This is a genomic window from Pseudarthrobacter sp. 05T312, from assembly GCF_056396685.1.
Window position 1 is genome coordinate 56,024 of the sequence record NZ_JBFTLY010000022.1, and the last position, 57,671, is coordinate 113,694.

Consider the following 57,671-nt stretch of genomic DNA (forward strand, 5'->3'; position numbering starts at 1 on the left):
GGGCGCATGGCAGGATCCCCCGGGCACGAATGCCCTCGATACGGGCGCTCCGTTTTACGAGGTGTACCGGACAGCAGATGGCAGGGACCTGGCGTTCGGTGCCGTTGAGCCACGGTTCTATTCGCGGGCGCTTTCCGTGCTGGAACTGGACCCAACGCTGGCCGATCAGCAGTATGACCGGGCGACGTGGGCCGACACCAAAGAGTTGTTCGCCGCAAAAGTTGCCGAGCGAAGCCTGACGGAGTGGACGACGGCATTCGAAGGGGCGGACGCCTGCGTCAGCCCTGTCCTGACTCTTCAGGAGGCTGCGTCCCACCCCCACTTTGCAGAGCGCGGCACGTGGGCGGAATTTGGAGGGTCAGTGCAGCCAGCAGCTGCCCCCCGCTTCAGCCGGACCCCAAGCAGCACAACCCCCCTGCACGGCGACGCGGACCCGCAAGTCCTCCTGGACCGCTGGCATCGGCGCAGCACTGCCCCGGAGCCGGAACCTCAAGCTGCAGAGCACTAGGAAGAAATGGAAACAGTAAAAGGCAAAGCAACGACCCGCGGCGGGCTTCGTCCCGGCCCGCGCGGATAGTCCGTGGCCAGGCACAGCAGCCGTGGCCATCCGGCACACAGAAGAAGGTTTCGGTTGTCCCCGCGGGTGACTTTCCCTGGCCTGACATTGCTCTTCTTCGTTGTACTCGCGGCGGCCGGCGCCCCCTCTCCCCTGTATTCAGTCATGCAAGCTTCATGGGGCTTCCCCCTGTGGCTTCTCACTCTGGCCTTTTCTGCCTACGCCTTTGCAATGCTTGGCGCGCTCGTAACGGTCGGTTCCCTGTCCGACTACCTGGGTCGAAAACCCGTTCTCATTTCAGCGCTGTCCGTTCAAGCTGCAGCAATGCTGTTGCTCGGGTGGGCACCGGACATGGGCTGGGTCATCGCGGGCAGGACCCTGCAGGGAATCGCCACCGGGGCGCTGACTACCACGCTGACCGCGTTCGTAACCGACATGGCGCCGCGGGACAGGCCCACGCTGGGGGCTACGATCGCAAGTTTCGCAACGCAGGGGGGAATGGCGGCCGGCGCATTGGCGGCCGGCGCGGTGGCCCAATGGGTTTCAGCGCCCGTGCCAACAGTTTTCACTGTGCTGGCCGCTACTTTTGGTGCTGGCATCATCCTCACTCTCCTGACGCCGGAGACTTCACCCCGGCGGCCAGGGGAACTGAAATCCCTCATCCCCCGGCCCGCAATACCCCGGCAATTCCGTGCCGATTTCCGCGCCCTTGTCCCTGTTATCGCCGCTGTCTGGATGACTGGAGGGTACTTCATGAGTCTGCTTCCAGGAGTCGTGCTCGAGCGTTGCGGCGCCCCGAGCAGCTTCACGGGCGGCATCATGATCGGACTGCTGGCCGGCGTCGGCGCGATAAGCGGTATGGTGACCGAGCGATTCCACCCGGTCATCATGGCCATGTCCGGATCTTTGCTGCTGATCGCAGGAACTGCGATTTTGCTGGCTTCGCTAACGGGCGGGTCGCTGGGCTGGTGCATTACGGCCTCCATCGTCACCGGCTTTGGATTCGGCACGGCAAATTCCAGTGCATTCCGCCTGGCCAGGCAAATGGCACCCCCGCGCGACGTGGCCCGGATCTTCGCCGCCGTTTACGCCGTCTGCTACCTGAGCTGTGGCGCACCCGTCGTCGCTGCCGGCGTTCTCGCGGACGCTATTGGACAGAGCACCACAACGAACGTCTACGGCCTCGCCGTCATTCTGGTCGCATCAGCAGGCGCGTTGCTGCACAGAAGCAAGTCCCGGCTCCAAACCGCAGTGGCACTGGCCGCTCACAATCACCCAATAGTCACGGCATATCAACAGAGATATGCGCCCCGCTCAGCAAACGCTGCACCGGGGGCGCCGTTGGTGGAAACCAACACAACCACGACAAACGTCAACCATCCCAAAACGGCGCAACTATCCAGCCTGGAGAAAACACCATGAAAACCCTTGAAATGACTGGCCCTGGCGGCCCTGAAGTCATGCAGTACAGCGAACGCACAATGCCACGTCCCGGCCCCCACCAAATCACCATCGCTGTTTCCTACGCAGGACTGAACTTTGCAGACGTCCTGGCCCGCAGGGGGCTTCCCGGCTACACCTCCGGCTGGCCCCACATCCCCGGACTGGAGGTCGGCGGCACCGTTCTTGAAACTGGGGACGAAGTGACAGATATCCGTTCCGGGGACCGTGTGGTTGCTTTCACCGTCAACGGGACCGGGCTAAGCGAAGTTGCGCTGGCCGAAGCTGCCCTTACGGTAAAAGTACCGCTGGACATGGATCTTGCCGCTGCGACAACGGTCCCACTGACCTGGGGCACGGCGCTGGGGCTGGTGAAGGCCTCCCACGTCGGCCCGGAAGACACCGTCCTCGTCACCAGTGGTGCAGGGGGTGTGGGTACCGCGCTTGCAACCGTCCTGACACATCACGGCGTCACCACCATTGTCGGCGGGGTAGGTTCCCCCGATAAGATCAGCGCCCTTGCTTCCGGTTACGTCCCGGTACTCCGCGATGAGCACTTCAGTGAACGCGTCAAAGACAGCAGCCCCAGCGGCGGCTTCGACGTCGTACTTGAATCCGTAGGCGGACCGGTCATGGAATCGGCCGTGCGGATGCTCACTGCCGGTGGCCGCCTCGTGTCATATGGGGCCGCCAGCGGACACCCGGATCCTGCTCTGCCCTCCCTGCGGGAACTGCGGACAAATAATGCGACCGTCACCGGGTTCAGCATCATTAACCTCGCCCGCCGCAACCCCAGGCTTGCCAACGGGCTCATTAAGGGCGTCTTCGATATGGCAGCCGCCGGCGTCACCATCAGTACCCCCCGCGTGGTGGGCTGGGACGAGGCTGCCGCAGCCCACATCGCCCAGGGCGAGGGAACCCAGTCGGGCAAAACGGTGGTCAAGGTCTGCCCCTGAATGCGAAGAAGAACAACGCCCCCTTGTCTTCGGCTCATGGCCAAGGCACCGTTACCGGCGCTGGACGGGGAGGCGTCCCGTGACCCTGGCGGAGTCGTGGTTTCGCCAACCAGTACCGGAAAGGAAAGAACACCGTGTCAACGAAAGGGCATGAAGCAAGGCGTGCACAGCTTTGGCAAAACGGGGCCCTCAACCGGACGGCATTGGTAGTCGTGGACGCCCAGGTCGGATTCGGAAACGAGTCCTTCTGGGGTCCCCGGGACAATCCAGAGTGCGAAGGCAACATCCGGACCTTGCTGGAGGAGTGGCGGGCCAGCGACCGCCCCGTAGTCCTTGTCAAGCACAACTCAGGAACAGTGGAATCGCCACTACATCCCTCCAGCCCGGGCAATGCCTTGTACCCGTGGACAGACGGCCGCACCGACCTCCTCGTAACCAAGGAGGTGAACTCGAGTTTTCACGGCACCCCGGACCTCGCTGCATGGCTCACAAACCAGGACATCAAAGACATCGTGGTTTGTGGAATTACCACCAACCACTGTTGCGAAACGACCGCCCGAGTAGGTGCGAACTTGGGCTTCACCGTCTATTTCGCCCTCGATGCCACATACACCTTTGACCGTGCGGCCCCGGATAGATCCATAACTAGCGCCTCCCAGTTGGCGCACGTCACTGCTACAAACCTCCACCAAGAGTTCGCCACCATCGTTCAGACCAACGACTTGATCCGTGTCTGAGCCCCATCCAACTGCAAGAACCCGGGTCGCCCTGGCCGGGGCCATCCGTCCCGTAAACAGCTGCGGTGCTGAACATGTCGCCTGCGATCGACCCCATGCCTGTCCCCTGCCTAACGCCCCACCCTCGGGAGGAACGAACCATCATGCCCACACTGCACCCTGCCATTGAAGTTGATGGCGCAAACCCGGAATCGCTTCAGGAAAACATCACCGCTGCAGTCAATGAGATTCGCTCGCGGGCGATGCTCTTCGGCCGTCACGGAATCATGGTCACCCAGCACGACTTCAACTCTTTCAGCGTCAAGATCTCCGCAGAAGTTCCTTACGGAGAAACCTGGGAACAGCGGTCTTTCAGTTAGCCAGTTAGGGACATCCTTAGCTGATCAAGGTCGCTCCCGGTCGTCGCCGTGCTTCGGGCAAGAGCAAACATGCTGATCTTCAAGACCCTGCGTAGTAGAACACACACCGTATCCAAAGGAGGATCCCGTGCGCGTCCTTTCGCCGCGCTCCGCCCGACCACCGAAGGCACATCTGGAATCCTCATGACCAAGAAAACAAGCGATGAACCGAACTGCGTGATGCTCGCTGAGGGCTTCGTGTACCTCCGTTGGACTGCATCGGAGGTAACCGAGAAGAACGCCGCCAGTGTTCATGGCCAGATTGCCAGCCTCACTGGCCGGAGGACCTACCCGCTCCTCATAGAGCTCTGCGGCGTACGGAGGGTGAAGCTTCAAATCGAAGCGCTCCTGGCCGCAGCTCCGCTGCCTGTTTCAGTCCTGGCAATTGCCGCTTCCTCACCAGTTGACTGGGCCACAGCCTACTTTTACGTGAGCAAAGTCCCCGCGACATGCACTATCCGGCTGTTCACCTCACGGCCGGAGGCAGAAGCATGGCTGAAATCCCAGGCAGGCGTTGCCTCCTAGGAAGCAACACCTGCCTGCCGGCTCGAGCCGGCAATCCAAGTCACACGCGGGCGTTGGCAGGGCATCCAACCCGATTCAGCGTGCCCTCGTTCCCCGATGGTTTCCCGTGGGGTGAAGACTGCTGGCTAAGACCGGGATGCGGGACCGGGCCCAGCTGGTCGGCTACGCCTTCCGCCACCGTCTGGTCACCGGCTGAACAGGTCTGTTCTCCACCCGGTCAGCAGTGAATCCACCGACGGGCTGAATCGCCGGTTAGTTCTCCTGCGTAGCTTTGAAGAAAGCACATACACCGGGCCCATCGGGCCCAGGACGCACCGGAGAAACACCACATGACCACTGCACAATGGCTGCTCAACCTCGGCCTATTGATCTTCATCCTTGCCACCAATCTGGGCACGCGCCCGGTCACGCGCCGACGCCTGACCCTACCGATCATCCTGGCCGTCGTCGCCGGCGCCTGGCTGCTCTCAGACGTTCCAACCCGGGGCAACGATGTCGCCCTGGACTTCATCGGAGCCGGCACCGGGGTAGCCCTAGGCATCCTGGCAGCGCTGCTCATGCCGGTGAAACGCCGTCCCGACGGAACAGTGGAAAGCAAGGCCGGAGCCATGTATGCCCTCCTGTGGCTGGTAGTCATCGGCGGCAGGGTCGCCTTCGCAGAATCGGCCAACGGCTGGGCCGCGGCCAGCATCCGGGACTTCTCGATCACCAACGCCATCACCGGCGCCGACGCATGGACCGCCGCATTCATCATCGTGGCCCTAACCATGGTCACCGCCCGGGTCATCACAACACTCATCCGCTGCCGGAGCCTGCCGCTCGTTGCCGGCGCAGCCGCCCAGCCCGCAGGCCAGTACTGACATGAACAGGACACCCACGATGCCACACACCCAACCAATGACCCACACCCCACCAATGACCCGCTCACGGCCCCCTTACACCGCATTCGCCCTGACCGGCCTGGCCGCAGCACTGACACTCCTTACAGCGCTGCTCATCGGCTGGGTCGCCCCGGGCCTGGAAGCAACCCAACAACGCTTCGTTGCCGTGCTGGTCATGGCCGCCGTCGCCGCGATCACCGTCGCAGTGACCCGCCGGGATCTTCTGACCTCCGGCCGCCTGCACCCGGTCCTGCTCGTCATCCCCGTACTGGTCGCCCTCGCCCCGTTCGCCCCCGGCCTGAAGGACATTGGCCCGGAAGCGGGCAGCACCCTCATCATCGGGTACCTCGCCACCGGGATCTACGAGGAACTATGGTTCCGCGGCCTGATCCTGGACAGCCTGGCATCGTCGAGCCCGACCAAGGCCGCCCTGCTGTCATCAGGGCTGTTCGGCCTGATCCATCTAACCAACATCGCCTTCGGCGCCAACCCCGCCATCACCACCGCACAGGTCATAGGCGCAACATGCTTCGGCATAGGCATGGCCGCCCTCCGTTTACGCGGCGTCACCCTATGGCCCCTCATCATCATCCACGCCGTCACAGACATCGCCCTCCAGGCCGGGGACATCACAAGTACCTGGCGATGGATCCTCATGATCAGCGGCGACATCATCCTGCTCGCCTATGGGCTGCGGATCCTCAAAGGCGACGACCACCTCTGGCAAATGATCTAACCCCCTGCGACCACCCATGCCCAGCAACAAAACGAGCAGTAGTGGAATCGATAGAGGCACGAAGCGAAAAGGCCCACGACGTCGCCGCACGACCATATTTTATTATCGGCACGGCGGCATACACGAAAGGGTCTCGCCCGCGGGGAAGGGTGGCTTCTATCTGCCTCTAAAGCGGCGACGTCCTGATAGTTATCCACCGCCACTGCTCCTGAGAGAGTTTCCCCGACGGCTCCCCAAGGAGTTGCATGAGGCCGGCATGGACATCCTCATGACAGAACTCGCAACCGCACGGAGCCGGGGGGGCGCTGCGGCCAGCGCTCGATCGCGTCATTAGTGCCTAAACCCTGCGAACCTGGCTGGGCTCGGCCGTCACCACTGGACTGGAGGGGATCTGACCCAGACGTACCTCGCCAATTTCAAGGAGCTGGGGCTGTACCCCCTCCTCGTAGAGCTCCGCGATGTAAGGAGGCAAAGCATAAAATCGACAAGCTACTGGCACTTGATCCATTGCCGGTCGCTGTCCGGGGCGCTCATGGCATCCTCCCCCGTCGACTGGGCCACAGCGTTCTTATATGTGACGAAAGTCCCCGCAACGCGCAGCACCGTGCCGTTTACCACCCTGTCGGAAGCGACGCGTGGCTCCAATCCCATACCTGACGTTCGCGGTGGGCGGGGGTATGAGGCAGTTTGGATTACACCCCCACCTGACAAGTATGTTGCCGCCGCCCACAGCCGGGGACAATTCTCAAAGGTTATCCACCGCTACCGCTGCCAGGGAGCTCCCCCAACGGCTCCCAATTTCCAGCCGTGGATAACCCGAATTGACCCCAGCCATGGACGGATCAGAGTCGCCACCAGTTCCGGCCGCGTCATCAGCACGCACGGGTGCGCCCTGCCGAGGCAGGTTGACGGAATATAAGCTATCGGCTCTTTAAAATGGGCAGGGGAGCGATCGAAAAGGGCCTCGTTCTTACCTGCCGACGAGTGTTCTGTCGGCTGGCGGCGGGACCGTGCCCGGGTCTTCGTCGATGCTGTACAAAGTTTCAAAGGTGTCGGTAATCCTGGTGATGTCTTCGAGGGTGATGTTGATAAACGCGGACCGTTTCTTCAGGTGCCGGACCAGTTCGGTCTGCGGCCACATCAACTGGTCGAAGTATGTCCCGAACGACCGTCCACTGGCCCTGGTGTAGTCCGCCAGCGCCGTCTGCCCTGTGATCCGTCTGCCGTACGTGAGTTCGATGTCGACGTCGCCCAGTGGATTGACGTCCGGGTTGAGGTAACTTCCGAAAACCCTGAGTGTGCTGATGAACAGGGGTTTGCCTGGGTCGCCGTTGTAAGCCTGTGCTCGTTCCACCAAACCTGCTATCAGGCGCTCTGCGGTCTTTCTGCTGATCGGCTTTCCGAAGCTTGCCATCGCCAGGGCATTGCCCTGGATGGTCGAGTCCCACCAGACATCGCCGTCGGTGTCGACACGGACTTTCTCCATGTAGCCGGCAGCTTCCAGCTCCGCGAGAACGGCTTCACGTTCGCATCCGGTCCCTTCGAGCAGGTCCGCTACGGCCTCGCCGACCATCTCGCGGCCCCTGAGTTTGCGGACAATCGAGCGTGCCAGCACAGCCGGCAGCCCGGCGATGGTGTCGGTTTTCGCAACCCTCATGGCAAAAGCCTAAGCATCAAAACCGGAAGTCGCCGACCGGGATGACGCTCGGCGGTGCACGTGAAGGGCCGATCGTCCTGTTCCCAGCCAACTTCAAGGTTCAGCCTGCAGGATGTGGGATGGAACTTCGGCCAACCGCTATTTGGCCGGAGTTTCGCCATGTCCGGCCACCTGCCGCAAGACGCGGAGCGATTCGGTGGGGCGCCGTTCTACGAATGCTCCCCCTCGCGCGCGCCAGAATCACGGGCGATTCCCTTGACCGGCCCGGAGTCGTCAAGCTAGCTTGACTTCATGAACGATGACGCGCGGTCGGTCGCGGAAGCCCTCAGCGGTGGTGATGTCCACGAGCTGCTCAGGGTGTGGGAGGACTTCAACCGCGGCGAGACGTGGCGAGAAGTTTCTTCCACCGGCAGTGACCAGGCCCGTGTGGCAGCAGCACAGTTCCTTGCAGAGGTCAGGGAAGTCACAGCGCTGGAGGCGCTGCGTGCAAACGCGAAGGCAGTCGAGCTGCTCACGGCCAGGCGCTGGTACGTCATCAAATCCGCACGCGAGGCCGGCGCGACGTGGGCCCAGATCGGCGAAGCACTGGGTATCACGAAACAAGCCGCCCACGACTTCTACCGCCGCAAGATCGAAGAGCAGGAAAAGTACCTGCCGGACCTTCATGACGCCGCGGCAGCCCGTGCAGTCCTGGAAGAAGCGAAGGAAGAATAACGGGTTTAGGGGAGGACCGAAAGGGGCCCTCCGTGCACGTGCCGATGAGCCGCTTGCAACCACTCCCCTATCCGGCCAGCCTTACAGAATCTTTATTATCGGCTTTCGGCCTCTGGCCTGCTGGAATGAGCACTCCCTGCGAACTACAACAGCGGGGTTTACCTTTTGGGCGCGGCTCCGGGCCTACCGCTCTTGATCGGAGTTCCCGGGTGTGAATCTGTAGGCATGCAGGCCCGTCCTGCAAAAATGCAAGTTGTCTACGCTCGTACTAGACAGTAACTTTGTTGAGGCGACTACTGCACGTGTCTGGAGGCGCCAGCTACAAGACCCCGAGACGTCCCCCATGCCTCGGGGTCTTCTGCTATATCCCGCCGGTTACGTCGTCGCTAGCATTGGTGCTGGCACCCGCATTTGCGGGTGCGCTTCCCGCCGGTAGGGGGCGGCATGCGGCCCTACCGCCTTATTTTGTTCATTCGGCGGGTACCCTAGACGTTCAGACTTTGAATAGTGGCATCCTTGGTACTACTTTTGCCGAAGCGATAACGAAAGTTTCCCCACGTGCGGAGCAGCTAAATGGAAGACCCTCATGGATCGAGTCAACGGACGTGAGGGTCTTTCTCCGTCTCCCATTGCAACTTCGGGGACGTAGGGCTCCCACAACGAACCGTGCTCCAGTAAGTGGATGAGGAAGGGCGCCACCACCGCGGCGAAGGAGAGCATGAGCGCCACTACGATCACCGTTCCCCGCTAGCACGTCATGTCCACTCAAAATGGAAACGATTCAGATCCACTGCCGGACCTCTGCGAGCAGAGAAGATCACGACGATTTCAGCCTGCCATTCCACGGCAGCGAGGGTTGATTGCCTGGGCGTCTGCGGGCGTAGTTCTCCCACTTGCTGGCCTGGTGCTCGCCGTCCACAAAGCGGATGGTGCCGGACTTGGAGCGCATGACGATGGACTGCGTGAGGACCTTGTCCTTGGAGTAGCGGACGCCCTTGAGCAGGTCGCCATCGGTGATGCCGGTGGCGGCGAAGTAGCAGTTGTCGCTGGAGACCAGGTCGTTGGTGGACAGCACTCGGTCGAGGTCGTGGCCGGCGTCGATCGCCTTCTGCTTCTCCTCGTCGCTGGTGGGCCAGAGACGGCCCTGGATGACGCCGCCCAGGGACTTGATGGCGCAGGCGGCCACGATGCCTTCGGGCGTTCCGCCGATGCCCATGAGGGCGTCCACGCCCGTGCCGGACCGGGCGGTTGCGATGGCGCCGGCTACGTCACCGTCCATGATGAACTTGGTGCGGGCACCGGCTTCGCGGATTTCCTCCACCAGCGGCTTGTGGCGGTCGCGGTCAAGGATCATTACGTTGAGCTGGTTGACCTTCACGCCCTTGGCTTTGGCGATCAGGTGCAGGTTCTGCTTGACCGGCAGGCGCAGGTCCACCATGTCCGCGGCCTCGGGGCCGGTAACGAGCTTTTCCATGTAGAACACGGCGGAGGGATCGAACATGGAGCCGCGCTCGGCAACGGCCAGGACGGCCAGGGCGGTGTTGATGCCCAGGGCGGTCAGCCGGGTGCCGTCGATGGGGTCAACGGCGACGTCGCATTCCGGCCCCGTGCCGTCTCCTACGCGTTCGCCGTTGAACAGCATGGGGGCTTCGTCTTTTTCGCCTTCGCCGATGACCACGACGCCGTTGAAGTGGACAGTCTGCAGGAAGGAGCGCATGGCGTCGACGGCTGCGCCGTCGGCGGTGTTCTTGTCGCCGAAGCCAACCCAGTGGCCGCCGGCGATGGCGGCTGCCTCGGTGACGCGGACGAGTTCCAGGGCAAGGTTGCGGTCCGGCTCGTCGTGGCCCACAGCAAGGGACGGTGAGAGGGTTAGATAGCGGGATGGTTTGGAAGCGTTGGGCAAAAGTTTCCTTCTTGAGCGCTAGGAGATGGTGGGCCGCCCTGCCTGAATCGGCAGGGCGGCTCGTGGAGTTGATCGGCGCTACCGGACGTCCCCGTCCACCCAATCCATGGACTTGGTGACGGCCTTCTTCCAGAGCCGCATCTGGCGGTCCTGTTCAGCCTGGTCCATCTGGGGCTCCCAGCGCTTGTCCTCGGCCCAGTTGGCCGAGCACTCGCCCAGGTCCTTCCAGAACCCAACGGCCAGCCCTGCCGCGTAGGCCGCTCCCAGCGCGGTGGTTTCGATGACCTTTGGCCGGATGACCGGGACGCCCAGGATGTCCGCCTGGAACTGCATGAGTGCGTCGTTGGCCACCATGCCGCCGTCGACCTTCAGCTCGCTCAGCGGCACGCCGGAGTCCGCGTTGACCGCGTCCAGCACCTCGCGGGTCTGGAACGCGGTGGCTTCCAGGGCCGCCCGGGCGATGTGGTTCTTGTTGACGAACCGTGTCAGCCCCACGATCGCACCGCGGGCGTCCGAGCGCCAGTACGGGGCAAACAGGCCGGAGAAGGCAGGAACAATGTAAACGCCACCGTTGTCTTTCACGGCGGCCGCAAGGGTTTCCACCTCAGGGGCGCTGCTGATCATGCCCAGGTTGTCGCGGAGCCACTGGATAAGGGAACCGGTGACGGCGATGGAGCCCTCGAGGGCATAGTGCGGCTTGGCGTCGCCCAGCTTGTAGCCCACCGTGGTGAGGAGCCCGTTCTTGGAGTGGACGATTTCCTCCCCCGTGTTGAAGATCAGGAAGCAGCCCGTGCCGTAGGTGTTCTTGGCCTCACCGGCTTCGAATGCAGCCTGTCCAAAGGTGGCAGCCTGCTGGTCGCCCAGGATGCCCGACACCGGCGTCTCGCGCAGCAGCTGCGAGCCGTGGACTTCACCGTAAACCTCAGAGGAGGACTTGATCTCCGGCATCATGCTGCGCGGCACGCCGAAAATCCCGAGGATTTCGTCGTCCCACTGCAGTGTTTCGAGGTCCATGAACAGGGTGCGGGAAGCGTTGGTCACGTCCGTGACGTGGACACCGCCGTCCACACCGCCGGTCAGGTTCCACAGGACCCAGGCGTCCGTGTTGCCAAAGACCAGGTCACCGGCCTCTGCCTTTTGGCGGGCACCGTCAACGTTGTCCAGGATCCATTTGATCTTGGTACCGGAGAAGTAGGTGGCCAGTGGCAGGCCGACCTTTTGCTTGAAGCGGTCGGCGCCGCCGTCCTTGCCCAGTTCGTCCACGATGTCCTGGGTGCGGGTGTCCTGCCAGACGATGGCGTTGTACACCGGCTTGCCCGTGGTCTTGTCCCACACCACCGCGGTCTCGCGCTGGTTGGTGATCCCGACGGCGGCAATATCGTGCCGTGTCAGGTTCGCCTTGGAGAGGGCTGAGCCAATGACCTCACGGGTGTTGGTCCAGATCTCCGTGGCATCGTGCTCCACCCACCCAGCCTGCGGAAAGATCTGCTCGTGCTCCAGTTGTCCGGAGGAGACAATCGCCCCGCTGTGGTCAAAGATGATGGCGCGGGTGCTGGTGGTGCCCTGGTCGATGGCGATTACGTACTGGTTCATGATGACGTCCTTGTCTTGTTAATGGCTGGAGTGGTGCGGGTCAGGATGCGGCCGTGACGATGATGGGAACAAGTCGTGCCATCAAGCCGCCGAGCGCACCGCCAACCAGTGGCCCTACGACCGGCACCCACGAGTAGGCCCAGTCGCTGGAGCCCTTGCCCTTGATGGGAAGCACGAAGTGGGCAATCCGGGGCCCGAGGTCACGGGCGGGGTTGATGGCGTAGCCGGTAGGACCACCGAGGGAAACACCGATACCGACCACGAGCAGCGCAACTGCGAGCGGACCGAGGCCGGAGGGGGTGCCCCCGAGGGTAAGAATGACGAAGACCAGCACAAAAGTGCCGATGACTTCGGTGATGACATTCCAGGGCGTGGACCGGATGGCCGGTCCGGTGGAGAAGACGCCGAGCTTGCCCGCGGGTTCCGGCTCGTCATCAAAATGCTGCTTGTATGCGAGCCAGCAGACCACCGCACCGAGGAATGCACCCACCATCTCACCGGCGAAGTAGGTCAGGGTGGAAGCGAAATCGATGGCGACCCCCGGCGCGTACTCGGCCTTGCCGTTGAGCAGCAACCCGAGCGTTACGGCGGGGTTCAGGTGCGCGCCCGACTTGGCGGCGACGAAGACACCCGCGAAGACGGCGATTCCCCACCCCCAGGTGACCATGAGGAAACCGCCGTTGTTGCCTTTTGTCCCCCGCAAAGCCACGTTGGCAACGACGCCGCAACCCAACAGGGTCAGCATGCCCGTGCCAAAGACTTCGGAGAGGAAGACTATTCCTAGAGACATCTTTGACTCCTTCTTTGTTATTGGTCCTTTTTCAGTGAGATAGCTTGGGGTAGCGAGGCGTTGTGATCCCGCCGGTAGGCCTGTTCAACCTTCTGGTTATCCGTTTCCACGCGATGAAAACGCTGCAGCACGTACTTCGCATGCAGCATTTCTGCGTTCCGGTCTCCCGCACGCCAACCAAGGGGGGTTGAGAGCACCTCGGCCACTTCGTTGAGGAGCTCATCGGTGACCAGGCCGCGGAAGGCCAGGGAGGTACGCCGGATGAATACATCCACCAGGTGTCCGACCTGCTCGTTGGCCGCCATGAACTCCAGTTCACGGACACTGAGTTCCCGGGTGGACCGCAGGACGTGGTCGGGCTCGGCGTCGAGGTAGGCGATCACGTCTTCGGCGCGGGTGCCGTAGCGGGTGAGCAGTCCGGCGGTGCGGTCTGCGTCCCGGCCCTCCGCCATGTGCGCCTTGATCCACTTCTGCACGCCCGCTTCATCTGCGGGGAAGCCGGCGCCGCCGCCGATGGGGAGCTGCGCCGTCGAGACCTTGCGCTGGACACCGAGTTCGGAGAGGACCTCATTGGTCAGGTGCTCGGCGAGGGCGCGGAACGTTGTCCACTTGCCACCCACCAGGCTCAAAACGAGGGCGCCGTTTCCGTCCTGCCCCGAGGCGCGCCGTTCGATGCGGTAGTCCCGGGAGACGAAGCCGGGCTGGGTGGCGTCATGGCTTGGCAGAGGGCGCACACCGGAGAACGTGTAGACAATATCGTCCGGCGTCACGTCGATCGAGGGAAAGACGTGGCCGATCAGGTCGAAGAAATACTGGATCTCCTCGTCCGTGCAGACGGCATCCTCCGACATGTCCGCATCGACGTCGGTGGTGCCCACCAGCACCCGGTCGCCCATCGGGTAGATGAGGACGATCCGGCCATCGGTGTGCTCGAAGAAGATCTCGCGTCCGCGGCAGGCGGCAAGGAGGCCGGGGTGGTCCAGCACGATGTGCGAGCCCTTGGTACCGCCCATGAAGGACGATGCCGCGCCCATGGACTCGTTGGTGAGGTCCACCCACGCCCCGGTGGTGTTGACGATGATGTCAGCCGTGAAGTCGAACTCTTCCCCGGTGAGTTCGTCGCGCAGCCGGACAGTGCTGCCACGGCCCGGTCCGGGGTTGGGCGCCGGAGACACGGACTGCAGCGAGAGGTAGTTGCTGGCGCGGGCTGTGTCACCCTGTGCCCCGGTGGCCTGGGCCTTGTTCGCCCGGCCGGCCTTCTCGCCGTCCTGCAGGACATCAAGGGTCAGCCGCTCCGGGTTATGGACCGAGGCGTCAAAATACGTGGCGGTGTATTTGACGTCGGGCCGCAGGGCCGGCAGCTCCTCGAGGGCTGCCTTGTGCGCGCGGAACTGGTGCCGGGGCACCGTGCCGCCGTCCCTGGAGAACGAATCGTAAAGGCTAAGGCCGACCTTGATCAGGAAAGCACCGCGCTCCTTCGGCTTGCCCTGCTGCTTGTGGGTCAGGAAGCGCAGCGGTGCAGACAGGATCCCGGAGAACGTGCTGAAGATCGGAATGGTTGTCTGCAAGGGCTTGACGTAGTGCGGGGCAATCTTCAGCAGGCGGTTGCGTTCCACCACTGACTCCCGGACCAGGCGGAACTCGCCGTTCTCCAGGTAGCGGATGCCGCCGTGGATCATGTGCGAGGACGCGCCACTGGCTCCCTGGCAGTAGTCGCCGCGCTCCACCAGGGCCACATCAACGCCCTGCAGCGCCAGGTCGCGGAAGGTGCCCACGCCGTTGATGCCACCACCCACCACCAGTACCTTCGCGTGGGGGCGGCGGCGCAGGCTTTGAATGGAATTTCGTTCCGCACCAACTCGTGCAGCCGGGCGCGATTTGAAAGATGAATTATCGGGACTCAAAAGACTTCCTTGGCTTTGGGGATGCCAGCGAGGCAGCCGGCGGGTTCCCCACCATTGTTCGAAGTGGCGGAAAATCGGGTCAAGCGACTTGCACAAACGTGCACGAGCAAGACGCGTCGTGCTGGTGAACCAGTGGGGGTGTGAGTAGAAGGGCCTACTTGCCGCAAGAATGACCTAAGCGGCCCAGATTCTGCCTCTAAGTGCGTGGCTGTGTACAGCCGGGGTCAGGAGCAGGCTCGTATCCCTGGGAGTGCGCTTCCTATGACAAGGGAACTCAGCGGCAGCGGCAATGGGATGCTGGCTTGCCAGGCGGTAAGTGAACGCGGCGTGCAAACGGATCAGGCTGGAAACCGGGCTGGGCAGAATGGTCGATAACTTCATTCCGGGTGGCAAGCCAGTGAGATTCAGGCCGAAAGGCCTTCACCGTCTCGGCCTCCTCTGATCGTCATGGCTATGAGGACCAGAGGAGGCGGGCCGGCCGGGCATGCTGGCTCAGAAGAGCACCCCGCTGGCCGTTTTTTCAGCCGCGCCGCACAATCGAAGGCTCTCTGTCACGGACATCTTCTGACGATTCGTCCTGTTAGACAGCAAATCGTGCGACCAGGGACTTACCTGCTAGTCCGGATGCGTTAAACGAGATCTGGACATTGGGACTTAGCGCCAGGACAGTGATTCCAGGGTCGGTTTGCAGGGTGCTGGTGGCCGGCCCGTCGATGGTTACCGTTACGGGACCGGTGACCTTTTGTGTGGGATCGGTGACGGCGATCGAGAGCTGCCCGTTTTTGCGTGTGGTGACGATGGATGCCCTGTTGTTGGACTGAATGCCCGCGGTCTTCGGGGGTGTAGGTGACCAGAAATTGATCATGGTGGTGCCGGTGCTCGTACGGGTGGCGGCTTGGACATCGTTGTTGTTGGCAACCACGGTGATGTCGTTGGAGGATGCCATGCTCGAGGTTTGCGCTTGGGTTGCCGCGGGCAACTGGATGTAGGAGTAGGTGCTGTTGCTTGGGTTCACTCCGTGATCTATCCACAGGGTGATGAATCGTCGGCTGTAGGTGGTCGTGTCATCGTAGACGCCGCGGTTGTCCATGTCGGTCCACTTGCCTGTGCGATCTTCCCGCAACGCTTTAAGCGGTGTCCCTGGGGTGAACACGTAGCCGCCGACATTGGGAATCCAAACCCAGTTGGCGGTGAAGGAGCTCGGGGTTGGGCTTGGCGTAGTCAGCACGGATGTCCCGTCGATGATAGGGACGGTGGCGCCGTTGGGGCCGATGTTACGGTTCTCGATTATGGTCTCTACGGTGTCGCCATCGGTGCTGCTGATGGCACCGCCGAGGCACACGATGGCGTCGTCCATGCAGAACCAGGATTTGCGCCCGGTCAGTGTTTGGGAGGCTGGTTTAAGTCCCATGCCAAGTGCGATATTCCCGTCGAGTAAGGCGCCCCCGGCCCACGTATTGAGCGAGGTCCGCGTTGCTGCTGGAGACAAAGTTTTTGTGCCGACGGTGGTGCCGGGAATGCGGTATTTGTTGGCCGTGGGCCAGTATTGGTTGGCCCAGTGTGCGTTCTGGCTGGAAAGGTTGAGGTAGACCGCTCCCTCTCCGGTGTACCAACCGAGGCGATTCTCGCTGCCGCTCTCGTAGGGCTTGATCACCGTGCTGTCCATTGCCACGGCGTAGGCGAATGTTGGCCGGCGGTGGACTGCTCTGGCCATGGATGTTGCCACGACGCTCTGTGTTGATTCGGCTGCTGACGGAATGTTCGTATCGGCCACGACTGCTCGTCCCTTCACGATGGAGGGCAGCCGTACCTGTTCGATCGGGACACTGTCGTAGACAAAGAACGGAAGGAACTGGTCGGCGTTGATCCAACCCTTGCACTGCCCCCGAACGACAAGGGCTTGGGCGGCGGGAAATACGGAGGCGAGCTGTAGCAGGGTGGCGATCGTTAGCCTCCCTACCCGGTGGTCGGTCTCGTAGAACCGTGATATTCCTCTGCCCCGAGTCATGTCCATAAAGGCACCCCCGAAAATCCAGGGGACATAATTCTGCTGCACCCAGTCGTAGACTTCAGCGATCTGTGCAGCGTTGAAAGCCCATGGAGTGCCCAAGGTGGCGACCATGGAGTATGTGAGGTACTGCAGGAGTGAGACGGCGTATCCCCCGTTGTAGGAGAAATACTGGTGTTGAATGAAGCCGCCGTCTGTATAGAAGCCGTCACCGGTCGAGACGTAAGGGAAGATTGCCGCGTATGCCGTCATTGCACCAGAAATCGTGGCACTGTCCTGACTGAGGGCACCGCGGACTATAGCTATCGAGCAGGCCCAGTTGCGGTTTGCTCCGGTGGAGGTGCTGCCTGCGGTGATAGTGGGTGTCGGTGCATACCGTTTGATGGCAGCCATCGCTGTAGCAACCTGTGTGGCTGAAAGGTCCTCGTACAGCAAGACGCAGAAGTCGTTGAGCGCCAGGGGAATGCCGATTTGGAAGTCCCACCAGTTGTCATACTGATTGGTGACACCGTATTTGTTGCTCAGGAACCAATCGAGGGCAGAGACGATGTCGGCCTTCAGCTGCGTGTTCTCGTAGAGGGAGGATCCAGGAGACTTCAACGCGAGAGCCAGCGTCCGAAGCCGGCCCATGTTGTTCCGTTGAATCGCTGAAACGCTACTGCTGTTGAGGTCGGCCCACAGATAGGTGCGGTTGGAGGCAGTCGATAGGCTGTCCCATAAGGATTGTGCTTCCGCTGCTGATGCCGTGACATATTGCTGGACCGTAGAGTCGGAGAGGTCGTAGTTCGAAACCAGGGTTGCGCGCCACTGCGTGCGGACTTGGTCAAAATCCGTGGCCGTCGCAGCCCGGGCTGGCGCCGTAAACAGCGCGCCGACTGCCAGCATGGGGACCGCGGCTGCACCCGCAAGTATCAGCGAGCGACGGGAAACCCCTGGACTAAGAGACGCGCCCCTCGAAAAGGCACTTGAGAACGGCATGGAATCTGTAGGCGACATAGCGGCCCCTTTCGTGATGAGGTGATGGCCAAGCCGCCCGATACGCGACCGGCTCCCTATCCCCCGATCCTTAGATGCTCCACTCCCGAGCATTCAGCCGTCAATAAGATAATACCTATTATCAGGGCAGAGGGGCCGCGGCTCCTCTATGATGATTTGTATTATCAAGTGTTTGGAAAGGAACGCCGATGACGTCGAGCCAGGGGGGGAGAGTTACCCAGCGCAAGATTGCGGAACTCGCGGGGGTGAGTCAAGCGACTGTTTCGCTTGTGCTGAACGGCCGTACCGACAATGGTGTGCGCATACCTGACGAGACGCGGAAACGTGTCCTTGACGTCATCAAAGCGACGACCTATGTTGCCGATCCTGTTGCCCGCAGTTTGGTGGGCGGGATGAACAATCTTGTCGGAGTGTTCACCTACGAACACGCATTTCCCAACGAAACTTCAGACTTCTATACACCCTTGTTGACCGGCGTGGAGAGTGCAGCCGAGGCTTTAGGCTTGGACCTGTTGATGTTCACCAGCGCTCCGCTGGTCGATGGGCGCCGCCAGATATTCCATGAAAATAGCCGGCTCCGCCTGGCTGACGGTTGCATACTGCTGGGTCGGAAGATGGACAATGACGAGCTTGCCAGACTGCGGGACAGCGGGTACAAGTTCGTTGCTATCGGCCGCCGCGATGTTGAAGGCATAGCCTATGTCGGTGTTGACTATGGCACGCCCACTCGCGAACTGGCTCGTCAAGCCATCGGGGCCGGCCACGCGGCTGCTTTCTACGCCAGGCTGTCTCTCGCTGGCGAATCATCCCGTGACAGGCATGACGCTCTGACGGACGAACTGGCAGCTGCGGGTATTGCCCTGACACAGGCAGAGACTACGGCAGTCGGTTTGGCTGAGGTGTGGCGGCGCGTGCGCGCCGGAGGGGCCACCATCCTCTTTGTTGAGGATCCCAAGGACGCAGAAGAGCTCTATGCCCTCGCTGCCGCCGATGGCGTCGCCGTTCCTGAGGACTTGTCATTTGTGGTCCTGGGTGAGCGGGATCGTAAAAGCGGGTTGGGGGTTGATTTTACCTGTTTCAGCGCTCCGCGCACCGAGCTTGGGGCGCGCGCTGTAGCCCTTCTCGATCAAATACTCAAAGGTGTGCAGGGGCCGACGTTGTCTACCAGGCAGCTGCTGGAGTGCACGGTGCTTCCGGGAAGAACCCTCGGCGTGCCATCGGTGAGGAGTTACCGGTGAGCCACCGCTGAGATGATCCCAGCCGGCTCTGCCTCCCCGTCTCCGCCGCGGGGTGGGCCAGAAATTTGATGTTGATGGTCAGGAGATTTTCGTGGACTCCCGACCGCATGGGTGATTGACGCCAGTTGTCAGCAGCAAATTTAGCCTCTCCCGCGGGACGCAGCTGGACGAATTCGCAACTTCTTGCGACCACCGTTGCAACCTCCCTTAAAGTCGGCCCGGCCGTCACAGTTTCCCTTTCCGCACCCGCTGCACCTATATGTAATAGGCATGGCTACTAATCTGACTCCTGCACTGGCCTGGCGCCGATTGCGCGAAGGCAACGAACGATTTGTCAACGGCGAGTCCAGCCATCCGAACCAGGACGCTTCACGGCGCTCGTCGCTGGTGGACACGCAGAATCCATTCGCAGTGATCTTCGGCTGCTCCGACTCGCGGCTTGCGGCTGAGATCATTTTCGACGTTGGCCTGGGCGACGTTTTCGTGGTCCGCACGGCCGGGCAGGTGATTGACGACGCCGTCCTGGGCTCACTGGAATACAGTGTTGCCGTGCTGGGGGTGCCGCTGATCGTGGTGCTCGGACATGACAGCTGCGGCGCCGTCACGGCCACGAGGGACGCGGTGGAGACAGGCGAGATGCCGGCGGGATTCATCCGCGACCTCGTCGAACGCATCACCCCCTCCGTCATCACCTCGCTGCGGAACGGTCAGACCGGGGTCAACGACATGGTGATGGAGAACGTCAAGCAGATGTCCCAGCGCCTCGCGGACAGTTCGCGTGTGATTTCCGCCGCAATCGAGGAGGGCCGGACCGCAGTCATCGGACTCTCCTACCGGTTGGCAGAGGGCCGCGCCGACCTTGTTTCCGGAATCGGCGAGCCCTAGGATCCATACGCCGGCGGTCCGCCGGTCCGCCGGCAGCGTGCCAGATCGCCATGCGCTAGCCCCATGTCGAGCGCGTTCGGTCGTGGGCGAGGGAGCAGGAGGGGCTACCGTTCTCTCTGTTGAGGATCAAGGACGCGGAGCGTTTATGCCTTCGCTGCCGCCGATGGCGTGGCCGTTACTAAGGACCTGTCATTCGTAGTCCTGGGTGAGCAGGATCGTCAAGGTCGGGATGGTGCTTCCACATGCCTCAGTGCTCCGCGCAACGAGCTTTGCGTGCGCAGTAGTCCTTCTCGACAAGGAAAAGGCGATCACGCCCGCATGAGAGGCATCGCCCGTTCCGTGCCGGTTGTCCGAATGACTCACAGTCGTTTTGAGCTGGTTAGAGCCTGTGTCCACAGGCCACTTTGCACATCCCCCACCAAGCGGTAGCTCAAGCCCGCCCCAACCGGTAAACGGAACGCGGCAGAACTATTGAAATATCGGATCATACGCATTATCGTGATGTATATCATCGGATAATACGCATTAGCGACGGTAAGGGAGGGATCAAATGGGCGGGCAAAGAGGTGCGGGGAGGATGACGCAGCGCCGCATCGCTGAGCTCGCCGGTGTAAGCCAAACAACCGTGTCATTGGTGCTGAACAACCGGGTGAATGCGACGGGGCGAATCGCGAAAGAAACACGGGATCGTGTAATGGAGGTGATTCGGGCGACAACCTATGTTGCCGATCCTGCTGCACGCCGTCTCGCCGGCGGCGAGAACCAGATTCTCGGTGTGTTCACGTACGAGGCTGCTTTCCCCCATGAAACCGTGGACTTCTATACTCCGCTTTTGACAGGGATTGAGTCCGCGGCAGAGGCGCTGGGTTGTGACTTGCTGATGTTCACCAGCGCCCCGGTCGTCAACGGGCACCGACAAATTTTTCATCAGAACAACCGCTTGGCGTTTGCTGACGGATGCATTCTCCTGGGTCTGGAAATGGACAGCGAGGATCTGCGGAGACTAGCCGTGGGCGGATACTCCTTTGTCGCCATAGGTCGAAGGAGTACGCCAGGAGTGCCGTATGTCGGTGTTGATTACGTTTCCTCCACCAAGGAGCTCGTTAAGCAGGCTTTGCAGTTGGGTCATCGGCGGTTCCTCTACCTGGAGAGGGACAGCCGGGGAGAGTCCGTGTTGGACCGTCGCGCCGGCTTCCGGGAGGGCCTTGCAGGCGTTAGAGATACACAACACATGTTTTACACGGTCTCAGGGAAGGGCCTGAGCGAGGCATGGAAAGCGATCAGGGCCTACGGCCCTTCGGTCCTGTTCCTCGAGTCCGAGGACCATTCCGCGGGACTGCTGAAACTGGCCACCGAAGCAGGTTGTTCGGTACCCGGGGATCTCTCGATCATTGTTCTTGGGGATCCCCCGCGGTCAGGTACCACCGATATCGATTTCACACGTCTCAGCGCTCCCAGGGAGGACCTGGGGGCCGGAGCTGTGAAGCTTCTGACAAAAATCATTGCGAGCAAAGAGCGGATTCCTGATTCCGAGCTGCGTGTTCTGCTGAGCTGCCGCTTCGTGCCAGGCTCCACTCTTGCTGCGCCCAAAAACGAAAGAGCCGCCCAATGAACTATCTCGACACCGACGTTCTCATCGTCGGAGGTGGCCTTGGCGGCGTAGCAGCCGCACTGGCAGCACTCAAGGCCGGCCGCCGCGTCGTTCTGACAGAGCAATATCAATGGCTGGGTGGACAGCTGACCAGCCAGGCGGTTCCAATGGATGAACACGCGTGGGTGGAACAATTCGGCGTCACAGCGTCCTACAGGAAGCTGCGCGAGGGCATCAGAGACTACTACCGTGCGTGGTATCCACTAACGGAGGAGGCCCGCGCAAAAAGCGACCTCAATCCCGGTGCGGGCCTGGTCAGCCGCCTTTGCGCGGAGCCCAAGGCCGCTGTTGCAGTTATTGACGCTCTGCTGGCGCCTTATCTGGGTACGGGCCGGCTGACAGTTCTTCAGCCTGCGTTGCCAGTTGAAGCGGAAGTGTCCGACGTCCGCATCACGAGTGTCACCGTCAGGGATGCCCTCACGTCAGAACGCACACAAATCACCGCGGCGTTTGTTCTGGACGCGACTGAAACAGGCGAACTACTCCCCCTCGTCGGAGCGGAATACGTCACCGGCAGTGAGTCGCGGGAGCAAACAGGTGAGCCAAGCGCTCCCGAAACTGCCAGTCCGGATAATATGCAGGCCTTTTCGTGGTGCTTCGCCATTGATCATGTCCCGGGAGACCACACCGTTGAGAAACCGCGGGATTATGACTATTGGCGCAACTACCAACCGGAGTTCTGGGGCGCGCCCATGCTCTCACTCACGGGGCCTGATCCGCGCACCCTCGAGATCGTCACCCGGGAATTCACACCCACAATCGACGACGATCCGCTCGCCATCACCGCAGACCAGAGCCAGGCCGCCGGGGACCGGGAGCTATGGACCTTCCGGCGCATCGTGGCGCGGAAGCTTTTCACGGACGGGCACTTCAACAGTGACATAGTCCTGGTCAACTGGCCGATGATTGACTACCTTGAAGGCTCGATCATTGACAGCCCGGCCCCGGAAAAGCACTTGGAAGGTGCCCGGCAGTTGTCGCTGTCAATGTTCTACTGGTTGCAAACTGAAGCGCCGCGACCCGACGGCGGAAAGGGTTGGCCCGGACTCCGCCTTCGCGGGGACATCACCGGAACCACCGACGGTCTTGCCCAGGCACCCTATATACGTGAGTCCCGCCGCATCAAGGCGGAATACACAGTGGTGGAAAACGACTTGTCCGTCGCCGTACGAGGCAATGGCAAGCCCTCCACTTTTTTCGACAGCGTCGGAGTCGGCATGTACCGAATCGACCTGCACCCCTCCACCGGTGGCGACAATTATATTGACGTCCCATCGGTACCCTTTGAAATTCCCCTCGGAGCACTGATCCCGGTCCGTCTGGAAAACCTGCTCCCGGCGGGAAAAAACGTCGGTACAACACACCTCACCAATGGAGCGTTCCGGCTCCATCCCGTCGAGTGGAATATCGGCGAGGCAGCAGGTTGGCTGGCAGCCTTCTGCCTGGAGCGGGCGATTGAACCCCGAGCCGTACGCAACACTCCTTCCATCCTGAAGGAATTTCAGACCTTACTCGCCGGGGCCGGTGTCGAACTGCACTGGCCCGACATCACCGGCTACTAATCAAGGAGCACTAAATGAAACCAGCAAAGAAGCTGACAGGAGTGGCGCTGCTGGCAGCAACGGCACTGACTCTTGCCGGCTGCGGAGGATCGACCGAAGCAAGCAGCGCTCATACTTCCGCCGCCCCTGGAAGCGTCACGCTGCGCATGACTACCTGGACTTCGGACGCGACACAGCTCGCCTTGTTCAAATCCGTTGCCGACAGCTACAAAAAATCCCACCCGGAAATCAAAGACATCACCTTTGATTCACTGCCGGTGGCGGACTACACGTCAACGCTGACGACCCAGATCGCCGGTGGCAACGCACCCGACATGGCGTGGGTCCTCGAAAAAGACGCACCAGATTTCGTAAAATCCGGAGCTCTCGCACCTCTGACCGACACCCTCAAAGCCGCACCTGACTACAACTACGCAGACCTGAACAGCGAAACAACCAAGCTCTGGGCCCAGGACAACCAGCTCTACGCGTACCCCTTTTCGACCTCCCCCTTGGTGATGTTCGCCAACGACAGTCTGCTCAAACAGGCCGGCCTTCCAACATCGGCAGAGCTGCAGTCACAAGGAAAATGGAACTGGCAGGACCTGGCAGCCCTGGGCTCGGTGGTGAAGTCCAAAACGGATAAGGACGGCATCATCATCCGTGACTTCAACTACTCTGACTGGTCCAACCTGGCCTCCGTGTGGAATGCCTGGGGAGCCGCTCCCTGGAGTAGTGACGGGAAATCCTGCACCTTCAACTCGCCCGAAATGAATACTGCCTTCACGTACATCCACGACGGCATCTTCAAACAGCACGCATTTCCCGGGCCTGGGACCAGCCCGGACTTCTTCGCAGGCGATTCCGCATTCACCGTCACCCAGATTTCGCGCGCTTCACTCCTGAAAGACGCCAAGTTCGGCTGGAACGTCCTGCCGCTGCCCACCGCTACCAAAGGCCCCTACTCTGTCGTCGGGCAAGCCGGCGTCGGAGCACTGGCGAAGGGCTCCCACGTCCAGGAGGCGGAGGACTTTATCGCCTACCTCACCAACCCGTCCAACGCCAAACAGCTCGCCCAGTTCTTCCCGCCGCCCCGGACCTCGCTTCTGACGGCCGACACCCTGGCGGCCACGAATAAGCTCCTCTCCAAAGAGCAGATCCAGAATGCAGTCATCAAAGGCATCGCAGAAGGTCAAACCAAAGCCAGCCACACCAACTCGGCTGAAATCTCCCAAAAAGTGAAGGCCGCCCTGGACCCGATGTGGCAGCCCTCAGCCGACGTGTCGAGCGTGCTCAACAATGTATGCACTGCGATCAAACCCCTCCTGGCCGGTTAGGAACGCGCGTGTCTGTTCTAAGTAAAGTAACGCCGGCCCGGGGGGCTCCCCCGGGCCGGGCCCCCGGCCGTCAATCCCGCCGGCCCTCCGGGCTGAACCGCCGCCGCGACGCTGTCACCGGCTATCTTTTCGTGGCACCACAGGTTCTGGGGATCCTCACCTTCGTGATCGTCCCGCTGTCTCTCGTTTTTTACTACAGCTTCAACGAATGGAACGTGCTGGCAGGAACATTCAAATTCGTCGGAGCAGCGAACTACCAGCAGCTCGTCTCGGACCCGCAGTTTGGTGAAGTAATTCTCGCTACTGTCATATTCTCCGTTGGTCTTGTTGCAATCAACATCCCTCTGGCCCTGCTCCTGGCGGTTATGCTCAACCGCCAAGGACGAGGAATAGCGGTGTTCCGAACACTCTTCTTTTCCCCCGTCGTCGTCTCCCTGGTCGCGTGGACCCTCGTCTGGGGATTCCTGCTCCAGGACAACGGGGGGATCAACGGGATTCTGCACGCTGTAGGCATACAGGGACCTAACTGGCTGCAGAGCGGGCCGACCGCCATGGCCGCCGTGATCGTTGTGCAGATATTCAAAAATGTGGGGTTGAATATGGTCCTGTTCCTGTCCGCCCTACAGGGTGTACCGACGGAACTCTATGAAGCAGCCCGGGTTGATGGGGCAACAGGCCCCATCGTGTTTCGCCGGATAACCCTCCCGCTGATTTCGCCCACGCTTCTATTGACGATAATTATCACCATCGTCGGGTCCCTTCAGGTATTCGCACAGATCGCAGTGCTCACCCAGGGAGGTCCAGGCCTCTCCACCACGGTCCTCGTGTACTACCTCTTCCAGCAAGCCTTCGATTTCCACCACTTTGGATACGGATCGACCCTAGCCATCGTTCTCTTCCTCGTGGTCCTGGCGCTCACTGTCCTGCAATGGCAAATGCGCAAAAGGTGGGTATTCCATGAGAACTAGTGAGCTTACCGCTGCACCCTCCATCGGCACCGGGCTGCGGTTCGGAAAGCGATGGACCAGGGCAGCGCTATACCTGCTATTGGCAGTTATGGCCATTCCCTTCGTCTTCCCGACCTGGTGGATGATCACCTCATCCTTCAAATCAATCAATGAAATCCTTGCCTTCCCGCCCACACCCTTACCGGTTGACCCCTCCCTCCAGGGGTACCTGCAGGCTTTCACCTTCCAACCGTTCGCCAGACAGTACTTCAATAGCCTGTACATCGCGGCAGTAGTCACGGTCCTGACCATGCTCGTTTCCTCAATGGCCGGGTATGCCTTCGCAAGGATCCGTTTCCGGGGGCAAAATATCCTTTTTCTCCTCGTGCTTGCGGGTCTGCTTGTGCCCAGTGAAGTCACCATCGTCCCGTTGTTTCAGATGTTCAATGCCGCTGGACTGGTCAACACACACTGGCCGCTCATACTGGTCACATCCTTTGGCGCGCCAAGCGTCCTTGCCACATTCATCATGCGGCAATTCTTCATCGCCTTGCCGACGGAACTTGAGGAGGCAGCACGGCTGGACGGACTCGGCCGGCCAGGAATCTGGTGGCGGATCGCGATGCCGCTGGCACGGCCTGCTCTGGCAGCTGTCGCAATTTTCACGTTCTTGAACGTATGGAACCTGTATCTGGAACCAACGGTTTATCTCTCCTCCCCCGATCTGTTCACCCTGCCACAGGCGCTGACCCGATTCACTGATGCCTACAGCGGGCCTATGTGGAACGTGCAACTGGCCGCTGCCAGCATGACCGCCGTGCCTGTGCTGATAGTTTTTGTCATCGCCCAACGCCAGTTCGTAGAAGGGCTCGCCCAATCCGGACTAAAGGGATAAACAACGGATGTCACAGGTCCCACAGGAGCAGTGAGACGCGACTTCCCAGACCGAAGTGGTGACCCCATCACGGTCAACGACCCCAGAAAAAGTACGAGGCAGAGCGTAGAAGCATGCTGACAAAACCAGCTCCCACCTGGAACCGTCAGCAGCAAAAGTTCTCTTTCAATTCTCATCGTCGATCAGGAGCACGACCCCATGGCGCTATTTGACCTATCCCTGGAGCTGATGCGTGACTACACGGGATCGGGGAAGGAACCGGCTGACTTCGATGCATTCTGGCAGCGGACCCTCTCCGCTGCCCGAACGTTTGATTCCAGGCCGGAAGCAACGCCCGTGGAGACGCCGCTGACGACAATGGACGTCTACGACGTACGGTTTCCCGGATTCGGCGGCCAGACGATATCTGCCTGGCTTCGGGTTCCACATGGTGCCCACGGCCCACTCCCCACCGTCGTGGAATACGTCGGATATGGAGGGGGTCGGGGTTACCCAGAAGAGTCCCTTTTTTGGGCATCCAGCGGGTTCGCCCACTTTCAAATGGACACCCGGGGACAAGGCGCGGGATGGTCTGTGGGTGACACGGGGGACGAAGGACCCAGTGGCCCTTCCCATCCTGGATTCATGACCCGCGGAATCCTCGATAGGGAGCATTACTATTACCGCCGGCTGATCACTGACGCGGTTCGTGCCATCGATGCGGCACGAACATTGCCGCAGGTGGATCCCACGAGAATCAGCGTCGTCGGCATCAGCCAGGGCGGCGGATTAGCCCTGGCGGCCGCCGGCCTGGTTCCCGATCTCGTCGCCGCTGCCGCCCTAGTGCCATTCCTGTGTGACTTTCCGCGGGCGCTAAATATAACTGACCGGCCACCGTATGGCGAGATCGGCAGCTATCTGCGTGTTCGGCGCGACGAGGTAACAGGTGCCATGGAAACACTGGCAAATTTTGACTGCGTATTTTTCGCGCGCCGCGCTGCGGCGCCGCTCTACGTCTCCGCCGCACTCATGGACACCACATGCCCACCATCGACCGTCCACGCCGCTTTCAACAACTATGCCTCCACCGATAAACGGCTCCAGCTCTGGCCCTTCAACGGGCATGAAGGTGGAGGCATGGTCGACCTGAAAAACGCCTTGGACCACGTCACCGTTCACGTCGCGACACCACGCACAACTACCCCCTGACAGTCATGCGTCCCAAAGAGTTCTCCTACCTCGAACCCTGTTGCTTCAGCATGCATCCACCCCTTCCTGCCCATGCCGGCTGCCGTTATGCGGGAAAAGGACAGCGAACGGAAGCTCCGGGTGTCATCGGGACGCTTCCAGAGAAAGAAGACCAGCAATGCCGAAAGAAGAAAGCAAGGTGCTGCCGGAAACGTTAGAAGTTAGCGTCAGGACAAGAAGCGAGCTTGACTCCGCTTTGAACACCGCGGTCAGAACCTTGCAGCCTGCCGCAAGGGCAAAAAAGGTGGGCGTCGCTGTCACCCGTCTCGCACCAGGACAATACGTCGTAGCTCTGAGCGCCGAGGTTCCCTACGGCGTCACCTGTGAACGATGGCATGAGCTGGCCGGCAGCCCGCTCACGGTCCCCCCGGCTGTGCCGGCAGCAGACAGCAACCGCACGGACCGACGGGATTACAGCAATGGACATTCCTCGGCCGTGACGTCCGGCGGCCCGGTGGGGTGAGCCCAGCTCACCAAACTTCCGGATCCCAGCCCCGTCCACTGCGACCAGTGTGCGCACATCCGGTCAGCAACCGCGAACCATCACGGACGTCACTCAACCCCGGACGTCAGTGAAAGCAACTCCCACAAGCAGTCGCAGGTTCAGCGTCCGGCCTTCACAATCCGACGCTTCAACGACGGTCTAGGCGTCCTCCGGGCAGTTCAACAGGAACGCACAGTGATTCCTTCCCCTACCGCCGATTTGACCCCGCATTCCCCAGTCCCACCCGTGCACGTTTGTGCATAGTGCTTGATCCGGTTTTCCATCACTTCGAAGAATAGTGAGGAACCATGGCCGCAGCCTTGCTGGCGTCCCTCAAAGAACCAAGGAAGTCTTTTGATCCTCAATAATTCATTTCTACCGTCACACCTGACTGCTCCTACTGCCGGGGTAAGACGAAAGTCAATTCCAAACCAGCAAATCCCATTCGTACTCTGCAGACCAGTTACCATCGGGTTCACAAAACTTATTGAACCACGGAGCACCCATGGGTAGTTCAAACCCGACTGTTGCCATCGACGCGGGTCAATCATCAATTCGCGCCAGGCTAGTATGCAATGGCAAAACGCAGTTAGAGCGACAGTTCCCACCAGTCCTCACCGACATGTCGCTTATGCCGCAACTAGAACGTGTAGTCTGCGAGACCCTGTCAGGTCTGAATCTGCGGAATATCCGAATCTCCGCAGCGATGTCGGGGCTAACACCGAGCAACTCTGATGCGCAAGCTGTCCTCCTCAGCTGCCAAGCCGTTGGCGTAATTTCAGTCCATTTGGCGCATGATTCGGTGTCAGGTTACCTCGGTTGCCTCGGCTCGCGACAAGGCTCTGCAATTGCTGCTGGAACTGGAGTGGTAACTCTGGCAACTGGTGCCAACGCCTACGCAAGGGTGGATGGTTGGGGGCACATCCTGGGGGATGCCGGGAGCGGCTACTGGATAGGTCGGGAAGGTCTCGACGCCGCGATGAGAGCTTACGATGGCAGAGGAGAGGAGACAGCCATTCTCGAGCTGTTCAAGCGGGACTTCTCGAATATAGAAACAGCTTACATAGATATTCAGTGCGACATTGAAAGAGTTTCGTTAGTTGCTTCCTATGCAAAGCAGATAATTGAACTTTCTGAACGGGATGCGGTAGCAGCGCGCATTGTCGATCAAGCCGCTAGCGAAATGGTGCACTCGGTTGGAGTAAGTCTTCGACGTACAGGCTGGCTTCCTGACTCACGTCCATATATCAGCTGGGCAGGGAGCATCCTTTCCAATCCCCTAATAGGCATGCCTTTTCGCTATAAACTGGGCAGGGCCTGGCCTAACGCTCTCCTTGTAGCCCCATCGGGGAATGCCTTGGACGGCGCTGCTAAGTTAGCTGAACTCACAACGCACCACCCCCTGTATCAATTGCTTGACGTAGCAGCTTTAGAAACCATAAATGTGTAGTTCCCCTCCCGCACCCTCTGGGCACAACCTGCAAGCTCCTACACAGGGGTAGCTAAACCGCTTACAAGGCTGTTAGCGAAGATGATCAATCCTGCAAACCAGCTCCGGACGCCAATCACCCCGAGCCTGTAGACAGCCGTGATTTTAGTCCGCCATCCGGGCGATCAGGGGACTTATCGCCCGAAGAAAGCGATGACCGCAACGATCAAGCAGAAGACAACCTCGTTGAGGAGCAAAACCCATATGCCAGCTACTGAAAGGCTGCAGCTCTCCTGCGGTAGCGAATCCACACCGTTCCTTAATCCAGGGACGGTAACGCACCCACAGCCGGAAAGTGCTGTGGTGATACTGGGCGTGCTGTATCCCAGCATCCTCCCTCAACCCAGCGAAAACCCCTGGCTTGATCCTCCCCTTCCCTCTTCCTGCTTCGACGGCGACAGACAACGCGAAGACGTAATCTTTTATGATCCTCTCTCTCGCAGAAACGATAGTGGGTCCTCAGGTCCGGCGTCACGAGAAAGACTAAAGGCTAGTGGATACGCAAGCCGTGCAGAGGCCCAGAGGATTCTTGCCCGGGATCTGTTGTTGTTGTCGCTGCAACGCGCGGACATCCAAGGCCGGGACTAATTTTTTTACCGACCTAGCCAATGCGGACGTCGCCGTCGAGCCTCCGGCTGGGTTTTCTAGGCCGTGCGGGCGGTCGGCTCAGGCAAGATCAACCAGGACGAACACGCCCTTCAACTTGACTCTCCTCGTATCCAGCGCCGGTCGCCCCTCGTAGACGCCGGCGCTCAGCTAAGACTCAGGCGCGCCTGACCAGGGCTTGCCATCCAGCCGATGACCAACACAATCCGATGGAGGAGTTATGCCAGACCTCGGCCCTACCCTGAGCACGGACGACTGGGTCTTCCTAAACGCAGGTGACCGTGTTATTGTCTCGCGCCCAGACGAGCCGCCCTGTCGTGGGACCATAGACGACGTCTCAGAGGACGCGTGCATCATCTGGGTATGGCTTGACGGCATAGGCCGCATTCTCGTAACCGAGCACGATGCGGTGACCTTCACGCACCCATACAGACCCAACAAATGGAGTAGACCGAATATGTAACGCAAGGAACCGGTTCCACTACTCGTCGGATATGCGCCCGCGCGGCGATTTCTGCGGGCTTCGGCAACTCCGGCGAGTATGGCTTGGAGGATCATGCGTGTTCCTTGAGGGCGGTTTCAGCCCCAGCCTGGCCTGCTTCCAGGATCCCAAGCCGGGTTTTTGCTGGATCCGGCCAAGTTCTGCTTCAAGTACACCCCAAGCTGACGTTAGGGCGGCTGGCCAGGGAGGATCTTCCTGTCGGCGGAGCTCCGGTCTGGTTCTCTGCCAGCTGTAGGGCCGCAAGAGGTGACATCTCCGGCCCCCTGCCCCCGGTGAATACCATCAAGCCCACGATTTGTGCTGTTTGGCTGATCCCCGGCGGGACCGCGGTCTGTTTCCTGCCCCTCCGATTGTCAGGGTGGGCTCAGAGAGCATCATCGAACCACTGTCAATGAAATGAGTTGGACGCTAATCTGACGCCCACGACGACTGGGGCGCCGGCGTCAACGGTACCGGCACAGCTCTACAGGTGTTGTTGCCGTGTTAGGCCAAATGGAACCGCGGGATGCGCCCGTACGATGTACCGGCCGGGTGCTAAGCGGGTGACCATGATCCCGGTGTGATGGCGGGTGGCTGCGTCCTTGATCCTCTCGATGGCCTCGTTCAGTGCGTGCTCCTCTTCGGAGCTGTCGTTGACGTTGACCTCGATCATGCCGGGAGAGGTCTCTCGGCTCAGCGCCGTTGTCATGGTTTCAGGTCGATGGTTGTTGCTGCCGGCAGATCCGTGACTGAGAAGCCAGCGCGGAGCTGGTAGTTGCCAGGTTCGTAGTCCCACCCGTTATTCCAGTAAGCGAGCAGGCGTGTGGGGACCTGCAGGTTTACTGAAACCGTTTCGCCCGCCCCCGCCCAGACGGGTGCCGAGCCGACGAGCCATCGAACGGGCCGGTCAACAGCGGTGTCCTTCTTTTCGGCGTACACCTGAATGACCTGCTTGCCTGGACGTTCGCCGGTGTTGGTCAGGGCGACTTCCAGGGCCACGCTGTCCCCGGGGGCAACAGAGGTTGCCGGTCCTTCCATGTTATCGAGAGACCAGGTGGTGTAGCCGAGGCCGTAGCCGAACTCGTAGGCGGGGGTGGCGCTGGTTTTGAGCCAGGCCCGGTATCCGATGTGAATACCCTCGTCGTACCGGAGCTTGCCGTCGGCATCCGGGGTCGTGTTCAGAACCGGAACACTGCCCTGGGTCGCCGGCCAGGTGGTGGGGAGGCGGCCTCCAGGCTCGGTGGTGCCGGTGAGGATGTCGGCCAGCGCGTTACCGAATTCTTGGCCACCGAAGTAGCCGATCAAGACCGCGGCAGCATCATGCCGCCAGGGCATGATGACGGGAGAACCGGCGTTGACGATCACAATCGTGCGCGGGTTCGCTGCGGCGACGGCGTGGACCAGCCTGTCCTGGTACCCAGGCAGGTCCAGCGTGGTCCGGTCGTAGCCTTCGGATTCGACCCGTGAGTTCGTGCCCACGACGAGAACGGCGACGTCGGCTTCCCGGGCGGCCTTCGCCGCTTCAATGATGAGCTCTTCGGGGTCCGTGTCAGCGGGTTCGGTGCCCAGGGTGACGCTCAGGGCGTTATCCAAGGGGCCTGTCCGCTCAGAAGTGTCCAGTTCCACCAGGACATCCAAGGCGACGCCTGCGGTGACGGGGATTTCCACGGTTGAGGACGGCGGCGCGAGGAAGGACTCGGCGATGTCTGTGCCGTGCACCTCGATGTTGGCTTCATGGACCAGCACTCCGTCGATCCGGATGCGTGCCCGGCCGACGGTAGCGGCGCCGAGGCGGATGAAGCCTGTTTCGTCCGGGGTGTAGGTGGTGTGCAGCCGGACAGAGGAGGATTCGCGGATGGGGGCGTCCCCGCCAAACCAGACGAGGGCGGTGGAGCGGCGGTCTTCCGTGAACAGCTCGTTGCCGTCGACGTCGAGGAACGCGACCCGCAGTCCGGGCGTTCCCGTGGCGGGGTTGGTCATCTGCGTCAGGGGGAGTTCGGCGACGCCTTCCTGGACGATGGCGCCAGTGCTGTAGGTGACGTTGTCCGGACCGAACGCGGCGCGGATCCCATCGAGCGGGGTGACGACCTTTTCCGGGAGCACAGTGGCTGACCCGCCGCCCTGGGTCCGGGCGTACTTCGCGTTGTGTCCGATCACCGCGACCTTGCCCACGGCGGCTAGTTCAAGCGGCAGCACCCCATCATTCTTGACCATCACGGTGCCAGCCGCGGAGGCTTCCCGGGTGAAGGCCACCAGGTCTTCACGGTCCACGGGCGCGGCGCTGACGGGCTCGAAGCCTTCAAGGGCGCCGACCCGGGCGGCGAGCTGCAGGATCCGCAGGACCTTCCTGTCGATGCTGGTTTCTGCGACCTCCCCGTCGCGGACCGCTGAGACGAGGGCTCCGTCCCAGGGACCGTCTGGTCCTGGCATGACGAGGTCCTGGGAAGCCTTGGCGGCATCGACGCTGCGCACGGCGGTCCAGTCGCTGATCACGACCCCGTCGAAACCCCATTCACTGTTCAGCGGGGTTTCGAGGAGATCGTTCTCAGTTGCCGTGGTCCCATTGATCGAGTTGTAGGCACTCATCACCAGCCAGGCGCGCGACTCGACGACGGCTTTCTCGAACGCCATGAGGTACAACTCACGCAGGGGACGCTCGTCCACGATGGCGTCAATGGTGAAGCGGTCGGTTTCCGAATCGTTGGCGACGTAGTGTTTCGGGGTCGCCCCGACACCGTTGCGCTGGACACCTGCCACATAGGCCGCTGCGAGGTCGGCGGTGAGGACGGGGTCTTCGCTGAAGGCTTCGAAGTGCCGGCCACCCAGGGGCGAACGGTGCAGGTTGATAGTGGGTCCGAGGACGACGTCGACACCCTTACGCCTGGCCTCCACGGCAGACGCGGCACCGAGACGGTCCGCCATGGCAGGATCCCACGTCGAGCTGATCGCCGTCGCCGACGGAAAATTTATCGACGGCTGACGTTCGTCCCACACCTCGCCCCGCACGCCCGTTGGACCATCGGATACCAAGATCCGCCGCAGGCCGATTTTTTCCATAGGCCAGGTCGTCCAGAAGTCACGCCCGGTCAGAAGTTGGACTTTTTCTTCCAGCGTCAGTTCCAAGAGAAGAGATTCAAGGCGTTGCCTGACTGCCAGGTGAGAGGCAAGTGTTGTGTCCATGTGGTTCTTCCTAAGGTAAAGGTGATGCACTGCAGCCGATCTGGGGCTGGGAGATTAGTTGGTCTCATCGGTCCGCACGAGTTCGGGCGGTTTTGTTGCGTTGGATGAATTGATAACTCGGACGTGCGGGACAGGCAGCTGTGAGTGGGTGACCGCATGCCTGCGCGCTTCCTTGCCATGCGGTGCCGCTGCCCCTCATTCCTAGAGCAGTTGTGCTTCCAGTTTCCGTAGTTGTTCAACTATGCCGCTGGATTCGCTGGTCCTGTCGAAGGTGGAGCCGAGCCACTCGTACATGAGCCGATCGACGAGTTAGAGCGTCCAGGCGCTGGAACGAGCGACGGCGACCCGGGAAGCTCGGGGTAAGCGGGAGTTGGTTCAGGTCGTGGCCGCTATGCGATCCCCCGCAGTGAGGAGAGCGGATCGAGGCTTGCTTCTTCTGAGAACGAGGCCACCAGCTTCTCCCGGGCCGTCTCTAGGTGCACGACAAATAGCTCGGCGAGTCGACCGGCGTCTCCATCCATGATCGCCTGCACCATGAGGTGGTGCTCGTCTGATGCCTGAGGGCGTCCGCCCAGACTTTCGATGTTTTCCAAAGAGTATGGCTGGACCGCACTGAGAAGCCCGCGAAGGATGGATTCGGTGTGGGGTCGGTCGGCGATCTCAAACAGCATCGCGTGGAACTCAAAGTTCAACCGCATCCAGGATGACGTTTCTTTTGCATCGTCCATCCGGTTCGCAAGTACCGCCAGGGCATCGATGTGCTTCTTAAGGGCGCCGTTGATGATGTGAGGGGCCAGATCCGGTTCGAGGACGATCCTGAGGTGATAAAGCTCGTCCAAATCTTGGTTTGAGAGGCGGCGCACCGTTGCTCCTGCACCACCCGGCGGCATTGAGACCACCCCTTCGGCGGCCAGGATCTTCAGCGCCTCGCGAATCGGATTGCGGCTGACATTGAATCTCTTAGCCAGGTCCTCCTGGATCAGGGGCGTGCCAGGAGCGAAGACCTTCTCCCGGATGGCTTGACCGATAAGTTCTGCGATGCGTTCGGGCGTCATTGCCAGTCCTTTCTTGCGCTTGTTGGACCGTCGGCCGAGCGTGGCCCTGGCGACTGTCGCAGTTCAACTGCAAACACTCTATAGATCTTTGTTTGCTGGTTCTTTGCATGGAGACGTTGACTTATGATCGGCGTCACTATTTACTGTACTCACTGAGGACAGTGTCCTCAACCCATGTTTGAACGGTCGAGGCAGACCGAATTTCTCAACCTGAACGGACGGTTTGCAATGATGCAGCGCGTAGCAAAGTCACTTCTGGCCTCCCGGCGCCCCACCGCGCGAGGGACGGTCGCAATTAGGGCGGCTGCCTTGGCCACGGGCGTCACACTTCTGGTCTCCGGTTGTGCCGGCCAGGCAGACGGTGGAGGGGCAGGCCCCTCCGTAGAGCCCACGAGGGGCGGAACGCTCACCGTGGCATTGTCCGCGATCCCACCAACGATCGATCCGTACGCCACGTCGCTGCAGGCAGCATGGACCACCGCCAGGAACGTATGCGAGCCCCTTTTTGACGTATCTACCGCCTTTGAGGTCAAACCCGTCCTGGTAGACACGTACAACTACGACGGAAAACTCACTTACACCTTGAAGCTGCGCTCCGGAGTGTCCTTCCAGAACGGCCAGCCCTTCACCGCGGATGATGTCGTCGCCAGCCTCAACCGCTACTTGCTGACTCCGGGCAATGGGTCGATCCTGAAGGGCCTTACCACCGGAATCACCAGCAGCGGCACGGACCAGGTCACCATTTCGCTCAAACAACCAAGCGCGGCGATACCGACCCTTCTCACCACGGCGTATATGATGCCGGCGTCCATTGTGAAGGACCGCCCGATCACCAGTCCGGTCAACGACCTTGTCTGCACCGGACCCTACAAACTGACCAAGTACACGGCAGACCAGAACATCGAACTTGAGCGCTGGGATGGCTATAAGTCCCCCTCGGGTCCTTCCGACGGAGGAACGGGAGAGAAAAAGGCTTACGCCGACAAGATCGTCTTCACTCCCCTGCCCGAGGCTTCCACGCGACTCCAGGCAGTACAAACAGGGCAGGTCGACATTGCCGGCAGCCTGCCGCTGGACGTATACGAATCCGTGTCCTCCTCGGGAACGGCCAAGGCTCTGCTCACCAGTCCCTTGAGTGGTTCCACCGTTGTCTTCAACAAGATCTCCGGCGTCATGGCTGACACCAGGATGCGGCAGGCTTTCCTCGCAGCTCTGAACATGACCGACATAATGGGCGCCGGTTTCGGCAACCCGGACTTCTACTCAGTTGACGGGAGCATCATCCCGGAGGCCAACAAGACCTGGGCGTCCACTGCGGGCACCGAAAACTACAACAAGCCAGATCTTGAGAAGGTCAAGCAGCTCCTCAAGGACGCCGGCTACACCGGGCAACCCATCACCTGGGTCACCACAAAGGATGACAACACCTGGTACGCCCCCGTTTTGCCCGCCCAGCAACAGCTCAAGGCGGCGGGATTGAACGTTGACGTTCAGGTCGTGGATCAGGCCACCCTCATTTCGCGGCGCACGGATCCGTCCAAATACGACCTGTTCTCATCGGGCATCCCCACCTACGCTGATCCGGTCCTGCTCCCGTACTTGCAGGAAAGCTTCCCCGGTGGCTGGAAGAACGCTCAACGCGACGCCCTTCTGACCAAGCTCTCCACCGAACCCGACCCCGCCGCGCGCAAGGCCGCCTGGGACGATCTCCAAAAGCTCGTCTGGACGGAGGTCCCGTTCCTGAAGTTCGGCACCACCAAGGTCCTCTTCGCCGTGAGCAGCCGCACCCAGACGCAGCGCCCCGATGAGCTGGCCGGTTACTACTACAACACCTGGCTCAACGGCTAAGACATTATGAGTACAGTATCCACGCCAGCGGGTTCCGCCCCGCACTCCGCTGCGGAACTTCCGCGCCCTGCAGGACTGTTTAGGAAGTTGATTCGCAGGCCGGTGACGGTCGGCGCGATCGCTTTCTTCGTCCTCATGGTCCTCGCGGCAGCCGCCGCCCCATTGATTGTGGGTGACCCGAACTCGTTTGTTGCCACCGAACGGCTGCGACCACCCAGCCCAGCCCACTGGTTTGGAACTGACAACCTGGGCAGGGATGGTCTGGCCCGGGTCGTCTACGGTGCTCGTGCATCCCTTCTGGTCGGCGCCATCACCTGCCTTCTCACCACCTTGATCGGCACGGCCGTTGGCATCGCCGCCGGCATGTTCCGGACCGTGGATCTCATTGTCATGCGCATCGTCGACGGGGTCATGTCCTTTCCCGTCATTGTGCTCGCCCTGGCTCTGATGGCCATTCTCGGACCAGGCCTCGTCACTGTCGTTATCAGTATGGTGGTCGTGTTTTTTCCAGGCGTGGCCCGAGTCGTCAGAAGCACCGCTCTTGTGGTCTCGGAACTGCCGATGATCGACGCAGCCAGGTCGGCAGGGGCGGGCCGGTGGCGGATATTCTTCCGGTACGTCTTCCCGCACTGCACCACGCCTGTGCTGGTCCAGGCGGCGATCGTCTTCACAGCTGCCGTCCTGGTGGAATCCGCGCTTAGTTTCATTGGTGCAGGACTTCCGCCGGACGTCCCCAGTTGGGGTGCCGCCTTGGCCGAGTCCCGCAGCTACCTCGGCACTGCCTGGTGGATGTGGTGTTTCCCCGGCCTGGCCCTGATCGGCACAGTCCTGTCGGTCAACATCGTCATCGACGCCAGCCGAGACATCCTCGACCCACGTGAGGCGGATAAGTAAATGCTCTCCTACGCCGTTCAACGCGTCCTGGCGCTCCTGCCCACCGTCGCCGTCCCCCTCATCCTGGTGTTCCTGCTCCTCAGGCTCGCACCGGGTGACCCCGCCGCAATACTTCTCGGCGATCAGGCAACGCCTGAGCAGGTTGCGGGGCTTAGGACCGAGCTTGGCCTCGACCAGCCCCTCATCGCCCAGTTCCTGAAATTCCTCGGTGACGTCCTGACACTTCACCTGGGCAGCAGCCTCTTCCTGCACCGGGCCGTCGTGGAAGTAATTCCCCAATACGCCGCCGTCACCCTGGAAATCGGGGTGCTCTCCCTCATCATCGCTTTGGTGCTCGGAGTCACCCTCGGAAGCTCCGCATCTCTGCGGCGCAACACCAGGAGAGGCCGCGCCTCCACGGCCCTGGGAATCGTCGGGATCTCCGTTCCGCAATTCCTGTTCGCTCTTGTATTGATTCTGGTCTTCGCGGTCGGAGCCCACTGGTTCAACGTTGGAGGCTACGTGCCGTGGTCAGCCGGAGCGTGGCCCCACATCCGGTCCATCATCCTCCCAGCCTTTGCCCTTGGCCTAGGGGAAACAGCCTTCGTCAGCCGCATCACCCGCGGCGCAATCCTTGACGTCATGCAGGAACCATTCGTCACGACAGCAAAATCACTAGGCATCCCTCTGCGCCGGATCAACCGGGTCCATATCCTCCGGCTCAGCTCCCTTCAAATACTCACTGTCGCAGGGTTGCTTAGCGCCAGCCTCATCTCCGGAAGCGCCGTGGTCGAATCGATTTTCGGTCTCCCGGGGATGGGGCGGCTCCTGCTGGACGCAGTCCAGCGCCGCGACTATCAACTGGTACAGGGCATTGTCCTCTTTACAGGCCTGGTGATCATCGTCGTGAACCTCCTTGTTGACCTCCTCTACGCGGTGGTCGATCCCCGCGTCCAACTGGCCAGGAAAATCAAATGACAGCACCAGTAAACCAACGAGGCCTCGAAGAGAACATGACCGGTACAGGACCTCTCCTTTCGGTGCGGAACCTTTCCGTGACGGCAGGGCCCTATGACGCTGTCCGCGACGTAACCTTTCAACTGCCCCGGACCGCGTCCCTGGCCTTGGTGGGCGAGTCCGGCAGCGGCAAATCCTTGACTGCCTCTGCCATTGCCGGCCTGTTGGCCCCCCAGCTCCGGGCATCAGGGTCAATCCAGTTCGACGATATTGAACTGGTCGGCCAGCCCTGGGAAAAACGGCGTCAGCTGGCAGGCAGGCGCATCGGCTTCATTTTCCAGGAGCCCATGTCTTCCCTCCATCCTGTGCTGACCGTGGGGCAACAGATCGGCGAAGGACTCCGGGCCCACTTTGACTATTCCAAAGCCGAACGACAGGAACGCATCCGTGACCTGTTGTCCCTCGTAGGTTTGTCGAAGGGACGCCAAATCGCCGATAGCCGCATCGGGGAGCTTTCCGGCGGAATGCGCCAACGAGTGATGATCGCCATGGCCATCTCCTGCAGCCCGGATCTTCTGATCGCTGACGAACCCACCACTGCACTGGATGTCACCCTCCAGAAACAGGTCATCGAGTTGCTGCAGTCCCTACGCGAAAAAATGGGCCTCTCCCTGCTGCTGATCACACATGACCTGGGCGTCGTCGCCGAGGTCTGTGACTCAGCGGCCGTTATGTACGGCGGCGAAGTCGTGGAAACGGCAAACACCACCGAGCTCCTCCACTCCCCCAGGCACGACTACACCAAGGCCCTGTTGGCAGCCATACCGCAACTGGGCGACAAGAGGGACCGCTTACCCACGATCGCCAGCACCGCCCCGTGGCTGAGCGACGCCCGGCTTGTTCCCCGCGATCAACGGCCACAAACCACACTCGTTCAGGAAAGCGACTCCCATTGGGTACGCCGGGATATAGGGACGGAAACACGATGAGCAACATCCTTGAGGTCAGCGGCCTCACCAAGACCTTCCATACAGGCCCATCCTTCAGGAAGAGGACTGTAGAAGCAGTCAAGGCCGTCTCCTTCAACATCGAACAGGGCAAAACCTACGGACTTGTAGGGGAATCAGGAAGCGGAAAATCCACCGTAGCCCGACTCGTCTCCCGCCTCACAGAGCCAACTTCCGGATCAATCACGTTCAACGGACGCGACGTCTCCACCATGACCGCCGCACAAAAGTTTGCCTACCGGCGAGATGTCCAAATCATCTTCCAGGACCCATACAGTGCACTGAACCCGCGGATGACCGTCGAACAACTCATCACCGAGCCGTGGGTCATCCACCGGATGCACACCCCGAAGGAACGCCGCGAGCGGGCTCTCAAACTCATGGACCAGGTCGGACTCCCCCAAGCGGCACTGGAGCGGAAACCCGTCAGTTTCTCCGGCGGCCAGCGCCAGCGCATCATGATCGCCAGAGCCCTGGCCCTGGAACCGAAACTCATTGTCGGGGACGAACCCGTTTCCGCCCTGGACGTCTCCGTACAGGCCCAGGTACTGAATCTACTCAGGGATCTTCAGGACGAAATGGGCCTGTCATACCTCTTCATTTCCCATGACTTATCGGTGGTGGAATTCCTCTCAGACCAGATTGGCGTCATGTACCTGGGCGACCTCGTTGAAGAAGGAACAAAAGAATCGATCTACCGAAACCCACAGCAGGAATACACCAAACGGCTCATATCCGCGATTCCCACCATCGACGTTCCAGCAAACCCCCAGACTGCGGCCCAAAAATGACTCAATCAAACACCGACAAAGAAACCCGACACGCTGAAAGGCCGGTGGATGTTGACGTCCGTGCTCATCTCGGGATCCGCTTCGCGGAGATCGAGCACCGCTTCGCACCGCCAACACCAACAAAAGACTCCGTACCGCGTGGACTCGGCTATGGCCCCAGCCCAATGCAACTTCCTTCACCATGGCTGCCGCAGGATCTTCAATTCTCCGAAGATTGCCTGAACTTAAACGTCTGGGCTCCGAACGCCGGTACCAACCACCCAGTAGCTGTATGGCTCTACGGAGGCGGATTCGAAGGCGGCTCAAACGCCGTGCCCCAAACCAACGGGTCGGTACTGGCCGCCAAGGGCCCCATGGTCGTCGTCTCACTGAACTACAGGGTTGGCGCCCTCGGCTTCAGCTACCTGGCCGACAAAGGCGGCTCCCTCAGGCACGCGACCAACCTGGGAGTACAGGACGTGATCGCCGGCCTCCAATGGATCAAGGACAACATCCATACCTTCGGCGGCGACCCGTCCAAAGTCACTGTCCTAGGAGAAAGCGCCGGCGGTTTCATCGCAGCAGCCCTCGCAGCAGCACCTTCAGCCAAAGGGCTCTTCCAGCGTCTGGCCTTGTTCAGCGGGGCAGCGTCGAGGCTGGTACCCGTGGACCAGGCAAAGCAGCAGACAGAAATTTTGCTCGGAGCCCTAAATATTAGTGGAAAGCATGATGATCTCCTGCAGCGCCCGGCGCAGGAGATCCTCGCCGCCCAGCAGTCATTCATCGCCAAGGACATCGGTGCAAGGAATGGCGCCGTGCCCCAAGCCCTCGGCGTCGTACTCGATGCAGGGGAACCCCACGCCGTCCTTCAAAAGCACCCACTGGAAGCTTTCCGCTCGGGAGAACTGGCAGACATACCACTTCTTGTCTCATCAACCCAGGATGAAATCACATCATTCCGAAACTTCGACAAGGCAGCGTTCGACCCTGCATCCGGCAACGCACTGCATAGGGAAATGAAGGACTGGGGAATCCCAGCCGACAGAATTCCGTCCCTCTACAACCACTACTCCGAGAAGGAAAGTGAGAGTCCCGGGACTGCCAAAGAGCGAATGCTGACCGACTGGATATACCGGCTCCCCGCGGCGCGACTTGTTCAGGCACAGGCAATGGCCGGCGGCTCCGCCCACCTTGCCGCCGTCTCCCGGGTCGATGCCAAACCCGCCGGCCACGGATGCGACGTGAACGCCATTTTTGGTATACCCGCCCCGTCGGAGACCGCGGCGGAAGCGGCTCGCCGGTCATCCATCACCGAAGCAGTTGTGGCGTTCGTGACCACAGGCGAACCAGGCTGGCCCGCCGCAACAACCAGTGACCTTCATGCTTTTTCCTTCGGAGACCAAGGCTTGGACGCCACCGCTGACTACTCACTACTGCTCGAACTTTGGGACGGGATATCACGGCCGTGACAACTAACGACACCTACAGGATTGGCGCTGGAAGCGGCTTCGCCGGCGACCGGTACGAACCGGCAGAGATACTAGCCAAGCATGCCGCCCTCGATGCATTGGTCTTCGAATGCCTCGCAGAGCGGACGATTGCGCTGGCCCACCATGACGCTCAATCGGGCAAATCAGAAGGATACGATCGTCGAATCCTGCGCCGGCTGCGAGGCACCCTTCCGTACATGCTGCCAAGGAAGACAGTCACCCTCACAAACGCAGGCGCCGCAAATCCTTCCGCCGGCGCAAAAGCAGTAAAGGCGCTGACAACGGAACTTGGTCACACCGGAACCACCGTTGCCGCGGTCTCCAACGACGACGTGCTGACAAAGCTTGACCTGAAGAACTCCCGGATCCTGGGCACCGACGACTCCCTGTCCGATCTAGGTGACAGATTGATCTCTGCAAATGCCTACTTGGGAATCGGAGGAATCCTGGAGGCACTTGACGCCGGGGCAGACGTCGTCGTGACCGGCCGTGTTGGTGACGCTTCGCTGTTCCTTGCGCCCATAGCCCACCGCTTTGGCTGGGACCGCACCAACCTTGACCTCATGGCAGAAGGCACCCTCGTCGGCCACCTGCTCGAATGTTCGGGGCAGCTGACCGGCGGATACTTTGCAGACGGGAACGCGAAGAAAGTCCCAGGACTCAGCACACTCGGCTTCCCCTATGCCGACGTCGAAGCTAACGGCGCAGCAACGTTCGGCAAAGTTGCCGGGACAGGAGGATTGCTGGACCGCAGGACCACGTTGGAACAGTTGCTGTACGAGATCGACGACCCTGCCTGCTACCTCACCCCAGACGTGGCCCTGGACCTCTCGCACGTGAGTATCACGGAATCCGGCCCTGATCAGGTGAGGGTCAGCGGAGCACTCCCGACGGGCGTCCCAGAAACCCTCAAAGTCAGCGTAGGCGTCAGAGACGGATATTTGGCCGTCGCTGAAATCAGCTATGCAGGACCTGGTTGTCTTCAAAGAGCCCAGATGGCCTTCGAGATCGTTGCTGAACGATGGGCTGACCTCTACGGCTATTCACCTGACGACTTACATTGCGACTTCCTCGGGCACAACTCATCCCGTCCCTGGTGGAGCCCATCACAGGAACCCGCCGAAGTCCGAACCAGGATTTCCCTCCGCACCTTCAATCACAGCAAAGCGCTAACACTCGGCGAAGAAGTCGAATCCCTCTACACCAACGGTCCAGCCGGCGGCGGCGGAGCCGCCATGAACATCAAAGAAACCATCGGCATAGTTTCCACCCTGATCCCCCGCGAAGCCGTCACACCGAAAGTGGAAATATTCTGATGAATCCACAAACCGTACCCCTGGCCTCCATCGCTCACGCCCGGGCCGGAGACAAAGGCGACACTTCCATCATCATGATCGCCCCATATCAGGCAGAAGACTTTTCACAACTCGCCCGAGTCCTGTCGCAGGAAGTCCTGGCCGAGCACTTCGGAACAGACATAGCAGCCGTGAGCGTCAACTGGGCACCCAAGCTCATTGCCGGATCCATTGTTCTCCGCGGAGTACTCACCGGAGGCGTCACCCGGTCACACACGGTCGATCCGCACGGCAAAACCCTCTCCGGACACCTCTTGGCAATGCAAGTAGCCTGGCAATGATCTCACCGCTGAACTCCATTGCTTCTCGAAGACCACGCCCCTGACAGGGACCAACCTACGACCCTGGGCGATGATCATCCAGATTTCCCTAGGTGAACCAACTAGATAAATAGGCTCCTAACCGTGGCATGTGGCCTTGCACTGACAGTAGACCGAGACGTCGGACATTGGGTCCACAAAACGTCATTTCGAAGTACACCCCAACCTGACGTCAGTAAGTCCTCACAGGGCTGTCAGAATAGAGTCCGAATCGGCATTTCGGCACTCGGCAGTGAACGGGTCTTAGAGTTCAGCCGGACGTTTACTCAGTCTTCTGGACCCCCTACATGCCAGTGCTGCAAGTTCCCCCGAGACAGGCCATGCGGGATGGCTCGAGCGCGAGATGCTGATTTGTGCAGACAGTGTCTGCACAATTCGTCGAGGTCGACTATTCGTTGTCCAGATCCAGCGCTGTGACTATCGCTTCGGGCGACGGAAGGGCCTGTTGTTCGGCCTCAGGGAGCGTGTCGTAGGTGTAGGACGCTACTGCCAGCGGCTGTGCCGAGCCGTCCAAGGCGTATCGGACAGTGTGCTGGTTCTTGGAGCCGCACACAAGAATTCCCACTGCCGGGCGCTGTCTGGGGAGCCTGATCTTGTCGTTGACGACAGAGACGTAGAAGTTCAACTGCCCGAGGTGTTCCGGCTTGAACTTGCCGGCTTTCAGCTCCACGACGACATACCGGTCGGTGGGTATGTGGTACAGCAGGAGGTCGATGTAGAAATCGTCGCCCCCGACTTCCAGATGGACTTGGCGGCCGGCGAATGCCATTCCTGTTCCGAATTCCATGAGTGTTTGGGCCATGCGCAGTGTCATGGCTTCTTCGATGGCGGCCTCGTCAGCTTCTGATGTGAGGCCCAGGAAGTCCAGCACCAATGGGTCTTTGGCGACTTCGCGTGCCAGAGCTGTGCCCTCCCCGGGAAGACGGGCCTCGAGATTATTGGGCGCGGAGCCTTCGCGTTCGTGAAGTCGGGAGGCTATTTGGTGCTCCAGAACTGAAAGAGTCCACCCATAACGTGCGGATCGGTGGGCGTACCATTCACGCAGTTCTTGGTCCCGCAATTGGTCGAGCAGGGCGACGTTGTGGCTCCAACTGATTTGTGCGGACACTGTCTGCACAAATTCGCCCGGGCCGGCCCATGCCTCCGCAAGGGCACGCATGTAGTACAGATTTCTGCGCGAGAACCCCTTCATGTCCGGGAATTCCCGGCGCAAGTCATCGGCCAAGCGGCCGAGGACCTTACTCCCCCACGGTTCCAACTGCTGCCGTTCCAGGATTGTCCGGCCTATTTTCCAATAGAGCTCGATCATTGCCGCGTTCACTACTCGCTGTGCACGGAGCCGAGCGGAAGCAACCAAAGTTTTCAGGGACTCGAGAGTCCCTGCGTAGTCGCTCGGCAGTTCAGGCTCAATTGAAGGCACGCATCCCACCCTAACCGCTCCGCCCGACAACCTCTGGAGCCCCTCAACGGGGCAATAGTCCAAAGAGCTTTGGACTACTGCCCGGGCCCGACGACGAGGGTAAGCCGCCGCATACGGGTCCGGAGCCGACCCCTGGCAACGTGCCTTTGTGCCACAGGTTGTGGCACAAACAGGAAACCTCAGCCGGATTCGCGACTGGCCTGTCGCAGGACACCCGGCTTGTTATCCTCCAGCATGTGAGGCAAGGCTGCGCGGGCTTCGTCAGTAGATTATTTTGAAGGAGACATTAGGGGATGACCGTGGCTGACTTTCACCAGGCATGAGCGATACCCGGCGCGCCGCTCCTCACCCTGAGTGGGTGGAGATGTACCGGCGGGGTATTCCTCCATCAAGGATCGCGGTGCTGGATTCGGCGCCGGTTACCACCGTGCGCTATCACCTGCAGGTTGCGAAGAAGATCGAATCCGGGCTCGAGGGAGAGCACGCGGCGGCACTGCCGAAGCCCGTGGGACCGTCTGCGTCGGTGCTGCAGGTGATGCGGGACGTTGTTGCCTTCTATCGAGCTGACGGCCGGCTGCCATCCGCCCGTGCCAAGTCGCCCCGGGAGGCGACGCTGGGTAGGTGGCTCTACCTCCGGCGCAAGGAAGCACAGAAGAGGACCCTCTCCCCCGCTGTCCGTGACGGCCTGGACGTCATTCCCGGCTGGGATCAAGCCTCCCCTAAGAAGGCTGAAGATGAGGCCCGATGGCAGAAGCGTTTTCAGCAGGTGAAGGACCTCCGGGAAGCTGGCGGTGACTGGCCGCGTCACCAGAAGACCCCGGATGCGGACGAACGCGTCCTGGGTGTGTGGCTGCATGGTCAGCGAATCAACTACAAGCAGAGGAAGATGGCCGCGGAAAAGGAAGCACTGCTGAACGAGCATCTGCCGGGGTGGCGCGAAGGCAGGCGCCGCAGCGGCGGCCGACAACGGAGACCGCATAAGCTGGGTACCGGTTAGACCGTAAAGCCAAGGGAAGGGGAGGGCCTGCGCTTTGGCAGCCCCTCCCCTTGTCTGGCCGCTGGGTTATCTGCTGAGGCCGCCCTTGGACCTTTCGGCCCCGGCGGCTGCCCCTGCACGGGTCTTCCTGGCTTTGGCCGCGCCTTTGCCCATGGTGACCGCAGCGCTTGGGTGGGTGCCTTCGCTGCGTGCCGCAGTGAGTCGCCCGCGGATCTGCGCTTCATTGGCGCCGGTGTCCTCCAGGGACTCCGCGAATTTCGCGTGGTGTCCAGCTGAACCGTAGCTGGCAGATGCTGCGGTTTCTGCTGTGAGTGCCTGGTCTTTCAGTTGACTGCTGTCGTTGCCTGTGACGCGGTCTTCGATCTCGCGGCCGACGCCTTCGAGTCGGGCGAAGAGTTCCTTCTCGGCCCGTTCATACCGTTGTTCCATTGATGCAATTTGAGAGCCTGTGAATCCGCCTTCGGCCAGGAGCTTGGCTTCGTGCATCTCCTTGGCTGCTTTCACGAACTGGGGATCATTGAAGTGGAATTCGCTGGCCCCGCTGATGTTCGCGGTGGTTTCTTTGCGTAGCTGCTCAATGTCGGGGCCGTTGATGCCGTCCTTGCCTATGAGGAACAGCCGCTCTTTGATGTCGACGTCAGCGGCCGCAGCAGCTTTTGGAGTTTTGGCGTTGTGGGCGCGCTGCAAGGCCTGTACCAGTTCGGGGTTTGCCAAGTACTCCACGGGTATCTGGTGGCGCTCCATTTCAGGTGCCAGCTTCGTTGCCTGGGCTCGAAGTTCTTCTGCCTGCGCAGCGGCGATCAGCTGCATAGCTTTCTCATGTTCGGCAACGGCTTTCCGTGTCTCTTCCTGGCTGCGCGCGAGCTCGTCCAGCCGGGCCTTCTCGGTCCCGATAGTCGCCGCGATCCCCGATTCAAGGTAGGCGGTGTCCGTGCCGACGTCGTCTGTGTCGACTCCATACCGGGCGAGAACTTCTTCGCGGATTCTTGTAGAGGCTTCAAGGACGGCAGGGTCGTGGTCTTTCCAGCTTTCAGCGACAGCGTGTGCGGTGGCGATATCGGCTGGCTGGGCCGCGTCCCACCAGTCATCCTTCTGGACGGGTGCGAGGACGGCCCGAGCTGAACTTCGTTCAGCTGTAAGGCGCGTCTGTGCTTCCTGTGCCGCTTGGTATTCCAGGTGTTCCTGCTGTCGCTGGGCTTCCTGTCGGCGGCGGGCCAGCGTCTCTGCGATGCGTGAGGCGATCATCAGGGATTGCCGCATTCCGCTATCGAGAAAGTCGTCGATGCCATCTGATTCACTCATGGTGTTCCCCCTGCATTAGTGGTGTGATTCTTATCGGTCGAGTCCCGGCCCGGTATCGCGGCTGGGCTGATAGGTCTTCGCTGGTGTTGCGGGTGTAGCTGTCGTGGGAATCACCGAACCGGGACGGATCGGGGCCATGCCGCGGCGGGCAATATCGACTGCCCTCGGCCGCACCGCAGTCGCTTGGGCAGGTTGCTGTTCTGCTCCTACACGGACGGCCTTGGGCATCGTGGCAGTGAACGGGGCCAGTTGGTTTTCGACCACTGATCGGATGCGCTGGGCCTCCCGGGCTCGGCCAGACTGGGCGTGCATTTCGTACACCGCAAACGCGGTGTTGATCAGCTGCACCATGAGGGCCGTCTGCGCCGCTGTCCTATTCTTGCTCGACGCCGCCATGAACAACATGGCGGTACCGGCAATGGACGGCAGCGCAACGGGTTTGCCATGCTCCCGGGGGGCTCGGAGCTGAGCCGTGCGGGACAGCTCAGCTGCGGTGGCGGCCAGTGGCCCCGGGGTCGGTTCCAGTCTGTAAGACCATGCTGCGAAGGCGCCGGAAACATCGCGGGCTGCCTTGGCCCAGGTGGCGTGATCATCCCGCGGGATCTTGCGAAGCTCGTCCGCCAGGGTGGCGGCGTTCCGGGTGTAGTCAACCCAGAGCTGCGGGTCCGGTGTCGCCTTCTCCGGGCCGCGGGGGTTGGCTTTGCGTTTGTTCCGGGCGGCGGCATTCCACTCGGCCGCTGCCTCAATCGAGGCCTGCGGGCTGTCCGTCCATTCCTGCCGTAACTGGCCGAGGCGGAGATCGGTAGCGAGGGTGCCGCCGCCGAACCAGATCGGCCGCTCCCCCGGCTTAGGGCGCTCGGCTACGGAGTAGCCGACGATGACGTCGGTGGTGTCCTTCGCATACCGGGGACGCACCAGCAGGCCGGTGTCTCTGGTGCGGCGGATGAACTCCGCTTCAGTGCCCGACGCTGTGGCGCTGGCACGCACCTTCCTAGCCAGGGAGGCGCGGTGCATTTCCCGTTCATCGCGTGCCGCGGTGGCCTTCTCGGCCCGGTCGTACCCGCGGGTGGCGTGCACGCTGGAGAGCTCTTCGAGCCCGTACTTGGTTTCCAGTTCCCGGCAGGTCCGCTGTGCGCGTTTGTAGTCACCGTGGGTGGAGGCTTTCGTGCCGTCTTCGCGGATCAGGGACACGGCGATGTGGATGTGGTGGTTCCCGTTTTCGCTCGTACCGTGGTTGATCGCGACCCATCGGCACTGGGCTTTGCCGCTCGCTTCAGTGAAGCCCATCGCGTCCACGAAGTCGTTCGCGATGTCGCCCCACTGCTGATCCGTCAGGGCGCCTTCTTCCGCGCAGAGGCTCAACGAGCAGTGCCACACGTCCGCGTGCTTGTGCCCGTTCGGCACCCGTTCCTTCGTCACCGGGTCCCAGCGGAAATCCTTCTGCAACACCTCGACACCGAATGCCTTACGCGGTTGGTCCAGGTGCTTGGCGATTGCGATTGCATCATCGGCATCCAAGACGCCATCGTCGAACCAAGCCATGATCGCCGCGTCCCCCGCCACCAGGTGCGGGTCGGTGTGCGCGTTCCTCGTCTTATCCGCATCCGTCGACACCAGATACACCATCAGCCCGGCCATCCTCGAGCCGCGGGTGATGTTCGGAATCATCCCTACATCAACCCCTCGATCGCCCGGTCAATCCGCATCGCCACCTCACGCACATACGCCAGAACAGCCTTGGCATCCTGGGGGAACTCGTCGCCGGCGTTTGCGTGCCGGGCGATCTGGTTCACGTTGTTCGACACCCGTGCCAGCAGCGTATGGATTGCCATCAGCTCCGCCATCGCAGCTTTCCGCTGCGTCGGCGTCTCCGACGATTCCGACAAAGCAGCGGTCAGCAGCAGGTTCGGGACAGTGACCTTCTCCCTCGCCGCCCGGGCAACCAAGGCTGCTTCCTCCTCCGCGGTCACCCACACATCCCGGCGCTTCTTCGTCCCCGCCGGGGAATTCGCACGCCGCCGCCTCGACAGCCTGGAGCGCGGCTTCTCATCCTCTTCAGACACGCACTCCCCCAATCCCTCAAACGGCCCAGCGCAGCGACCCCGAAACCGGGGACCACACAAGCCAGTGTGCCAAGGGAGCAACCGCAGGGCCGCGAGCGACACACCATTTACACCCGTGTAAATGTATAGCTTGCTCCGCCAGGGTCAGCGAGGCTTCTCGTGACTGGGGGCGCTTGTCCGCTCAGGAATTTGGACCGCCGCTGCGCGTCGCTCCACCAGATCCGCCTTCCTCTGTGGTTACGGTGGGGGCATGCCAACCATCGATATTGAACAGACCCGCAACCAGGCCCGCGCCCTGCTGGATTCGCGCATCGAGTCCGTCACGAACCTGGTCAAGACCAGGCAGCGGATTACCGACCTGCGCGAGCAGCTCGCCGACGCAGAGCGTGAAGACAAGCGCGCCTACGTCCGCGCCACCAAGGACGGGTGGAGCCCCGAGGAGCTGAAGAAGCTCGGGCTCGAGTCCGGCGCCGCGGCGCGGCGCCGCAAACCGGCCACCACCCGGTCAATGGCCGATGAGTCGCCGTCCTCCGACGGTGGGGCTACCGGGGCCTAGTAGTCTTGCCCCTCGCCCACCTGGGCACGGCAAAAGCTAAATCCTTACGGTGATTGAGGCTGGATTGGGGGCGTTGTAGGCTCTCGACCAACCCAGGGGTACCGGGTATGGCTAAAAGCTAAATGGCCGGACTCTACGTGACGGCTCCGAAGGATTGGCCGCCCGGCATCCCGCGATGGCTCGACCGCTAATTGAGAGAAGCGACCAGATCGCCATGTAAGGACACGACGGCGCGGCCATCCGCTTGGGCCCATAACTGGACAACGCGATGGAGGGACACATGCCTGAACTCTGGGCCGGCATCGACGCCGGGAAAGCACATCACCACTGCGTGCTCATCGACACCGAAGGAAACCGGCTGCTGTCCCGCCGAGTAGCCAACGACGAGGCTGCACTCACTGAACTTCTCAACGACGTCCGGACCCTCGCCGCAGGCAAGGAAGTCCTCTGGGCCACCGACCTGAACCGCGGCGGAGCCGCGCTCCTCATTGGAGTACTTGAAGCCCACCACCAGACCCTCGTATACATCCCAGGACGGTCCGTTTACCACGCCGCCCGCACGTACCGCGGCGACGGCAAATCAGACGCCAAAGACGCCGCAATCATTGCCGACCAGGCCCGCATGCGCCGGGACCTTCACCCCATCCGTTCTGGCGACCAGATCAGCACCGACCTGCGGTTGCTCATCTCCCGGCTCACGGACCTCGTCTGCGACCGCACCCGCGCGATCAACAGACTCTGCGCCGTCCTGCTCGAATACTTCCCCGCCCTGGAAGCAGCATTCGACTACGCCATGGTCAAGGCCGCAGTAGTTCTCCTCACCAAGTACACGACCCCGGCCGGCATCCGCCGGGCAGGCGAAACCCGCATCGCCTCCTGGCTCCGCAACCAAGGCTGCTACAACGCCAAAACCATCGCCACCAAGGCACTGGTAGCAGCCCGCGCCCAAGACACCACAGTGCAAGCCGAGGACGTAGGCGCCGAGCTCGTAGCAGCTCTCGCACGCACCATCCTCGATCTCCACGAGCAAGTCGCAGAGGTAGAGAAGCGGATCGAAGCCCGATTCCACGAACACCAACAGGCAGAGATCCTCCTCAGCATGCCCGGCTTCGGCACCCTCCTTGCGTCCGAGTTCCTCGCCGCCACAGGCGGCGACATCAGCGCCTACGACAGCGCCGCCCGGCTGGCCGGCGTCGCCGGCCTGGCACCAGTCCCCCGCGACTCAGGACGTATCAGCGGCAACTTCCACCGACCAAAACGCTACGACCGACAACTCCTGAACGTCTTCTACCTCGCAGCGCAATCAGCAGCAAGGTACTGCCCCCAAAGCCGCACCTACTATCAACGCAAACGCAGTGAAGGAAAGAACCATAAACAAGCCGTGCTATCCCTAGCCAGGCGGCGGCTCAATGTCCTCTGGGCGATGCTCCGCGACAACACCACGTATCACCAACCCACCTGCCTCGCCCTAAGCTAGGGCACGCGGGCTAGGCTGGCTCCATGAGGCTTGTTTCTGCTCCCGCTGATCTTGTTGTTGCCGAAAGCGACGGAATCGCCGTTCGCTTCGCAGGCGTTGAGGTTGCAACAGTGCGAGGTGAACCTGGCTTAAAAGTCAGCCTCGAAGGGGTTCGGGGCCAGGAAACCGTTCGTCGCGATCAAAGCTTCGTAGACGCCCGTCTTCAATGGGTCGAGCAGAGGAAAGAACACGGCGCCGAGAGCGCTGGTGATGCGCCGATCATGCCAGGCGTGCTGGCCCTGGACCCAGTCAAGGTCCTCATCTCCGACGACGCCGGAACGGAGTATCACTGGGCCTCGGGACAAGTTGCCGGGGACGGAACCGAATGGGCAGCATCCTGGACCTATCTACCCGAGCCACCGGCAAACATTCGAACCCTCAACCTCGAGTTCACACTCCACGGAGAACGCACTGGCAAGAAATGCAAGATTGAACTCGACTAGGAGCCGATAGCTTTCATCATGCGCGGCGGGGTCTTCATCCGCGGCAGCAAGATCTCCGCTGCCCACAACCGGGGACAATTCCTGAAGGGTTATCCACCGCTACAACTGCCGAGGGAGCTTCCCAATGGCTCCCAAAATACTCAGCCGTGGATAACCCGAATTGCCCCCAATCGTGGACGGCTCAGCCTCACCATGAGTGCCAAGAACCGTGAACGGAAAACCCAGATTGTCCTTGACAATCCCTATTGAGAATCCTCCGGGCTTTTCCCGCACACAGGTGGACGACGGGACCCACCCTGACCGGCTGCACACAATCGCCAGCACACCGAGGTGCGTATCTCCCCGCCCGGGGCCGGCGAATGTGCACAGCCTGGGAACGCTGAAGTCACCAACGGAGCCCTTCCCCATGGACCAAGACGAACGCTGCCGGCAAACCTATGGCGCGGGTCAGGTTTCTTTCAGCAGGGACGACACACACCGTCCACGCGGGGCGAAGTTGGGTAGCGACGAAACCGCAACCCGCGGCCGGCTTCCAAGGCGCGCGGGGGACTTCCAGCCCGGTCACCGGCGGTGACAATCACAAGCTGCGGGCCCCGGCACTCCTCACCACCAAGTACCCGAGGCCCGCGTGATCTAAGCAATGGCACCAACCGCATAAACCGGCATCACAAACATCCGCCACGACGCAGAAGACCGACACCCATAGGTGCCGGCCTTCATGCTGCTTTGGGCCTGGATCCTCTAACCGTCGGCAGGGACATCGCCGTCGGGAAGGTCCGCCGGCCGTAGCTCGTGATGGTCGCGCCATGCTTGCTCGCCGTCCTTGTACTCCACGGTCCACTCGTCCACGTCAACGCGTTCAACGATGACAGCCTGCTCCCAGCTGGACCCATCGCCCCGCAAAACTTCAACGGCGCTCTCGTCAGGGAACGGGTTGTGGCTACCCAGGTACTCGCGGATGGTCTCGTCGAGCGGTGTCCGCCCACCCTCGGGGGCCGCATTCACCCACTGCTCCATGGGGTCCGTTCCAGCCCAGCGCATTGCAAGGCCAGCTACGTAGTTCGTCTCGTTGCCGCTCATGGCTTGTCCTGCTCCAATCCGTTGTTGTTAGGGCGGGAAGACTCTGTGGCCAGATAGTGGCCATTGTCGGTCGGGTTGCAGATAGGTTCCCGATGGGAACTCGCAGCCGATCCGAAAATCCCTTCCAACGAACGGCTCCCCCCCGGCCATCGACTCCGTGACCAAAGCCAGCATGGACGACAACCTGCTCCTGAACGGTATCGCCACCCGGTTCCTCGGCGACGTCGACGATGATTGGCAGATCATCGGGCAGCCCAGCGAGGGCATCACGCAACTGCCCTACGGTCCAGGCCTGAACGGCGTGTTCGAAGTCCATTGTCAGATCCTTTCACCTGGCACTGACAACAAGGGCAATGACCATCGCTTCAATCCTCGCCCTCGAGGCTTCAGCCTTGATGGTTCCAGCGGCAATGCGTTCCTGGGTCTCCTGGTAGCAGCGCTCCAGGTAGGCCTCCAGGTCATCCTCACTGACACGCCACATGCAGCGGCTCCACTAAGTTGCAGGGCGCGCAGCTCCCCCGATGAAACCAAGGCGTATACCGCTGGCATGCCGACATTCAGGATCTCCCTGACCTGGGCGAGAGGCAGCAGCCGCGGGAACCTCGTATGTTCCGGTTCAAGTGCTGGCATCTGCTCAATGTCCTCGCTCCACTTAGGCATGCTTACTTGCCCTCGTTCCGGTGACGAATTTCTTCGCGCGTGCGCTGCCCGGGGCGGAGTTCCCCCGCGGGTACCCCCGGCCATTTCCTGCCGCCGTTGTACTTGCGCTGCAGCCGCTTCACTTCCCGCAGCGTCGCCGCCTCGATCAGATCGGTGATGGACGCGTACCCCTCGAGGTGGCCGGCTTCCTGGACGGCCGCGCGCACCTGGTCGGCGTCTGATTCCGTGAAGTAGGGCGAGAAGGATTTGCTCTTCTTAGGCACCGGGAGCCTTGCCCTCCGGGGCGACGCGTTGCAACAACGCGTTGTGTACCTTCTCCAGAGTCGCGCTGCGCGCCTCGGCGCTGGCGAGCTTCTTCTCCGCCTCCGCTGCCGCGCCAGCGGAAGCGCGTTCTGCCGCACGTGCTTCTTCGAGCTCCGAGCCCAGGGCGGCCAGCCGCTGCTCCAAAGCCTTCACCCCGGACTCCAAGGCGGTGATGCGGGATTGAAATTCGGCGGCCGCGGATTCCTTCTCTGCGGCGGCCTTGTCGAGGTCCGCCACCAGTTCGGCGATCTCCTGGTCTTTGTCCTTGCGTTCCTGCGCCCAGGCCGTCTCGACGGCGGTGTGCCGTTCGGCGGCCTGGGTGGAGGCCTCGGCCCAGACGGAGGCGGCGAGCCGGGTCGCCTGTTCGAGCAGGGCGGGCGGCGTCGCGGCCACCTGTCCCCCGGCGGCGAGCTTCTCCTCGTTCCATTCCTTCAGATACCGGGTAGCGTCCGCGTTACTGACACCCGCGGCGGCACGGACCGTGGAGACGGTCGGGCGGCGCTCGGCGCTGATCTGCTCGGCGGCGGCAAACACGCGGTCTTTCACACTCGTAGTCATGGCGGCTTCTCCAGTAGAAGTAGTAGGAGTAGTAACACTACTACTCCTACTACTTCTTTTTCAATGCCTAGAACGGTGGTTCGGAGTTGGGGCCGGCGCCCCAGCCGCCGGCGGTGCTGGTCGCCGGGGTCGCCCACGGATCGTCCTGCGTGGCGGCGGGTTGCCCTGCCGGGCTGGTGTTGCCTTGGTTGCCGAAACCGCCATTCCCCAGTCCGGCCTGGCCGCCTTGGGTGCTGCGCTGGGTGCGGTTGACCTTGGCGTTCGCGTACCGGAGGGAGGGGCCGAACTCGTCCACTTCGAGCTCGATCACGGTGCGCTTCTCGCCTTCCTTGGTTTCGTAGGAACGGGACTTCAGCCGGCCCGTGACGATCACGCGCATGCCCTTGGTCAGCGACTCGGCCACGTTCTCCGCCGCTTCCCGCCAGACACTGGCCCGGAGGAAAAGCGTCTCCCCGTCCTTCCACTCGTTGGATTGCCGGTCGAAAGTCCTGGGCGTTGAGGCGATGGTGAAGTTCGCTACGGCCGACCCACTCGGAGTGAAGCGCAGCTCTGGATCTGATGTCAGGTTTCCAATGACAGTAATCGTGGTTTCGCCGGCCATGATGGTTCCTTTTCCTCGTGTGCTGGTGATGTTCTCGATGAGTGTTGTGGGTTCGTTCTGAGGTTCGGTCCCACCCGGTTCGTCGTGGGTGAGGTCGTTGGGTTGGTACTGGTTCGCAGTGTGTGCGTCCCAGAGCCCGCCCTTCCCGAGCGGGGCACGGCTGATCGTCTCCAGGTACCGGTCGTCCCCTCCCTTGTCCGGGACGGCGTAGCCGTCGTAAAGGTCCTCAATGAGGGGTTCCACAATGGCGGGTTCCACAACGTAAGGGTCCACAATGTCGGGGTGGATCCTGCCGCTGGGGTTGACCTGCCGGAACAGGTCCACCTCCAACGGGATCCGTGGGCTGAGGTTGAACCCGACGACCGGGCGCGGGGCCGTCACGGTCCTCACGCTGCCTTGTGACTCATGGCCGCCTGGACGAGCTTGTCGCGGCGCAGGCCCGACCAGTGGTCCTCGTCGTCCGTGTTGTTCACGACGACGGGCGCCTGGGAGTAGCCGAGTTCGGCGGTGATGTACTCCAGTGCTGCCGGGACTTCGGTGATGTCCACGGTCGTGTAGGTGATGCCCCTGGAGTCGAAGTAGTCCTTCGTCTTCTCGCAGTTCGGGCAGTCGGGCTTGGTGTAGACCGTGTAAGCGGTGGGTGAAGCAGTCATTTTCAGTACCTGGTTTCGTATCAAATAAGTTTCGTTCGTCTGGCTGACTTGCTACCTCAATTTTAGCAATCATTCAACTGAATGAACAGAGGTTTTACCTTATATTCTAGGGCTTTTCTGTGCTATATCCGAGCGGACATTCCGCACTGAGCCGCGGGGACGGATGGCTGGTCGCGCCGCCGGCGACTGTGGTGATCCCCGCAGGTTCGCCAAGGTCTCAGCCCCCCTGTGCCTGAGAAGGTTCGAACCAGCAACGGCGACGTGCGCACCGGCCTTGACGGGCAGGGCTGAGTGGGTGTCGTCCCGGCTGAAGAAATATTGCCCACGTCGGGCGGTGCGCCGACAACGCATGGTGTGGACCATGGGGAACGTGTCTGACTTGAAAGTAAGCATGCTTGCTATTAGTTTGGTGGGAGTTCTTCGCCTGGCCCCCATCAGGCGGAGCGCGACCTGGAAGGCCCCGCTTTACGTTTTCGTGCTGCGGGGCTTTTCGTTATCCGCATTTGCGCAGCAGATGTCGGGGTACCGACGGCAGAGGGAGTGTGCAGTGGCTCAGGGCGATATCGAGACGTACTACGAAGACGGTGTCTGGAAGAACACGCGTGAGGGCACCGGACGCGCGTTCGGCGCTGGCTACGGTACCAAGGATGAAGCGGTAGTTGCAGGCCGGGAAGCTGCCCAGGCCGACAAGGTGGAGCACGTGATCAAGAACCAGGATGGCCAGATCGGCTCCAAGAACAGTTATGGCAACGATCCCCGGAACGTCCCGGGCTAAATCAGCTCCCAGCTTCGGGACTCCCGGTTAACCCGGAAAGGAGCCGGCGTGTGCCGGCTCCTTTCGGGTTTCTCTGCAAGAAATCTATGGTCAGTCTAACTGAAGTGATGGCCGTGGTCTTTCCCAGCCTCATTGCTGGAGCGCGGCTCCTGCTTTGCGGTCCTGGTTGCCGGCGCAGGACGGCGGTTCGCCGCTGGTGAGTGGTTGCTGTGGTTCGCCCTGGGCGGCGGACCGCCCGACTTCTGGAAGGTTCCTGGCCTTCCTTCGGTGATTGGGGCCTGTGCCGGGCGGGGTTCGGGATCCGCCACCCGGCACAGGGAGCCGTGGTCTATCCGGCCTTCTCGGTCTTTTCGCCGCTGTCGATGATGATCTGCTCAGTCTCCGATGCGGTGTATCCCCATGTGACCAGCTGATTCAGGTAGTCCCGGTGGGTTTGGCTCGGTGAGCGCCACGAGTCCTTTTGGATGGTCTTTTCATACCCGGCGCAGACCAGCGCGATCAGTCCGAACTCCGGGCGTGCGGTGGTTTTGGCGACGTGGTCCCTGAGCGGGTTCCACGCCCACTGGTTGGATTCTTCGAACTTCGCCCCGACCATTTCAGCGGCCACCTTGCCCTCGTAACCGCTGGCGGTTTCGGCGTGGTGGGTGATCGCATGGAGGGTGAAGTACTGCCAGCCCTTGGGGGCCTGCTTCTTCGCCAGCAGGTTCTTGACCCATTCACGCCTGACCACAGTTGCGGACTGCATCAGCTTGTTGTTCTCTATCAGGGTCTTCCGTTCGGCCTTCTGCTCCTCGGTCATGGGGCCCTTGGGGGCCGATGATGTGCCGTAGCCGCTGTAATAGCGGAGCGTGAAGCCCAAGTCTTTCCAGCCGGTCACGACGGCGACGGCGGAGTGCTCGCCGCGATAGTCCGTCTCGATGTAAACGGCGTTTGCGTCCTCGTCGGTGGCCGGTTCGCCGTCTGCCCTTTTCAGGGACGTGACCCGAAGGGTTTCGCTGTCCTCCCCGTACCCGCATTCGGGAACAACGATGGTTCCGGCTGTTTCCAGCTCTGCGGTGAGCGCGGCCAGCGCGGCGGCGCGGTCGCGCTTGTCGCGCAGCTGCTGGGTGACGTGCAGGAGCATGTCGGGTTCGTCCATGATGACCGACTCCAACTCGGCGGTCGCTTCCTCGTCGTCCTCAAATTCCGCGAGAATCAGGGCTTCTTCGATGGTGTATCCCTTGCCCAGGGCGGCGGCTCCGGTCTCGGTGGACTTGGCTTTGAGGGCGGTCTCGACGGTGGTCTTGGTCCGTCCGGTCTTCTTGGCGATCGCGG

The 57,671-nt window shown here is 61.3% G+C and carries 52 protein-coding genes (2 of these 52 running past the window's edge); 31 read left to right on the plus strand and 21 right to left on the minus strand.

Going from position 1 to position 57,671, the window contains the following annotated elements:
* The 8 genes from AC1DIP_RS19865 to AC1DIP_RS19900 form a co-directional block, all read left to right on the plus strand.
* Window positions 1-508: the 3' end of a CaiB/BaiF CoA transferase family protein gene (locus AC1DIP_RS19865; protein WP_477734816.1), read on the plus strand. It extends 620 nt beyond the left edge of the window; 508 of the gene's 1,128 nt are visible here — the last part of the coding sequence; its start codon lies off the left edge, out of view; the stop codon is at window positions 506-508.
* A gap of 135 nt (window positions 509-643) precedes the next feature.
* Window positions 644-1,978, plus strand: coding sequence for an MFS transporter (locus AC1DIP_RS19870; protein ID WP_477734817.1), 1,335 nt, complete (start codon window positions 644-646; stop codon window positions 1,976-1,978).
* Complete coding sequence (locus tag AC1DIP_RS19875; protein WP_477734818.1) at window positions 1,975-2,952, plus strand: quinone oxidoreductase family protein; 978 nt, start codon at window positions 1,975-1,977, stop codon at window positions 2,950-2,952. Before AC1DIP_RS19870 ends, AC1DIP_RS19875 begins: the two co-directional genes overlap by 4 nt.
* A gap of 134 nt (window positions 2,953-3,086) precedes the next feature.
* Window positions 3,087-3,689 (plus strand): isochorismatase family protein, encoded by a 603-nt coding sequence (locus AC1DIP_RS19880; protein ID WP_477734819.1) that lies wholly within the window; start codon window positions 3,087-3,089, stop codon window positions 3,687-3,689.
* A 143-nt stretch (window positions 3,690-3,832) separates the two neighbouring features.
* Window positions 3,833-4,048, plus strand: coding sequence for a hypothetical protein (locus tag AC1DIP_RS19885; protein ID WP_477734820.1), 216 nt, complete (start codon window positions 3,833-3,835; stop codon window positions 4,046-4,048).
* 183 nt (window positions 4,049-4,231) lie between these two features.
* Window positions 4,232-4,612, plus strand: coding sequence for a DUF7793 family protein (locus tag AC1DIP_RS19890; RefSeq protein WP_477734821.1), 381 nt, complete (start codon window positions 4,232-4,234; stop codon window positions 4,610-4,612).
* A 329-nt stretch (window positions 4,613-4,941) separates the two neighbouring features.
* Complete coding sequence (locus AC1DIP_RS19895; RefSeq protein ID WP_477734822.1) at window positions 4,942-5,472, plus strand: CcdC protein domain-containing protein; 531 nt, start codon at window positions 4,942-4,944, stop codon at window positions 5,470-5,472.
* A gap of 37 nt (window positions 5,473-5,509) precedes the next feature.
* Entirely contained in the window at window positions 5,510-6,229 is a 720-nt protein-coding gene (locus AC1DIP_RS19900; RefSeq protein ID WP_477734823.1) for a CPBP family intramembrane glutamic endopeptidase, read from the plus strand.
* Between the two features lie 970 nt (window positions 6,230-7,199).
* Here the strand turns inward: AC1DIP_RS19900 and AC1DIP_RS19905 are convergent.
* Entirely contained in the window at window positions 7,200-7,886 is a 687-nt protein-coding gene (locus AC1DIP_RS19905; RefSeq protein ID WP_477734824.1) for a hypothetical protein, read from the minus strand.
* A 291-nt stretch (window positions 7,887-8,177) separates the two neighbouring features.
* Here AC1DIP_RS19905 and AC1DIP_RS19910 point away from each other — a divergent pair, with 291 nt between their 5' ends.
* A complete protein-coding gene (locus AC1DIP_RS19910) occupies window positions 8,178-8,600 on the plus strand; it encodes a hypothetical protein (protein ID WP_477734825.1) in 423 nt (140 codons plus the stop codon).
* Window positions 8,601-9,417: 817 nt separating this feature from the next.
* On the opposite strand, the gene glpX is transcribed toward AC1DIP_RS19910, so the two are convergent.
* The 5 genes from glpX to AC1DIP_RS19935 all read right to left on the minus strand — a co-directional run bounded on the left by glpX (window position 9,418) and on the right by AC1DIP_RS19935 (window position 17,683).
* Entirely contained in the window at window positions 9,418-10,503 is a 1,086-nt protein-coding gene (gene glpX, locus AC1DIP_RS19915; RefSeq protein WP_477734826.1) for a class II fructose-bisphosphatase, read from the minus strand.
* Window positions 10,504-10,581: 78 nt separating this feature from the next.
* Entirely contained in the window at window positions 10,582-12,096 is a 1,515-nt protein-coding gene (gene glpK / locus AC1DIP_RS19920) for a glycerol kinase GlpK (RefSeq protein WP_477734827.1), read from the minus strand.
* Window positions 12,097-12,136: 40 nt separating this feature from the next.
* A complete protein-coding gene (locus AC1DIP_RS19925) occupies window positions 12,137-12,886 on the minus strand; it encodes an MIP/aquaporin family protein (RefSeq protein WP_377204774.1) in 750 nt (249 codons plus the stop codon).
* A gap of 17 nt (window positions 12,887-12,903) precedes the next feature.
* The gene (locus tag AC1DIP_RS19930; protein WP_477734932.1) at window positions 12,904-14,724 is read right to left on the minus strand and encodes a glycerol-3-phosphate dehydrogenase/oxidase; all 1,821 of its coding nucleotides are present in this window, start codon (window positions 14,722-14,724) and stop codon (window positions 12,904-12,906) included.
* A gap of 646 nt (window positions 14,725-15,370) precedes the next feature.
* Window positions 15,371-17,683 carry a polysaccharide lyase 8 family protein gene (locus tag AC1DIP_RS19935; protein ID WP_477734828.1) on the minus strand — a complete coding sequence of 771 codons (2,313 nt, stop codon included), beginning with the start codon at window positions 17,681-17,683 and terminating at the stop codon, window positions 15,371-15,373.
* Between the two features lie 299 nt (window positions 17,684-17,982).
* Between AC1DIP_RS19935 and AC1DIP_RS19940 the strand changes: the two genes are divergently transcribed.
* The 9 genes from AC1DIP_RS19940 to AC1DIP_RS19980 all read left to right on the plus strand — a co-directional run bounded on the left by AC1DIP_RS19940 (window position 17,983) and on the right by AC1DIP_RS19980 (window position 29,449).
* Window positions 17,983-19,032, plus strand: coding sequence for a LacI family DNA-binding transcriptional regulator (locus AC1DIP_RS19940; RefSeq protein WP_477734829.1), 1,050 nt, complete (start codon window positions 17,983-17,985; stop codon window positions 19,030-19,032).
* Between the two features lie 270 nt (window positions 19,033-19,302).
* Entirely contained in the window at window positions 19,303-19,917 is a 615-nt protein-coding gene (locus AC1DIP_RS19945; protein WP_477734830.1) for a carbonic anhydrase, read from the plus strand.
* 577 nt (window positions 19,918-20,494) lie between these two features.
* Entirely contained in the window at window positions 20,495-21,529 is a 1,035-nt protein-coding gene (locus AC1DIP_RS19950; protein WP_477734831.1) for a LacI family DNA-binding transcriptional regulator, read from the plus strand.
* Entirely contained in the window at window positions 21,526-23,130 is a 1,605-nt protein-coding gene (locus AC1DIP_RS19955) for an FAD-dependent oxidoreductase (protein ID WP_477734832.1), read from the plus strand. The genes AC1DIP_RS19950 and AC1DIP_RS19955 overlap by 4 nt, the downstream gene beginning before the upstream one ends.
* Before the next feature lie 41 nt (window positions 23,131-23,171).
* The gene (locus AC1DIP_RS19960) at window positions 23,172-24,446 is read left to right on the plus strand and encodes an ABC transporter substrate-binding protein (RefSeq protein ID WP_477734833.1); all 1,275 of its coding nucleotides are present in this window, start codon (window positions 23,172-23,174) and stop codon (window positions 24,444-24,446) included.
* 131 nt (window positions 24,447-24,577) lie between these two features.
* A complete protein-coding gene (locus AC1DIP_RS19965; RefSeq protein ID WP_477734834.1) occupies window positions 24,578-25,414 on the plus strand; it encodes a carbohydrate ABC transporter permease in 837 nt (278 codons plus the stop codon).
* Window positions 25,415-25,502: 88 nt separating this feature from the next.
* Window positions 25,503-26,288: a carbohydrate ABC transporter permease gene (locus tag AC1DIP_RS19970; RefSeq protein WP_477734835.1), complete on the plus strand. Its 786-nt coding sequence runs from the start codon at window positions 25,503-25,505 to the stop codon at window positions 26,286-26,288.
* A 198-nt stretch (window positions 26,289-26,486) separates the two neighbouring features.
* On the plus strand, window positions 26,487-27,476 hold the full coding sequence (locus AC1DIP_RS19975) for an acetylxylan esterase (RefSeq protein WP_477734836.1): 990 nt from the start codon (window positions 26,487-26,489) through the stop codon (window positions 27,474-27,476).
* Window positions 27,477-28,705: 1,229 nt separating this feature from the next.
* A complete protein-coding gene (locus AC1DIP_RS19980; RefSeq protein ID WP_477734933.1) occupies window positions 28,706-29,449 on the plus strand; it encodes an N-acetylglucosamine kinase in 744 nt (247 codons plus the stop codon).
* 1,610 nt (window positions 29,450-31,059) lie between these two features.
* Here AC1DIP_RS19980 and AC1DIP_RS19985 read toward each other — a convergent pair.
* The 3 genes from AC1DIP_RS19985 to AC1DIP_RS19995 form a co-directional block, all read right to left on the minus strand.
* Window positions 31,060-31,248 (minus strand): hypothetical protein, encoded by a 189-nt coding sequence (locus tag AC1DIP_RS19985; RefSeq protein ID WP_477734837.1) that lies wholly within the window; start codon window positions 31,246-31,248, stop codon window positions 31,060-31,062.
* A 32-nt stretch (window positions 31,249-31,280) separates the two neighbouring features.
* Window positions 31,281-33,497 (minus strand): beta-glucosidase, encoded by a 2,217-nt coding sequence (locus AC1DIP_RS19990; RefSeq protein ID WP_477734838.1) that lies wholly within the window; start codon window positions 33,495-33,497, stop codon window positions 31,281-31,283.
* 647 nt (window positions 33,498-34,144) lie between these two features.
* Entirely contained in the window at window positions 34,145-34,810 is a 666-nt protein-coding gene (locus AC1DIP_RS19995; protein WP_477734839.1) for a GntR family transcriptional regulator, read from the minus strand.
* 411 nt (window positions 34,811-35,221) lie between these two features.
* Between AC1DIP_RS19995 and AC1DIP_RS20000 the strand changes: the two genes are divergently transcribed.
* The 8 genes from AC1DIP_RS20000 (at window position 35,222) to AC1DIP_RS20035 (ending at window position 43,391) form a co-directional block, all read left to right on the plus strand.
* On the plus strand, window positions 35,222-36,658 hold the full coding sequence (locus AC1DIP_RS20000; protein ID WP_477734840.1) for an ABC transporter substrate-binding protein: 1,437 nt from the start codon (window positions 35,222-35,224) through the stop codon (window positions 36,656-36,658).
* A gap of 87 nt (window positions 36,659-36,745) precedes the next feature.
* On the plus strand, window positions 36,746-37,552 hold the full coding sequence (locus AC1DIP_RS20005) for an ABC transporter permease (RefSeq protein ID WP_477734841.1): 807 nt from the start codon (window positions 36,746-36,748) through the stop codon (window positions 37,550-37,552).
* Window positions 37,553-38,509 carry an ABC transporter permease gene (locus AC1DIP_RS20010; protein WP_477734842.1) on the plus strand — a complete coding sequence of 319 codons (957 nt, stop codon included), beginning with the start codon at window positions 37,553-37,555 and terminating at the stop codon, window positions 38,507-38,509.
* Complete coding sequence (locus AC1DIP_RS20015) at window positions 38,506-39,477, plus strand: ABC transporter ATP-binding protein (RefSeq protein WP_477734843.1); 972 nt, start codon at window positions 38,506-38,508, stop codon at window positions 39,475-39,477. Before AC1DIP_RS20010 ends, AC1DIP_RS20015 begins: the two co-directional genes overlap by 4 nt.
* Window positions 39,474-40,286, plus strand: coding sequence for an ABC transporter ATP-binding protein (locus AC1DIP_RS20020; RefSeq protein WP_477734844.1), 813 nt, complete (start codon window positions 39,474-39,476; stop codon window positions 40,284-40,286). The genes AC1DIP_RS20015 and AC1DIP_RS20020 overlap by 4 nt, the downstream gene beginning before the upstream one ends.
* Window positions 40,283-41,734, plus strand: coding sequence for a carboxylesterase family protein (locus tag AC1DIP_RS20025; protein ID WP_477734845.1), 1,452 nt, complete (start codon window positions 40,283-40,285; stop codon window positions 41,732-41,734). Before AC1DIP_RS20020 ends, AC1DIP_RS20025 begins: the two co-directional genes overlap by 4 nt.
* Window positions 41,710-43,071 (plus strand): acyclic terpene utilization AtuA family protein, encoded by a 1,362-nt coding sequence (locus tag AC1DIP_RS20030; RefSeq protein WP_477734846.1) that lies wholly within the window; start codon window positions 41,710-41,712, stop codon window positions 43,069-43,071. The genes AC1DIP_RS20025 and AC1DIP_RS20030 overlap by 25 nt, the downstream gene beginning before the upstream one ends.
* Window positions 43,071-43,391 (plus strand): AtuA-related protein, encoded by a 321-nt coding sequence (locus AC1DIP_RS20035; RefSeq protein WP_477734847.1) that lies wholly within the window; start codon window positions 43,071-43,073, stop codon window positions 43,389-43,391. Before AC1DIP_RS20030 ends, AC1DIP_RS20035 begins: the two co-directional genes overlap by 1 nt.
* A gap of 427 nt (window positions 43,392-43,818) precedes the next feature.
* On the opposite strand, the gene AC1DIP_RS20040 is transcribed toward AC1DIP_RS20035, so the two are convergent.
* Window positions 43,819-44,859, minus strand: coding sequence for a PDDEXK nuclease domain-containing protein (locus AC1DIP_RS20040; protein ID WP_477734848.1), 1,041 nt, complete (start codon window positions 44,857-44,859; stop codon window positions 43,819-43,821).
* Between the two features lie 310 nt (window positions 44,860-45,169).
* Between AC1DIP_RS20040 and AC1DIP_RS20045 the strand changes: the two genes are divergently transcribed.
* Window positions 45,170-45,847, plus strand: a complete 678-nt coding sequence (locus tag AC1DIP_RS20045; RefSeq protein ID WP_477734849.1) for a helicase associated domain-containing protein — start codon at window positions 45,170-45,172, stop codon at window positions 45,845-45,847.
* A 66-nt stretch (window positions 45,848-45,913) separates the two neighbouring features.
* Here the strand turns inward: AC1DIP_RS20045 and AC1DIP_RS20050 are convergent, their stop codons facing one another.
* Genes AC1DIP_RS20050 through AC1DIP_RS20060 form a run of 3 tightly spaced genes read right to left on the minus strand, consistent with a single transcriptional unit; the run spans window position 45,914 to window position 49,212 of the window.
* Entirely contained in the window at window positions 45,914-47,149 is a 1,236-nt protein-coding gene (locus tag AC1DIP_RS20050) for a hypothetical protein (protein WP_477734850.1), read from the minus strand.
* A gap of 30 nt (window positions 47,150-47,179) precedes the next feature.
* The gene (locus AC1DIP_RS20055) at window positions 47,180-48,817 is read right to left on the minus strand and encodes a relaxase/mobilization nuclease domain-containing protein (RefSeq protein WP_477734851.1); all 1,638 of its coding nucleotides are present in this window, start codon (window positions 48,815-48,817) and stop codon (window positions 47,180-47,182) included.
* A gap of 2 nt (window positions 48,818-48,819) precedes the next feature.
* Window positions 48,820-49,212, minus strand: coding sequence for a MobC family plasmid mobilization relaxosome protein (locus AC1DIP_RS20060; protein ID WP_477734852.1), 393 nt, complete (start codon window positions 49,210-49,212; stop codon window positions 48,820-48,822).
* A gap of 250 nt (window positions 49,213-49,462) precedes the next feature.
* Between AC1DIP_RS20060 and AC1DIP_RS20065 the strand changes: the two genes are divergently transcribed.
* The 3 genes from AC1DIP_RS20065 (at window position 49,463) to AC1DIP_RS20075 (ending at window position 51,727) form a co-directional block, all read left to right on the plus strand.
* Window positions 49,463-49,768 carry a hypothetical protein gene (locus AC1DIP_RS20065; RefSeq protein WP_477734853.1) on the plus strand — a complete coding sequence of 102 codons (306 nt, stop codon included), beginning with the start codon at window positions 49,463-49,465 and terminating at the stop codon, window positions 49,766-49,768.
* Window positions 49,769-50,048: 280 nt separating this feature from the next.
* Window positions 50,049-51,245: an IS110 family RNA-guided transposase gene (locus tag AC1DIP_RS20070; RefSeq protein WP_477734854.1), complete on the plus strand. Its 1,197-nt coding sequence runs from the start codon at window positions 50,049-50,051 to the stop codon at window positions 51,243-51,245.
* Between the two features lie 23 nt (window positions 51,246-51,268).
* Complete coding sequence (locus AC1DIP_RS20075) at window positions 51,269-51,727, plus strand: hypothetical protein (RefSeq protein ID WP_477734855.1); 459 nt, start codon at window positions 51,269-51,271, stop codon at window positions 51,725-51,727.
* Window positions 51,728-52,468: 741 nt separating this feature from the next.
* Here AC1DIP_RS20075 and AC1DIP_RS20080 read toward each other — a convergent pair.
* The 7 genes from AC1DIP_RS20080 to AC1DIP_RS20110 all read right to left on the minus strand — a co-directional run bounded on the left by AC1DIP_RS20080 (window position 52,469) and on the right by AC1DIP_RS20110 (window position 55,582).
* Window positions 52,469-52,768 (minus strand): tudor domain-containing protein, encoded by a 300-nt coding sequence (locus AC1DIP_RS20080; protein WP_477734856.1) that lies wholly within the window; start codon window positions 52,766-52,768, stop codon window positions 52,469-52,471.
* The gene (locus AC1DIP_RS20085) at window positions 52,668-53,123 is read right to left on the minus strand and encodes a DUF6225 family protein (RefSeq protein ID WP_477734857.1); all 456 of its coding nucleotides are present in this window, start codon (window positions 53,121-53,123) and stop codon (window positions 52,668-52,670) included. The genes AC1DIP_RS20080 and AC1DIP_RS20085 overlap by 101 nt, the downstream gene beginning before the upstream one ends.
* Window positions 53,124-53,135: 12 nt before the next feature.
* Window positions 53,136-53,288, minus strand: coding sequence for a hypothetical protein (locus AC1DIP_RS20090; RefSeq protein ID WP_477734858.1), 153 nt, complete (start codon window positions 53,286-53,288; stop codon window positions 53,136-53,138).
* Window positions 53,289-53,469: 181 nt separating this feature from the next.
* A complete protein-coding gene (locus AC1DIP_RS20095; protein ID WP_056388641.1) occupies window positions 53,470-53,730 on the minus strand; it encodes a ParB family protein in 261 nt (86 codons plus the stop codon).
* Window positions 53,723-54,328, minus strand: coding sequence for a DNA-binding protein (locus tag AC1DIP_RS20100; protein WP_477734859.1), 606 nt, complete (start codon window positions 54,326-54,328; stop codon window positions 53,723-53,725). Before AC1DIP_RS20100 ends, AC1DIP_RS20095 begins: the two co-directional genes overlap by 8 nt.
* 67 nt (window positions 54,329-54,395) lie before the next feature.
* Complete coding sequence (locus tag AC1DIP_RS20105) at window positions 54,396-55,310, minus strand: single-stranded DNA-binding protein (RefSeq protein WP_477734860.1); 915 nt, start codon at window positions 55,308-55,310, stop codon at window positions 54,396-54,398.
* Between the two features lie 5 nt (window positions 55,311-55,315).
* The gene (locus AC1DIP_RS20110) at window positions 55,316-55,582 is read right to left on the minus strand and encodes a glutaredoxin family protein (RefSeq protein ID WP_477734861.1); all 267 of its coding nucleotides are present in this window, start codon (window positions 55,580-55,582) and stop codon (window positions 55,316-55,318) included.
* A gap of 547 nt (window positions 55,583-56,129) precedes the next feature.
* On the opposite strand from AC1DIP_RS20110, the gene AC1DIP_RS20115 reads away from it, so the two are divergent.
* Complete coding sequence (locus AC1DIP_RS20115; RefSeq protein WP_477734862.1) at window positions 56,130-56,357, plus strand: DUF2188 domain-containing protein; 228 nt, start codon at window positions 56,130-56,132, stop codon at window positions 56,355-56,357.
* A 328-nt stretch (window positions 56,358-56,685) separates the two neighbouring features.
* Here AC1DIP_RS20115 and AC1DIP_RS20120 read toward each other — a convergent pair whose 3' ends face one another.
* Window positions 56,686-57,671, minus strand: the 3' portion of a protein-coding gene (locus AC1DIP_RS20120) for a ParB/RepB/Spo0J family partition protein (RefSeq protein WP_477734863.1). Its footprint extends 361 nt past the window's final position; the window shows 986 of its 1,347 coding nt (coding positions 362-1,347); the start codon falls outside the window, past its right edge; its stop codon occupies window positions 56,686-56,688.

Excerpts from the sequence above, each read along its gene's own strand:
- AC1DIP_RS19955 (WP_477734832.1), top strand. The coding sequence starts at position 21,526 with ATGAACTATCTCGACACCGACGTTCTCATCGTCGGAGGTGGCCTTGGC.
- AC1DIP_RS19940 (WP_477734829.1), top strand. The coding sequence starts at position 17,983 with ATGACGTCGAGCCAGGGGGGGAGAGTTACCCAGCGCAAGATTGCGGAA.
- AC1DIP_RS19975 (WP_477734836.1), top strand. The coding sequence starts at position 26,487 with ATGGCGCTATTTGACCTATCCCTGGAGCTGATGCGTGACTACACGGGA.
- AC1DIP_RS20055 (WP_477734851.1), bottom strand. The coding sequence starts at position 48,817 with ATGATTCCGAACATCACCCGCGGCTCGAGGATGGCCGGGCTGATGGTG.
- AC1DIP_RS20080 (WP_477734856.1), bottom strand. The coding sequence starts at position 52,768 with ATGCGCTGGGCTGGAACGGACCCCATGGAGCAGTGGGTGAATGCGGCC.
- AC1DIP_RS20050 (WP_477734850.1), bottom strand. The coding sequence starts at position 47,149 with ATGAGTGAATCAGATGGCATCGACGACTTTCTCGATAGCGGAATGCGG.
- AC1DIP_RS19985 (WP_477734837.1), bottom strand. The coding sequence starts at position 31,248 with ATGATCGAGGTCAACGTCAACGACAGCTCCGAAGAGGAGCACGCACTG.
- AC1DIP_RS20070 (WP_477734854.1), top strand. The coding sequence starts at position 50,049 with ATGCCTGAACTCTGGGCCGGCATCGACGCCGGGAAAGCACATCACCAC.
- AC1DIP_RS19980 (WP_477734933.1), top strand. The coding sequence starts at position 28,706 with ATGTCGGGGCTAACACCGAGCAACTCTGATGCGCAAGCTGTCCTCCTC.
- AC1DIP_RS19935 (WP_477734828.1), bottom strand. The coding sequence starts at position 17,683 with ATGCTGGCAGTCGGCGCGCTGTTTACGGCGCCAGCCCGGGCTGCGACG.
- AC1DIP_RS19885 (WP_477734820.1), top strand. The coding sequence starts at position 3,833 with ATGCCCACACTGCACCCTGCCATTGAAGTTGATGGCGCAAACCCGGAA.
- AC1DIP_RS19910 (WP_477734825.1), top strand. The coding sequence starts at position 8,178 with ATGAACGATGACGCGCGGTCGGTCGCGGAAGCCCTCAGCGGTGGTGAT.
- AC1DIP_RS19970 (WP_477734835.1), top strand. The coding sequence starts at position 25,503 with ATGGCCATTCCCTTCGTCTTCCCGACCTGGTGGATGATCACCTCATCC.
- AC1DIP_RS20085 (WP_477734857.1), bottom strand. The coding sequence starts at position 53,123 with ATGGACTTCGAACACGCCGTTCAGGCCTGGACCGTAGGGCAGTTGCGT.
- AC1DIP_RS19995 (WP_477734839.1), bottom strand. The coding sequence starts at position 34,810 with ATGACGCCCGAACGCATCGCAGAACTTATCGGTCAAGCCATCCGGGAG.
- AC1DIP_RS20110 (WP_477734861.1), bottom strand. The coding sequence starts at position 55,582 with ATGACTGCTTCACCCACCGCTTACACGGTCTACACCAAGCCCGACTGC.
- glpK (WP_477734827.1), bottom strand. The coding sequence starts at position 12,096 with ATGAACCAGTACGTAATCGCCATCGACCAGGGCACCACCAGCACCCGC.
- AC1DIP_RS20010 (WP_477734842.1), top strand. The coding sequence starts at position 37,553 with ATGCTCTCCTACGCCGTTCAACGCGTCCTGGCGCTCCTGCCCACCGTC.
- AC1DIP_RS20045 (WP_477734849.1), top strand. The coding sequence starts at position 45,170 with ATGAGCGATACCCGGCGCGCCGCTCCTCACCCTGAGTGGGTGGAGATG.
- AC1DIP_RS19925 (WP_377204774.1), bottom strand. The coding sequence starts at position 12,886 with ATGTCTCTAGGAATAGTCTTCCTCTCCGAAGTCTTTGGCACGGGCATG.
- AC1DIP_RS19945 (WP_477734830.1), top strand. The coding sequence starts at position 19,303 with ATGGCTACTAATCTGACTCCTGCACTGGCCTGGCGCCGATTGCGCGAA.
- AC1DIP_RS20100 (WP_477734859.1), bottom strand. The coding sequence starts at position 54,328 with ATGACTACGAGTGTGAAAGACCGCGTGTTTGCCGCCGCCGAGCAGATC.
- AC1DIP_RS19895 (WP_477734822.1), top strand. The coding sequence starts at position 4,942 with ATGACCACTGCACAATGGCTGCTCAACCTCGGCCTATTGATCTTCATC.
- AC1DIP_RS19900 (WP_477734823.1), top strand. The coding sequence starts at position 5,510 with ATGACCCACACCCCACCAATGACCCGCTCACGGCCCCCTTACACCGCA.
- AC1DIP_RS20090 (WP_477734858.1), bottom strand. The coding sequence starts at position 53,288 with ATGTGGCGTGTCAGTGAGGATGACCTGGAGGCCTACCTGGAGCGCTGC.
- AC1DIP_RS20065 (WP_477734853.1), top strand. The coding sequence starts at position 49,463 with ATGCCAACCATCGATATTGAACAGACCCGCAACCAGGCCCGCGCCCTG.
- AC1DIP_RS20035 (WP_477734847.1), top strand. The coding sequence starts at position 43,071 with ATGAATCCACAAACCGTACCCCTGGCCTCCATCGCTCACGCCCGGGCC.
- AC1DIP_RS20025 (WP_477734845.1), top strand. The coding sequence starts at position 40,283 with ATGACTCAATCAAACACCGACAAAGAAACCCGACACGCTGAAAGGCCG.
- AC1DIP_RS19950 (WP_477734831.1), top strand. The coding sequence starts at position 20,495 with ATGACGCAGCGCCGCATCGCTGAGCTCGCCGGTGTAAGCCAAACAACC.
- AC1DIP_RS19905 (WP_477734824.1), bottom strand. The coding sequence starts at position 7,886 with ATGAGGGTTGCGAAAACCGACACCATCGCCGGGCTGCCGGCTGTGCTG.
- AC1DIP_RS19890 (WP_477734821.1), top strand. The coding sequence starts at position 4,232 with ATGACCAAGAAAACAAGCGATGAACCGAACTGCGTGATGCTCGCTGAG.
- AC1DIP_RS20020 (WP_477734844.1), top strand. The coding sequence starts at position 39,474 with ATGAGCAACATCCTTGAGGTCAGCGGCCTCACCAAGACCTTCCATACA.
- AC1DIP_RS19990 (WP_477734838.1), bottom strand. The coding sequence starts at position 33,497 with ATGGCGGACCGTCTCGGTGCCGCGTCTGCCGTGGAGGCCAGGCGTAAG.
- AC1DIP_RS20015 (WP_477734843.1), top strand. The coding sequence starts at position 38,506 with ATGACAGCACCAGTAAACCAACGAGGCCTCGAAGAGAACATGACCGGT.
- AC1DIP_RS19875 (WP_477734818.1), top strand. The coding sequence starts at position 1,975 with ATGAAAACCCTTGAAATGACTGGCCCTGGCGGCCCTGAAGTCATGCAG.
- AC1DIP_RS20075 (WP_477734855.1), top strand. The coding sequence starts at position 51,269 with ATGAGGCTTGTTTCTGCTCCCGCTGATCTTGTTGTTGCCGAAAGCGAC.